The organism is Nostoc sp. (genome assembly GCF_036917555.1).
Lineage (GTDB): Bacteria > Cyanobacteriota > Cyanobacteriia > Cyanobacteriales > Nostocaceae > Nostoc.
Map to the genome: position 1 here is coordinate 1 of NZ_JBALDD010000082.1, position 57,671 is coordinate 57,671.

Sequence of the window (57,671 nt, forward strand, 5' to 3'; positions counted from 1 at the left end):
ATCAAAGACTCGTTAACGGAGTTCTGAGGTGGATTAACGAGTATCAAAGACTCGTTAACGGAGTTCTGAGGTGGATTAACGAGTATCAAAGACTCATTAACAAGTGCTATTTATACCAATTGGCTAAATTATAGCTACTGACCACTGCTCCCCCGTGCCCAATACTTCGACTTCGCTCAGTACAAGTGCCCACTACCCTCACCATGAAACCAGAATTTTGAGCAATACTGGTACAAGAAGGAATATTTACACAAAATCCCAAAATGAAAATTCAACCTAGTGATAAGCCTTTGCTAGAGTGGGCAGGCGATAGTTTGGCAATTGGATTATTTGAAGATGCAGTGGAGTTAACCGGAGAACTAGCAACTTTAGATCAAAAGTTTTCTGGGGTCTTAAAAGAACTGATTGCCGAAGAAGAATTTAAAGGTAAAGCCAATAGCACTATTTTCACCCGTGTAAATGCTGGTAGCCCAGTGCGGAAATTGATTTTAGTAGGTTTAGGCAAACCAGATGCACTAAAACTAGATACTCTGCGCCGCGCTGCTGCGGCTGTAGCCAGGGTAGGAAAAAAGCAAAAAAGCAAAATTCTCGGATTTAGCTTTCCATTGTGGAACAACGATCCAGCAGCGAGTGCCCAAGCGATCGCAGAAGGAGTGGAATTAGCACTTTACCAAGATATTCGCTTTAAATCCGAACCAGAAGATAAAGGTTCACAAATAGAAACCGTAGATTTACTAGGTTTTGGTAGACAAGAAGCTGCCATTACTCGCGCCAATCAAGTCGTTTCCGGGGTAAATTTAGCACGGCAATTAGTAGCAGCACCAGCTAACGCAGTTACACCGATTACTTTAGCGGAAACTGCTCAAGCGATCGCAAAGGAGTACGGTTTACAAGTAGAAATTCTGGAAAAAGAAGACTGTGAAAAGTTGGGAATGGGGGCTTTTTTGGGAGTATCGCTTGGTTCCGAGTTGCCACCTAAATTCATTCACCTGACTTACAAGCCAGAAGGTACACCCAAAAAGAAACTAGCAATTATTGGTAAAGGTGTAACCTTCGATTCCGGCGGACTCAACATTAAAGGTGCTGGTAGCGGCATCGAAACCATGAAGATGGATATGGGGGGTGCAGCTGCTACCTTGGGGGCAGCAAAAGCAGTTGCTCAAATTAAGCCAGATGTTGAAGTTCACTTTATTTCGGCGGCGGCTGAAAACATGATTAGCGGTCACGCCATGCACCCTGGAGACATTCTCACAGCATCAAACGGCAAAACAATTGAAGTGAACAACACCGACGCTGAAGGACGTTTGACCCTCGCAGATGCCTTGGTGTATGCTGACAAATTGGGCTTAGATGCGATCGTTGATTTAGCCACCCTGACTGGTGCCAACGTCATTGCCTTGGGTGACGATATTGCTGGTTTGTACACTCCTGATGATGCTGTAGCTTCCCAGCTTGAAAAAGCTGCCCAAACTTCAGGGGAAAAGATTTGGCGGATGCCAATGGAAGAAAAATATTTTGAAGGGTTAAAGTCTGGTATTGCGGACATGAAAAATACAGGCCCGCGTCCGGGTGGTGCAATTACTGCTGCCCTTTTCCTCAAGGAATTCGTCAAACAAACCCCTTGGGCGCACATAGATATTGCTGGTCCAGTGTGGACAGATAAAGAAAATGGCTACAACGGGGCAGGGGCAACTGGTTACGGCGTTCGGACGTTAGTTGATTGGGTGCTGGAAAGCGGGGAATAAGGAGTAGGGGACAAGGGAGCAGAGGAGCAGGGGGGCAGGGGAATAAGGAGTAGGGGAGCAGGGGGGCAGGGGAGAATAATTAATGCACAATGCCCTACTCCCTACTCCAGAACAATTCGTGCTATCTTGAGCTTGCCAGCAAAAATTGTTGCAATAGTAACAGAATTTATTTGGCGGTCAGAAAATTAAGCTTTTTCGGGCATTGCCATCTGGTAAAATTTGTAAGGTTTCTAGAAGCTGTGAGCAATGGGATCGACTCGTGTACGGATCGCAATTGACGCAATGGGAGGGGATCATGCACCCGGTGAAATCGTTGCTGGCGCATTGCGAGCAAGAGAAGAATTGGGTGTAGATATATTTTTGGTTGGCGATTCCCAACAAATAGAAGCTGCCTTGCCATCAAAAACAAATTTAGGGCAGGTAGAGATCGTGAATGCTGAAGAAGCGATCGCTATGGATGAGGAGCCTTTAAATGCAGTTAGACGCAAACGCAAGGCTTCTATAAATGTGGCGATGGATTTAGTCAAGCAGCAAAAGGCAGATGCCGTATTTTCTGCGGGTCACTCTGGAGCCGCTATGGCATCAGCTTTGCTCCGCTTAGGAAGATTGCCAGGAATCGATCGCCCAGCCATCGGGACAGTTTTTCCGACAATTATTGCTGGTAAGCCAGTACTGGTACTTGATGTTGGCGCAAATGTAGATTGTCGCCCCAAGTTTTTAGAGCAGTTTGGCGTTATGGGATCGGCTTACAGTCAGTATGTCTTGGGTACAACTGAACCGAAGGTGGGTTTGCTGAATATCGGTGAAGAAGACTCTAAGGGAAATGATGCAGCCGTCCGCGCCCACCAACTGCTACGCGAAAATTCCCAAATTAATTTTATTGGCAATGCTGAAGGGCGTGATGTACTTTCCGGTCGCTTTGATGTGATTGTCTGCGATGGCTTTGTAGGCAATGTATTGTTAAAATTTGCCGAAGCCGTTGGAGAAGTGATTCTGCAAATTCTGCGGGAAGAATTACCCCAAGGATTGCACGGTCAAATCGGTTCAGCACTCTTAAAACCCAACTTGAAGCGGATTAAGCAGCGAATGGATCACGCAGAACATGGTGGTGCTTTACTGCTAGGCGTGGCAGGAGTCTGTTTTATCGGTCACGGTAGCTCCCAAGCACCTTCAATTTTTAATGCAATTCGCATGGCAAAAGAAGCTGTTGACAATCAGGTGATACAACGAATTCAGTCCCAATATATCCTAGAGCGGGAGAGCGGTTAGTCATTGGTCATTAGTCACTTGTACTGAGCGTAGTCGTTGGCGCAGCCTCTCGTAGAGAAGTATTCGTCATCAGTCATTCGTCATTTGCAAAGGACAAAGGACAACTGACATAGACGCGCCAGCGGCTTCCTGCAGGGTAAAACAACAGATCCTGCGGGTTCGCCAGTTGCTCATGGGGGAAACCCCCAAGACCGCACTGGCTCACAAAGGACAAAAAGCTGATAGCTTGGGAGATTAGGAGTGCAAAACTTAGGCGTAGCAATTATTGGAAGTGGCTCGGCAGTACCAGTAACTTCCCTACACAACCAGACATTGAGTGAACTAGTTGAAACATCAGATGAGTGGATCACCACAAGAACGGGAATTCGTCAACGTCGATTAGCTCTGCCATCTGAGTCCTTGAGTGTACTCGCTACTGCCGCCAGCAGTCAGGCGATCGCCGCTTCAGGAATTAAACCAGAAGACTTAGACCTAATTCTGCTAGCGACTTCCACCCCTGATGATTTGTTTGGTAGTGCTTGTCAAGTACAAGCTAAATTGGGAGCTACCAACGCAGTAGCCTTTGACTTGACCGCTGCCTGCTCTGGCTTTGTGTTTGGTTTGGTTACAGCAGCCCAATACATTAGAACTGGTGTCTATAAAAATGTATTGTTAATAGGGGCAGATATCCTCTCTCGTTGGGTAGATTGGGAAGATCGGCGGACTTGTGTATTATTTGGTGATGGTGCTGGGGCAGTGGTATTACAAGCTGCCAAAAGCGATCGCTTATTAGGATTTGCACTTAAAAGTGATGGTACTCAAAACCATTACCTCAACGTTGCTTATGCAGGTAATTCCCAAGAACTATTGACTGGTATAAATATCACCAAAGGCACTTACCAACCGATTACGATGAACGGCAAAGAAGTCTACCGCTTTGCTGTCCAAAAAGTCCCAGAAATAATTGATAAAGCCTTATTCCAAGCCAACATCAGCGTTGACCAGATAGATTGGCTGATATTGCATCAAGCCAATCAGCGGATTATCGCTGCCGTTGCCCAACGCCTGAATATCCCAGAACATAAAGTTATCAGTAATCTCGCCCACTATGGCAATACCTCAGCTGCCTCCATCCCCTTAGCTTTAGATGAAGCAGTACGACAAGGTAAAATTAAACCCAATGACATCGTTGCTACATCCGGCTTTGGTGCCGGTCTTACCTGGGGCGCGGCGATTTTTCAATGGGGAAGATAAATAATTTTGTCCTATCCTACGGGAAGCCCTTCTCTACGAGAGGCTGCGCCAGCGGTGAAGCAGCGCGTCTATGTCATTAGTCATTTGTCCTTTGTTAATGACCAATGACAAATGACCAATGACAAATGACCAATGACCACTGACTATTGACAAATGACAAAAACTGCATGGGTGTTTCCTGGACAAGGTTCCCAAACGCTGGGGATGGGAATGGAATTATTAGATATACCGTCTGCTAAAGACAAGCTTGCCAAAGCTGAGGATATTTTGGGCTGGTCTGTAACTGAAATTTGTCAAACTCAAGAAGAGAAGTTATCACAGACGCTGTATACTCAGCCAAGTCTTTATGTGGTCGAAAGCATTCTTGCTGACCTGCTTCGAGAGCGAGGACACCAGCCAGATTTAGTTGCCGGTCATAGTTTGGGAGAATATACTGCCCTTTATATAGCGGGTGTCTTTGAGTGGTCAGCTGGTTTATATCTGGTGAAGCGTCGTGCAGAACTTATGGATAGTTCCATTAATGGCATGATGGCAGCTTTGATGAACTTTGACCGCGAACAGTTAGAAAAAGTCATTTCCCAAACGCCTGATGTGGTAATAGCAAATGATAATAGTTCGGCTCAGGTGGTAATTTCAGGTACGACTGAGGCTGTACAAGCGGTGATGACTCAAGTTAAAGCAAAGCGTGCGGTTCCCCTAAAAGTTTCTGGAGCATTTCATTCACATTTAATAGCACCAGCAGCTGCGGAATTCCAAGACATTTTAGAATCTGTGGAATTTCAACCCGCGATTGTGCCAGTACTGTCTAATGTAGAGCCAATTCCCTCTATTGATGCTGAGATTTTAAAGCAACGCCTGAACAAACAAATGACTAGTTCTGTAAGATGGCGAGAAATTTGTCTGCAATTACCAGCTAATGGTATCGAGCGAGTAATGGAAATTGGCCCTGGTAAAGTATTAACTGGCTTGATTAAACGTAATAGCCCTGATTTAATTTTGCAAAATATCCAGAGTGCTACTGATTTACCTGTTTAATTCCTTTATAAATTAATTTCAATTACAAATTCTGTACCCTTACCCAAAACAGAGTTAAAACTTAATTTACCGTTGTGGGTTTCTTCAACGATTTGACGAGCGATCGCTAATCCTAATCCCGTCCCTTTACCCACACCTTTTGTAGTAAATAAGTGGTCAAAAACCTTTTGCTTCACTGATTCATTCATCCCCTGACCATTATCAGCAATAGCAATTTTCACGCCTTCATTTTCTAAGGAGGTTTTAATTGTAATTCGGTTGGGATTGGACTTAATTTCCTTAAAACTCCGTCCCGTATTTGATTCATCTAGCGCATCAATGGCATTAGCCAGAATATTCATAAATACCTGATTCAATTGTCCAGGAAAACATTCAACCTGGGGCAAATTACCATAATCAGTTATCACTTCAATCGCTGGACGTTGTTCGTTTGCTTTGAGACGATGTTTGAGAATTAAAATCGTACTGTCAATACCTTCGTGGATATTAAACTGCACTTTATAATCTTTATCAGCGCGGGAGAATGTTCTTAAACTAGTGCTAATATTGTGAAGGCGATCGCACGCCATCACCATTGAATCAATTATCTTGGGTAAATCTTCTAAGCTATAATCTAAGTCGATTTCTTTGGCATGGTCGATAATTTGCTCATCGGGATTGGGAAGACTTTCTTGATAGAGTTTCAAGTGTTCAACAATATCTGCAAGGCTGGGTTTAGCTTGTTGAAGGCTGGCATAAATAAATCCCAAAGGATTATTCATTTCATGTGCTACCCCTGCTACTAAGTTACCCAGTGCCGACATTTTCTCACTTTGGACGATTTGTAATTGTGCCTGTTGTAAATCTTGTAATGCTTGCCCAGCTTGTTGATAAAGTCGAGCATTCTCTAGGGAGATTGCAGCTTGGGAAGAAAGTAGATTGATAATTTGCAGACGTTCGTTAGTAAATACCTCGCTTGTGAGTTTATTTTCTAAGTAGAGAATACCTACCAAATGTCCTTGATTAATAATTGGTGTGCATAAAATACTTTTGGGTTGATACTCTAGCATATATTCCCCAATCACCCCAGGAATATCTGTTTCGCAATTATTTATAACAATGGTTTCTTGAGTATGTTTGACATAATTGATAATGTTTCTGGGAATATCTTGACAAGTATCTAGTAATTGTGAGTCAAGTATGGTTTGTATTTTCTGATGATGAATCAAGGTAATTGCTCGTACTTGCCAAGTGTTTTCTTGAGGAAGCAGTAGTACAGCTTTTTTGGCGCCAGAGTTTTCTAAGATAATCCGGGTGAGACCGGCAATGAGTGTATCTAATTCCAGAGAACTGGAAATAGCTTGAGCCGCTTTCAGGGCAGAGGTAAAATCTAAAACGTCAGAAATATTGGTGCTGCCAGTGGTATTCGTGCGGGTAGATGAGAAAGTCTCATGCAAGCCAAGAGTTTCTTGAGGATTGGGGTTGAGTCGTTGCTGTTGCAGGATGACTTGAAGTAATTGGGGATAGCGTTGTTCTAGATCGGTAACTTTGGCTTTTGCTCCCCACCGAGAATAAGCATAGTAGGCTTCAATCAAATAATCTTTGGCAATGCGTTCTTTGCCCCATTCGAGATAGAATTTGGTGGCGAGTTCGTTGGCGAGAGCTTCTTCGTTGAGGTATTCGTGTTCCTTGGCAAGGGCGATCGCGCGATCATAGTTTTCTATTGCTTCGGCTTTAGCCCCCAAGACCCGACACCGTTCTGCGACAATTAAGGCGCAGCGGTGAGCCTGATTACTTGGTGCATAAGCTGCCCACCCACTGAGTTTTTCCAGGTTGGTAGCAACCCGTTCTAGAATGCTTGATTGGTCTGTTTCGCTGGCATCTGGATAAAGCGCTAATTGTACTAGCGCATCGTAGAAGTGGAAAAGCGGAACACTCATGAGTCCTGCCATTCCCCGCAAATACTGGGCTGCTTTATTGGCGTTTTCCAACGCTTGTTCATAGTGGTGGAACAGGTAACAAAGTATCAGCTTATTTAAATAAACTTGGTGCAGTGCGGTTACTTCACCCGTTTTCTGGTAAAGCTGAATCATTTCACGCTGATCGCAGTATTCACCAACCAACTGATCTGGCTCTGTTGACGCCCCCAATAGATTCAGGACTACCTGATGGTAAAGACTTTGCGTGTAGAGATAGGTATGCTGGCGCAGTTGCTGCATCACTTTGCGATGGTCTTCCAGCACTAGCTTGAGGGAAGACAGTTCGTGACCAGTAAAATAAGTATTATGGTCATACACAAGCAGGCTGAGTGCTGCAAGATTGAAATCACCAACTTCTAATCCACTGGCATAGGCTTGCAGTAGTCCTGCCAGAGAGGTTTTTGCAGGTTCTTTCCAATGTTTAAAGAAGCAGTTAAAGTCAAAAAGGGCTGCACCAGCAAGCTTGGGTGACTGAAGGTGTTGCAAGAGGTTTATCTCCAGTTGTCCAAAGCAATAGCCCGCTTTAATATCACCCAATATGGCAATCAACATTAACCCATACAGACCGTAGCCATGAATCGATTCTGGTGCATTTCCGTACTGCACCGATAGATCAAACTGGGCAAAGACGACCAGGGGCATCAGGTTTGGGGCAGCTTGATAGGCAGGCGACATTATGGTGGACAGAATCATCATTGCAGCTTTTTTGTCCGGTGCAGTCATTTCGGGTAAATGCAGCAAAGATTCCATCGAGCTGTTACTGAGTTGAATTTGGGTGCGCTGGAGTGCCTGGCCAATGTCTGCTGGGGTAGGCTGCTCTGGCAATTGCACCCCCAGAGGTTCCAGCACGAACCGTGCCAACTGCAACGCTTCTAAAAGCTGGTTTTGAGCCATGCAAGCCCGAATCTTCGTGTCGTAAACATTAACCCGATCGAGCCAAGAGCGGGCATGAGTGAGTACAACCTCAGCGAACTGCTCCATTTGTTCAAAGTTAGCACCCAGGAAAGCAGAATTAGCTGCACCTTCATACAGAACAAGGGCGAGAGTGTAGTTGTTCTGCCAGCAATTGCCCCTCAACAAAGAAATACCTGTGTTGAAATAGTTTAAAGCCACTCCATAAGCCGTTGCACCCTTAGCTTTCTGTCCAGCCATCAAATTTAACTGCACAAGTTCCTGTTGCTCCGTCTCATCCTCAATCAGCGATATTCCCTTGTTGAGGTGGTTAGCGATCGCAAAAATCTGCTTATCTTGTTCACTCCCACTCGTTGCTTGTTGCAGCAAACGTCCAATATTGAGGTGGGTGATTTGCTTTTGCTCTTCTGGAATCAGAGAATACGCCGCTTGCTGAACGCGATCGTGCAAAAAGCGATAAGTTGGATTAGCTGCTGCATCACAAACTGACGCACTGTCAGACTGAATAAAAAACTTATAGATTTCCGTATTTGGAATAATCAAACCTTCTTGTAATGCTTTCCACAGTGCCGCAGCCGTATCTTCAGGAAACTGCTGGGACACAATCGCCAATGTTGCCAAATCAAACTCTGCTCCAATACAAGCCGCCAACTTCAACACATCCTGAGTTTGTGTCGGCAGCTTCTGCAATTGCAGTGCCATAAACTCGACAACATCATCGGTGATCGCTAAAGCTCTGACTTGGGCAATATCACACTGCCAATGCCGTGCTTCCCTGTCAAAAGTAATTTGTTCTTCTTCATAGAGTGCCTTGAGAAACTGAGTCGCAAAAAAGGGATTACCCTTGGTTTTTTGGTATACCAGTTCGGTCAACGGTTGAGCTAGGGAGCGATCGCAATTCAACGTATCCGCCACCAACTGATTCATATCAACTAAACTTAACGATTGCAGTGTAATGGTATTGACCACTGCCCCAGTTTTGACGATTTCATCTACGGTTAGGATGAACGGGTGAGCCGATGATACTTCATTATCCCGATACGCACCCAAGATTAATAAATGTCCAGCCTGTTCCATCAACAATTGTAGTAATTTCAGCGATGCCGAATCTGCCCATTGCAAATCATCCAAAAACATCACTAATGGATGTTCTTTACTAGTAAAGACTTGGGTAAACTTTTGGAAGAATAAATTAAATCTATTTTGTGCCGCACTTCCTGATAATTCTGGAGCAGGTGATTGTTGACCAATAATTCTTGATAATTCCGGAATTACTTCAATAATTACTTGTCCGTTCTCACCTACAGCCTCTAGAATCTTGCTTTTCCATTGTTGAATTTCTGCATCGCTTAGAGTTAACAATTGCCCCATCAAATTCCGAAACGCTTGTACAAATGCCGAAAAAGGAATATTTTTCTGAAATTGGTCAAATTTCCCTTTGATAAAATAACCGCGTTGACGGACAATCGGTTTATGAACTTCGTTAATTACAACAGTTTTACCAATACCGGAAAAACCCGCAACTAGCATCATTTCTGTTGCACCAAGGCTGACTCGCTCAAATGCTTGCAGTAGAATTTTTACTTCGGTTTCTCGTCCATAAAGTTTATCGGGGATAATAAAGCGATCGCATACATCTGTTTGTGCAATTGGAAAACTCTCAATTTTGCCAGTTGACTGAAGTTGAGTTAAACAATTTTCTAAATCATATTTTAGTCCTAATGCACTCTGATAGCGTTCTTCGGCATTCTTTGCCATCAATTTCATGACAATATCTGAAATCGATTTAGGAATTTTGAATGGCTCCAAAGGAGCAGGAAGTTTTGCAATATGACAATGCACCAACTCCATCATATCCTTGGACTCAAAGGGTAACTTTCCTGTGAGTAATTCGTAGAAAGTGACACCCAGTGAATAAAAATCAGTCCGGTAGTCAATCCCCCGATTCATTCTTCCTGTTTGTTCTGGGGAAATATAAGCAAGTGTCCCTTCTAACACATTGGGACTGATCAGCGTTTGAGTTTCTCGTGGTAGTAGAGATGCAATGCTAAAGTCAATTAATTTTACTTGTTTTGTTTCTGGATTAATTAAAATATTTGCAGGTTTAATATCTTTATGAATAATCCGATCGCAGTATAGTATATCTAAGATATTGCATAGTGCGATCGCTATCTGTAAAAACTCTATTAAAGATTCTACGCTTCCCGTAACTCCCCATTCCTTTAAGGAAATTCCCCCAAAGTCTTCCATCACTAACATATAGCCATTTTGGTAAGGTTCTAGGTAGTAGGTTTGGATGATTAGGGGTGAGTTGAGATTTTTGGCAATGGTATACTGATTACGAAACAACAAGAGTTCGCTGAAACTAGGATAAGGATTTTTCAGCAGTTTAATCACTACTCTTAATGAGTCAGTTTCTCGATACCCACGATAAACTAGGGTTCTCGAACCATTGTACAGTTCCTCACTAACTTTGTATCCGGGAATGCTCACTTTAGTGCTAACCATACTACTAAATTTTTAAGACTTACAGGTCTAGTGTTCCCGGATATATGCAGTTGTTTACCAACAATAGCAAAAGTTCATAGTGGAATTTCAATAAAAAATTCTGTCCCCTCACTCAGAACAGAGTTAAAACTCAATTTACCGTTGTGGGTTGATTCGACAATAGACTTAGCGATCGCTAATCCTAATCCCGTGCCTTTACCCACACCTTTGGTAGTAAATAAATGATCAAAAATCTTATGTTTGACTTCAGAAGTCATCCCATTTGCATTATCAGCAATGGTAATTTTCACGCCTTCATTTTCTACTGAGGTTTTAATTATAATTTGGTTGGGATTGATCTTTATTTCTTCCAAGCTTCGCCCCATATTCGATTCTTCTAACGCATCAATAGCATTTGCCAAAAGATTCATAAAGACCTGATTCAATTGTCCAGGAAAGCAATGGATTTTAGGTAAATTACTATACTCAGTTATTACCTCAATTGCTGGACGCTGTTCATTAGCTTTCAGGCGATGTTTGAGAATTAAAATCGTACTATCGATACCTTCATGGATATTAAACGGTACTTTGTAATCTTTATCAGCACGGGAAAAAGTGCGGAGACTGGTGCTGATATTTTTCAGGCGATCGCACGCCATCACCATTGAATCAATAATCTTGGGTAAGTCTTCTAAGCTATAATTCAAGTCGATTTCTTCGGCATGGTCGATAATTTCATCACCTGGATTGGGGAAACTTTCTTGATAGATTTTCAAGTGTTCAACAATATCTGCCAGGCTGGGTTTAGCCTGTTGAAGGCTAGCAGAAATAAAGCCCAAAGGATTATTCATTTCATGAGCTACCCCAGCAACTAAGTTACCCAATGCAGACATTTTCTCACTTTGGACAACTTGTAATTGGGCTTGTTGTAAGTCTTCTAATGCTTGCCCGGCTTGTTGATAAAGTTGAGCATTTTCTAGAGATATTGCCGCTTGGGAAGAAAGGAGATTAATAACGTTGAGGCGATCGCTGGTAAACACTCCTGGAGTCAGTTTATTTTCTAAGTAAATAATCCCTACTAAATGCCCTTGATTAATAATCGGTGTACATAATACACTCTGGGGTTTTATTCGGTACATATATTCCCCAATTACACCAGGAATATCTGTTTGCAAGTTATCGATCACAACTGTTTGTTGGGTATTTTTGACGTAATTGATAATTGTTGTGGGAATATCTTGACAAGTATCGAGTGCTTGTGAATTAAGAATGGTTTGTATGTCAATATGAGAATTTAATCCATGATTAATAAAGGTAATTGCCCTAACTTGCCAAGTATCTTCTTGAGGAAGAATTAGTACAGATTTTTTCGCACCAGAGTTTTCTAGGATAATCCGGGTGAGACTGGTAATGAGTTGATCTATTTCTAGAGAACTGGAGATAGCTTGAGCGGCTTTGAGGACAGAAGTAAAATCCAGAACATTGGAAATACCAGTACTGCCCACAGTCGAAGTGTGAGGTGATGAGAAAGTTCTATGCAAGGCAATAGTTTCTAAGGGGTTGAAGTTGATTCGTTGGTGTTGCAGAATGGGTTGGAGCAGTTTAGGATAGCGTTTTTCTAAGTCATCAGTTTTGGCTTTTGCTCCCCAGCGAGCATAGCAGTAGTATGCTTCTTGCATATATGCTTGGGCAACTTTTTCTTTACCCCAGTCGAGGTAGAATTTGGCTGCGAGTTCGTTGCTCAGTCCTTCTTCTTGGATGTAGCCGTTTTCTTGAGCAAGAGAAATGGCGCAATCGTATAATTCTATTGCTTCAGTTTTTTGTCCTAATATCCGAAAGCTTTCAGCTTCTACCAAGTTGTATTTGTGTGCATAATTCTGTGGCGCACTCTCTGCCCATTTTTTTAGCTTCTTATGAGCTTCCATCACTCGCTCAATAATTAATTTTTGCTCAGTTATTGAGCAGTCTTTATATAAGGCTAAATTAATCAAAGATTCATAAAAATAAAAGGTTGGAATTAGCACTAATCCAGTCACACTGGTTAAATATTTCTCTACAACACCTGCATTTTTTAATGCTTCTTGATAGTTGCCAAAGAGATAACATAATAGCAGTTTACAAAAATGAAGCTGACAAATAATACTAGTTTGATTGGCAGCTTGATGCAGAGGTAACATTGTGACTTCATCATAAATTTTGCCAATTAACAAACAAGGTTTATCTGACATTCCCAATAAATTCAAAACTGATTGATAATAGATGCTATTGAAATTCAAATAGGTGGTTTGCTTAAACTGATGCATAATTGTGCCATAGTTTCCCATAGCTTGCGCTAATTCCTCTAATCCATGACCACTCAAATAAGCATATCTGCCAAAAACATAGGCAGACATCACAGCATATTCAATATCTCCAGTTTCTAAACCACTCGTATAGGCTTGCAAAAGAGGATTTAAAGTGTCTTTAACAGGCAATTTCCAATGTCGAATAAAACAATTCACTGCAAATAGAGTTTTTGACTTCAGCTTAAAAGCATTTAAACGGTCAACCAACACTAATGCCATTTCCCCAAATTCATATCCTGTATCAATTTCTCCTAGAACACCGCAGAGTATAAGTCCGTAGCTAGCATAAGCATAAGTAGATTCTGGAGCATTACCATAGAGGATTGACAATTGAACTTGTTTAAAGACAATTACTCGAAACAATGCAGGATTTGCTTGATAGGCCGCTGACATAATACTCGACAAAATTTGCATTGCTGCCAGAATATTCTCATCAGTCATTTTTGGCAGTTCTAGTAAATCTATCGCTGGTTTATCTGCCAAAAGACGTTTTGTTTGTTCCAGTTCACACTCGATATCAGTTTGATTGACTTGTTGAGGCAGTTCCACTCCTATTGATTGAAGAACAGTCAGTGCAATTTGCAAAGCATTCTTGTGCTGTGCCTGTGCCATGTAAGCTTGAATTTTGACATTGTAGATAGGAATTTGTTCAAGGAGGGTTTTTGCTTGTTGTATAACCACAATTGCATAGCTTTCCATGCGTTCAAAGTTACCACTAAGACAAAGTACTTCTGTAATGGATTGATATAGTAATAGTGTTAGCTCGTACTGGCTATACCAACTCTCATGAGGTAAAAGTTCTAAACTTATTGTTAAATATTCAACTGCTAATGTATAAGCAGTTGCCAATTGTGCTTTCCTACCTGCTTTTAAATTCAATTTGACGAGTTGTTCTCGTTCAATCGGATCAATAATCAGTATTAATGCAATATTTAACTGATTAACAATTTCAAAAAGTTTATCTTCTTTTTGGATTTCAGGTGTATTTTGAAGTAATAGTTTGCCTATTTGTAGATGGGTAGCTTTTTTCTGTTCTTCAGGGATAAGAGAGTATGCAGCTTCTTGGACGCGATCGTGTAAAAATTTATAGTTAACAATTTCAGAACTTTCTTCAGCAATAGCTTGATTTCCCTCAACAAGATAAAATTTATACACTTCGCTAGTAGGTAAAATTAAACCTTCATGCAATGCATTCCACAAATTAGTTGCGGTTTCTACTTGCGATTGTTCTGAAACAACTGCCAATGTTTTCAAATCAAACTGATTTCCAATACAAGCAGCTAATTTCAAAACATCTTGAGTTGGTTGTGATAGCTTTCTCAATTGCAATACCATGAATTCAACTACATCATTTGTGACTGCTTGCTGATTAATTTGTGTGATATCACATTGCCAGCAGCCCTCTGTAAAGTCAAATTTAATTAGCCCATCCTGGTATAATGATTTAAGAAATTGAGTATCAAAAAATGGATTACCAGATGTTTTTTGATAGATTATCTGTGAAATTGGTAATGCTAAATCTTCTGAACATTTAAGCGTTGCAGCAATTAATTGATTCACATCACCTTGACTTAATGGCGCTAAAGTAATTGTATTAATAGTTGCTGCTGTTTTTTGCATCTCATTGACAGTCAATATCAACGGATGTACTGGGTTGACTTCATTATCTCGATAAGCACCAATTAATAAAAGATATTTAGTATCAGCTATTAATAACTGCATTAATTTCAGTGATGCCAAATCAACCCACTGCAAATCATCTAAAAATATTACTAATGGATGTTTAGCGCTAGTCAAAACTTGAGTGAATTTTTGAAATAATAAATTAAATCTATTTTGTGATGCGGTTCCTGATAATTCTATGGCTGGCGTTTGTTTGCCAATAATTCTTTCTAATTCGGGAATTACTTCAATAATTACTTGTCCATTTTCACCTAAAGCTTCTAAAATTTTACTTTTCCATTGCTGAATTTGAGCATCACTTTCTGTTAATAATTGACCCATTAAATTTCGGAATGCTTGTACAAAGGCGATCAAGGGAACATTCCGTTGAAATTGGTCATATTTCCCTTTGATAAAATAACCGCGTTGGCGCACAATCGGTTTATGAACTTCGTTAATAACGGCAGTTTTACCAATGCCTGAAGAACCAGCTACCAGAATCATTTCAGTTGCACCCTTGCTAACTCTTTCAAATGCTTCAAGGAGGGCGGTTATTTCGGCTTCTCGTCCATATAATTTGTCGGGAATAATAAAGCGCTCGCACACATCACTTTGGGCAATTTCAAAGTTATCAATTATGCCAGTTTCTTTTAGCTGATATAAACATTTTTCTAAATCAAATTTTAATCCTAATGCACTCTGATAGCGATCTTCAGCATTTTTTGCCATCAATTTCATCACAATATCAGACAACGCTTGTGGAATCTCTTCACTTTTGACTTCCCGCAGGGATAGTGGAAGTTTTGCAATATGACAATGTACCAACTCCATCGGATCGTTGGATTGAAAGGGTAATTCACCTGTAAGCAACTCGTAGAAAGTTACACCTAAAGAATAAAAATCAGTTCGGTAATCAATCCCCCGATTCATCCTTCCAGTTTGTTCTGGAGAAATATAAGCGAGTGTCCCTTCTAACACATTAGGACTGATCAGCGTTTGAGTTTCTCGTGGTAGTAGAGATGCAATACTAAAGTCAATTAATTTAACTTGTTTTGTTTCTGGATTAATTAGAATATTGGCGGGTTTGATATCTTTATGAATAATGCGTAGGCGTAGCCCGCCGGAGGCATCGCGGTAGAGTATATCTAAGGTATTGCACAGGGCGATCGCAATTCGTAAAAACTCTTGTAGAAAAGTGATATGTCGCGTCTGCTCAGAGGTGAAATAATCTTTAAGAGAAATCCCGCCAAAATCTTCCATTACCAACGCATAGCCATTTTGATACGGTTCCAAGCTGTAGGTTTGGATGATTAGAGGTGAGTTGAAATTTTTAGCTATGGTGTACTGATTACGAAACGATAAGAGTTCGCTGAAACTCGGATAAGGATTTTTCAGCAATTTAATCACTACAGGTTTTTGATCAGTTTCTCGATAACCGCGATAAACCAGGGTTCGAGAACTGTTGTAGAGTTGTTCGCTAACCTTGTATCCAGGAATACTGACTGTAGTGATAAACATACTGCTAAATTCTAAAGATTTCTAGATTTAGTGTTCCCAGATGGGTGAAGTAATTCATATCTATAGCTTTTTTGCGTTTGATCTGGGTGTTGCGATCGCGTATGCTAAGTTCAGTTTGATTTGCATTATCTTCTGTGGACAAAAACCGCGAACCGTTGATCAGTCTGGCACTTTACCACGCCTTTAAATGGTCAGTCGTCAGCCCCATGCTCCACGCTTACTTTCGGGGGCAAATTTATGGTGCGGAAAATGTCCCCAACTCAGGACCGCTACTAGTAGTGAGTAATCACGCTAGTTACTTCGATCCGCCGATTGTCTCTAATTGTGTACGTCGTCCAGTGGCGTACATGGCTAAGGAAGAGTTATTTAATATCCCCATTTTGGCACAAGCGATTAAATTGTATGGTGCTTACCCGGTAAGTCGGGGAAATACCGATCGCAATGCCATCCGTGCCGCTTTACAATATCTCGATAATGGTTGGGCTGTTGGTGTTTTCTTGCAAGGGACTCGTACCCTAGATGGTCGAATTACAGACCCCAAAAGAGGCGCATTGCTGCTAGCAGCGAAAGCAAAAGCCCCAATATTGCCGGTGAGTATCTGGGGTACTGAGAAGATTTTACAAAAAGGATCGTCCCTACCTCACGCAGTTCCGATTACAGTGAGAATTGGTAACTTAATTGATGCTCCCAGTTCCAGTAATAAAGAGGAATTGGAAGGTTTGACACAAAAGTGTGCCACAGTAATTAACGAGATGCATGATTTAGGAAGATGAGTTAGACAAGCTCAGATGTATGCTTTAAGGAGGTGGCGATCACTATTAGGTTGCTCTAATCTTAAAATCAATTCACTCTAGGAATCAACTAAGGGACTTTCAACAAATAAATTTTAAATCTTGTAGGGTAGGCAACTTTATCGCACTACACAACTAGCTTTTTTCTAAGTTTTAATTACGAACTACAAATTATAAATTATGAATTATTATGAGCGGCTTTGAAGCCAAGAGTTTTTGGGAGCGATTAAATAATCTGGCATTAGTTCGCTTTTTGCTTTTAGTTGCTTCTGGCTGGGCAATTGTACAACTTTTAGGTTATTTTGAATCGGTCATTGTTATTTTTACATTTGCGGCAATTTTAGCTTTTTTGCTCAGTTATCCTGTACAAGGGCTACGGCGTTTTTTGCCCCACGGTATAGCTGTTGGTGTCGTTTTTTTGCTCAGTATTGTAATTATAGGCGGTGTGATAATTACTGTGAGCTTAACGGTTTTATCTCAAGGACAACAATTAATTGATAGTATCACTGCATTTTTAAATTCTTTAGTGCCTTTATTAGAGGGACTAGAAGGTTTGTTACGAAATCGTAATTTACAGATAGATTTAAGTTTTATTGAAGAACAATTGCGGAATCAGGCTGTATCAACTCTTGTTAATAGTTTAGCTATTTTACAGGGATTTATGACGAATTTTGTCACTTTTATTTTGATTGCAGTTGTGGCTTTTTTCATGCTATTAGATGGAGATAAATTATGGAATTTTATTTTGAAAATAGTTCCAAAACAGCGTCGTAATAAATTTACAAATATAATCAGAAAGTCTTTTTTAGGATTTTTTAGAGGTCAGTTGTTATTAAGTGCATTTTTAACAATTTCGACGTTCCTAGTTTTTTTAATGTTAAAAGTACCTTTTGCTTTGATATTGTCAATAATAGTCGGAATTGTTGATATCATTCCTGGTATAGGGGCAACATTAGGAGTAAGCACAGTTACTCTATTTGTATTGTCTCAAGGTGTTTGGTTAGCAGTGAAAGTATTAATAGCTTGTATCGTTCTCCAGCAGATACAAGATAACTTAATTGCGCCCAGAATTATGCAAGGTGCGCTAAATCTTAATCCTGTAGTGGTGTTTTTTGCTTTACTAGTAGGGGCTAGAGTAGCAGGATTATTAGGTGTTTTTATATCTATTCCCATCGCTGGAGTAATTGTGTCTTTATTTGAAATTGATGAAATGAAATCTGAAGTTTAGTCATTTGCCATTGGTCATTTGTCAGGAACTCGGAACTAGTGAATAATGTAAAAATAGCCATTTACAAATAAACATTGGGAAGTAATGTCGGATTTAAGAGCGGAATTAACAGAAATTTTGGATGAGGCAGAGTGGGAATGGTTAATTCCTCATGTACAACGAGATGCAGTAATTTTGGTGGCGCTTGAGCTAGACCTGGTGGATGTTGGAGTAGCGATCGCCAGTGATAACATTCCATCAGTGGAACAGTGGATTGATAAACAATTGATTACTAAACCCACAACCGTACAGGTGGGAGAATGGAATGGCGACCGCAGTAAGCGATTTAATACTCTCATCGTTCAACCTTACGTTTTGGCACAAGAAATAACCCCCACTTAATTAGTTTATGTGTTGTTTTCGATACTGTACTTCGTGGTTAAATTCATTTTGGTTAAACTCAACATTTTGAAAAAAAGTCGAGCTTACAAATCCCAAGTTATGCAATAAAGCAATAGAACGATGATTTTGGACATCAACGTAAGCACAAAAATCCAGAATTTGGTATGTCTCAACTAAATAATTAATCATACACGTCACAACTTCGCGTGCATAACCTTTTCCCCATAAATTAGGGAAAAACACATAGGCAACGATTGCGCTTTTATTTACAGTAATTGTTGCTTGAACGTATCCAATGTAGTATTTCTCTACAAGTGACCAGACAGCCCAATTCAACCAAATCTCCGTTCTATCTGGTGATTGACGACGTGTCAATACCATGTAGCGTTCGCGGAGCGATTCAACACTTTGTGGCGGCACATCTTCAATAAAGTCGTATATACTAGCACTCTGTAATCCATCAAAAAGCAGTTCGGCATGATACGTTTCTAGTGGTTCTAAACAGAGTCGTTGAGAGTACATTTTCATTTTGTGATTTAGCCCTACACTAAACAAGTCTCACCGAACACTTTTGACTAACTCATCTTCAACATGAACTTTTATATCTGAAAGTCTGTTCCTAGATCCGGAGGGTGCGTCGGCTTAAGGTGTCGGTGCAGGTATCAGACTAAAATCCAAAATGGATTGACTATTGACTAAAGCAAAATTTTCTCCTTTAATGTTTACCCATCTAGGAGCTAGAATTGTTACCATAATTTCAGATTAGATGTTGAAACCTTGATCCAATCTGAAACCTTAGAATTATTAGAATGGCATCGCCTTTGCCAGCACCTTGCTACCTTTGCGGCAACTAAGCTGGGGGCGACAGCTGCGCGTCATCTGAAAATACCTGATTCTCAGACTCAAAGCGAACAGTTATTAGAGCAAACCAAAGAAATCTACCAACTAGAAAGTCGCCTGACCACAGGACTGTCATTTGAAGGAATCCAAGATATTGGCGATTCCCTAGAACGAGCAGAACGCAGTGGAGTTTTGGCAGGGGAAGAACTGTTAGCGATCGCCACCACCCTCGCTGGTGCCAGAAATTTGCGCCGTGTTATCGACAATCAAGAAAATTTGCCGATATTGACTGATTTGGTTGCCGATTTGCGGACTTATCCCGAACTAGAACAGGAAATTCACCGCTGTATTGATGAACGGGCCCAGGTAACTGACCGCGCCAGTCAAAAACTGGGAGAAATTCGCACAGATTTGCGGCGATTACGCAGCCAAATTACTCAAAAGCTGCAAAATATCTTACAGGCAAAATCCGGCGCAGTTCAAGAACAGCTGATTACACAACGGAGCGATCGCTTTGTTATCCCCGTAAAAGCACCCCAAAAAGATGCCATCCCCGGTATAGTCCACGATACCTCTACCAGCGGTGCCACCCTGTATGTGGAACCGAATTCAGTAGTACCTCTAGGCAACCAACTGCGGCAGATAATTAGAAGAGAACAAGCCGAAGAAGAAACGATTCGCCGCATTTTGACAGAACAAGTAGCCGCAGTCAAACCAGATTTAGAGAGATTGTTAGCGATCGCTACCACTTTGGATCTGGCAACCGCTAGATCGCGATATAGTTTCTGGCTAGGAGCGAATCCGCCGCGATTTATCCAGCGAAAAGATAGGGAAATCATTACCTTGCGGAACTTACGACATCCTCTGTTAGTGTGGCAACAACAGCACGAACAAGGGCAACCAGTAGTTCCTGTAGATTTGCTGATCAGTCCGCAAATTCGGGTAGTAACGATTACGGGGCCTAATACTGGCGGTAAAACTGTAACCTTAAAAACCTTGGGGTTAGCAGCATTAATGGCCAAAGTGGGTTTATTTGTCCCCGCCCGCGAACCAGTAGAAATACCTTGGTTTGATAAAGTGCTGGCAGATATTGGCGATGAACAATCCTTACAGCAAAGTTTATCCACATTCTCTGGACACATCCGCCGAATTAGTCGGATTTTGGAAGCATTGGGAAATGGGGAATTGGGAATAGGGAATGGGGATAAGGAAATACCCAATCCCCAATCACTCGTATTGCTTGATGAAGTCGGCGCTGGAACCGATCCAGTAGAAGGTAGTGCTTTAGCGATCGCCTTGTTGCAATATCTCGCCAACCATGCCCAGCTAGCGATCGCTACCACTCACTTCGGCGAATTAAAAGCCCTGAAATATGAAGACGATCGGTTTGAAAATGCCTCTGTAGAATTTGACGAAAGTACTTTGTCGCCTACTTACCGTCTGCTCTGGGGCATCCCCGGACGTTCTAACGCCCTGACAATTGCCCTGCGCTTGGGATTAAAACCAGAAGTTGTACAACAGGCAAAAACCCAAGTTGGAGAGGCCACCGATGAAGTTAACCAGGTGATTGCTGGGTTAGAAGCACAACGCCGCCGCCAGGAAACCAAAGCTGCGGAAGCCCAAAGTTTGTTGCAGCAAGCGGAACGTTTATATAAAGAAGTATCTGCAAAAGCCGCAAGTTTGGAGGAAAGGGAAAGCAGTTTGCGGGCTTCACAGGAAGTAGCAGTGCAACAAGCGATCGCTCAAGCAAAAGGTGAAATTGCCCAAGTTATCCGCCGTTTGCAGAAAGGTACGCCTACAGCCCAAGAAGCCCAGCAAGCAACTAATGCTTTAAATCAGATTGGTCAGCAATATCAGCCAGTAACGCCAGCAAAACCAAAAGTCGGGTTTATGCCCAAGATAGGCGATCGCATCCGCGTTCCCAAACTGGGACAGACAGCGGAAGTAATCACCACCCCTGATGAAGATGGCGAGTTAAGCGTTCGCTTTGGGCTAATGAAGATGACTGTGAAGTTGGAAGACGTAGAATCTCTAGATGGTCAAAAAGCCGAACCAGTAGTCAAATCCAAACCAGCCCCAGCAGCAGTAACCCCACCACCGCAAAATGTCCCAGAAATTCGGACTTCCCAAAATACCATCGATTTGCGTGGTAAACGGGTGGCTGATGCCGAATACATTTTAGATAAAGCCATCTCGGAAGCTACAGGCCCAGTCTGGATTATTCACGGCTATGGCACTGGTAAACTACGACAAGGAGTTCACGCCTTTTTGCAACACCATTCCAGAGTGAACAACTACGAACCAGCAGAACAAGCAGATGGCGGCAGTGGTGTTACCGTTGCTCATATAAAATATAAGTAGCAATAAATGTAACTATAGCGGTTCTCAATTGCATTCAAACGAGAACTGCTATATTTCATCACCCAAAGTTAGGATGAAGCAGAAGTTACAGAATAAAAACAGTATGAAGACCAAGATTTTACCTTTCATTGCAGCTTTTAGCTATTGACTTTGACAAAGACTTAAACCTTAAGTAAACCGTATTGTGTTAGGGGGATCTTCAGGAGAAAAATATCACTAACACCAAGCGTATTGCCATTAATCAAGAGAAGGAAATTTGTGATGTTACTTGAACTCAATCAACTAATTGTTAGAGCAGGTCATCAGTTGTTGATTAAAGATGTCTCCTGGTCGGCATACAAACGCATTTTAGCGGAATTGGGAGACAATCGCAGTTCTCGCATAGGTTACAGTCAAGGGGTGTTGGAAATAATGGCTCCATTACCAGAGCATGAAGTCGCTAAAGTTATTATTGGTGACTTGGTAAAAGTATTATTAGAAGAACTCGATCTGGAATTTTGGAGTTTGGGTTCTACGACTTTTGATAAGGAAAATATGGATGCTGGGGTAGAACCCGATGATTGTTTCTATATCCAAAATGAAGCTATAATTAGAGGCAAAGATAAAATCAATTTAGAAACCGACCCGCCTCCAGATTTAGCTATTGAAATTGATATTACCTCCCGGACTCGTTTTAATAATTATCAAGCTTTGAGAGTACTGGAACTGTGGCGATGGAATGGAAGCAAGTTGGAAATCAACGTGCTGTTCAATGGTAAATATATAGAATCAAATACCAGTTCTATTTTTCCCAATATCCCAATTTTCCAAGCGATTCCCGAATATTTGATGCAGAGTAAAAGCAATGGCAGAAATGCGACAATGAAAGCATTTCGTGCGTGGATAAGACAGAAAATTAGTAGCCCGATTTAGTTAAAATTGTCATAAATGGCTACTCAAAAAGGTTGTGGCGCTCTTGTTCTGCATCTCCGTTAACAATTTTGATTAATTACTTTTTGAGCAATACTTGTTTTTTATTCAGGATAAAAGCTACACCTACCGCCAGTAAAATTCCACCCGCACCCTGATGTTCGGGAACAGAAGTAGAGGGGGCGCTAAATCCATACTTTGCTAAAATTTCTTGCCCTTTTTGTGACAGGATATATTCAGCCAACTTTTCACCATCAGGATCGGCATTTTTCAGTGTAGTTAGTCCATAATTAGCTTTCGTTGCTAAATAGTCGGGTAGCTCTACTATTTGCAGATTTTCACCACCTTCTGTTGCTTGGGCAGTCTTGCCACTGGTGTAATAAGCTAAAAATATATCTGCCTGCTTTGTTTCTTCTAGAAAGTAGACTAAATTATTTTTGCCGTTAGGAACTATAGGAGCATTAGGATTACCACCTACTAACTGTAAAGCTTTATTCTTCAAAATTTTAGAGCTACCAGGTGTAACCCGATCGGACTTGTCAAATATCTCCCATGCATAGTTACCAGATGGATCTGCTATAGGCGTCGAAGTTCCCAACTTGATGTCGGGTTTTAGCAAAAAGTCCAACAAATTATCTGATGTGATACCAAGTCCCGATCTGACAACAGCAGTCATGCGGTTGCTAGTGAAGTTCACTACAGGTTCACTCAAATCTTCTTCAAACAATGTCTGAGGGTTATCAATATCTGCACTGGCAAAAACATCTGCGGATTTTCCAGTTTTGGAGAATTCTTGTTCTATAAATTCTCGTGTTAAACCTGACGGGCCAAATCGCGTTTCTACTGGAATTCCATATTTTTCGTTAAAAGATTCAGCTACTTCTGTGAGACTATCGCGCAAACTTCCGGCACCGTATAGCTTAACTGCAAATGCCTGAGTTGGCAAAGTCACACCGATAGCACAAGCTATCAGTGAAAAGGCAAAAAAATGCTTTTTCATAGTTGTTATATTATTGCGTTGCTATTCCTACTGGGTGAACGATCTGTAACTGATAGTGAAGTATGGGTTTTGGTAAATATCTAAAGTATTACCTCTGCCCATCAACTTTATAAATGAGTTCTGATATGTGCGTGGTTTGCAGTTAGAGTTATAGTACCAACTAAGTTGGAATAAATCAATCGCCCAACATCTTCAAACGCTGACTTTATCAAATTTTTAAGTTTGTCATCAGTTTTATTCATGGAGGCGTCAATCGTCCTGATGTTGCCCAGCCTATACTGAAATAACAGGCTGCACACAGATAATGTCCAGCAGCAAAAAGTGCCTTGAGCAAACAGGTAAAATATTTGTAGAGTAATTATGTATACATTAAGACAAAGTAATAAATATCAAGAAATTTCAAAATTTAAAACTGTAAACAAATTAGGAGGTATTCTACATAATTACTTAGCGATCGCTAGCGGTTAGCATTCAAAACAATAGTTTATTTATACTCTGATACGGAGCTAGCAGCGAAAGTCGGGTAAACCTTAATTAGAATTGATAATTTTTTACTTTGTCGAAAATAAATTTTCATCTAGAGTAGGACAAAGATACCTACTGTTTACCACATACAAAAAAGCTAGCTGAAGCCTCTGGCTCATAGCTATGGGAAACCAAGCTTGATTCTTAAGAGTCTGGTTTCAAAATGGGTAACAGCAACATCACCTATCAGCTCGATCACCTATGCTAAAAGTTATGCACTCGGCCGCCAACTCAGCCACTCCAAATTCCCAGTGGGAGGATTTAATCAAGCTTCCAGCCCCAAACACAGTCCAATGGGACAATATCAAAACCCAATTAGACTTGGTGCTGTTGGCGCTAGAAACCTTAACTGGGATTGGTTCAGAGGCAATGCTTTCGGCGGCAACCGATCTGAATTTAGAGTCAAGAGTGCCAGACCGCGTAGCTTTATGGCGATTGCGCCAATCAAATCCTCTACGCAAAGGTCAAGGAGGGCGAAAAAAGCTAGATGTCGAAGAAGCGCGATCGCTTGTTTTGATCATCTGCTATCTAGCCAAACAGCACCAGGAATTGATTCGCCGCGCTGTCGGTCTGTTAGAACAAATGGCAGAAAATAACCGGGAACCTCACCAGGCTGCTTTACTTGGAGACTATATTGATGCTTTTTGCAACACATACCAAGAGCGGATGGAAGAGGACGAGGAAATCTCAACGGATTTACTAACCAACCTGGCCCTAAAACTGCTTGTAGATTTACTTTTTTACAGCGCTCCTGGTGGGCATCGCCGTCTCTGGCTAGCACTTATAGACCGTTCAATAAAATTTTAAATTTTAGATTTGAAATTCCTCAACCAAAATTCGTTTTGAAAAGTTTGCTAGGTCAGGAAACTCTATTGATGGTCATTAGCTCTTGGACAATGCACTATCAGCAATGCTTCCTCCTTGCACGCCAGTTTGCACAACGGAAGGAACATGACAAATTTTTGAGTGGAGGAATCCACTGTTCCAACTTTTTTTTGCAAGCAACTGGCTCAATTTTTGCAAAATCCCAATATAGTCTTCTTCGTAGTTCCTGTCATGCCTCTATCAAATTCAGTTATTCGTTGCTACACACCACCGACTTGCACGCTAGAAGTATTCGCGCAAAGCTCACCTCTGTCTCGTTGGATGGGGAAAACTGTTCTTAAACATCTGAGTTTTGAGCTACGTTTTGACGATCCTCGACTACCAGAAGAACAAAGAGTTCCAATTCGGGGCGATCGCGAGCAACTCGAAGCTTTATGTGATGCTGTCACCAACTATGTACAGCAATTTCTCCAACAGTCTCCAGAAAGCTTTTGGGTCAGTTTCTCCAGTACCCAAGAGTCAAGCACAGCAATGGATGAGCCGGAATTAAAGTCTTCAACAAAAACATTAAATGCCTTTAGTACCCAGATTCCAGGGGCAAATATCCACTTAGAACCAAGCAGCTATTTAACTCACAACCTATTTCTCGGTTCTCTTGCCAACTATTCATCTGGCCCCGTAATTCAACTCAGTTTGCTGCAACTATTCGATTTGGCAAGTGCTTTAGATGAATACTCAACTGATGTCATGGCACTTCCAACTCTCAATAGCACAGGTTCGACTCTGAGGTTTCCTGCTTGGGCACCTGTTGCCGCAGTCTTAGTATTAGGTATAGGTTTTTTACCAGTTACTTGGCAATATGCTAACAATATTAGAGAAAAGCAACAGCAGACAGCCAAAAAATCAGATTCAGCAGCAGTAAAGACTGCTCTAGAACCTTCATCCTCACTAAACTTTCCCACACCTGAACCTGGGCTAACCTCTCCATCAAATAATTTGCTAGGTTCTACCGCTCCACTTTCCACATCCACTTTACCCCAAGCACCTCTAACAGCCCCTAGTTCTAGTAGTTTCTCTCCACCGCTACCAAATACATTGACAATACCTCAAGGGACGACTGCAACCCTTCCTAGTAATCGAGCGATTGCACCATCTAGCAAAATCCCAGGCAAGGAAATTGCCATATTACCAAATCTGGGACAGAATCCAACCGGGTCAAGTCCCAAAACTAATGCTATCCCTCAACTGCGGAATTTGCCACCCAGACTATCTTCTAACGCCAGTAGCTTACCAACTAATATCTCACCAGTCCTGCCTCCATCTCTTGACACCATACCCAATAATAATCGTGTCAATACCCCAACCCAACCCTCCCCATTAACCTCACAACAGCTAGACGAAAGAATCAGTTCCTTACAGCAATCTTCTGCTGGAGAGAAACCTACTTCACAACTTCCCTCCTCTAGAACTGCTGCTAATAATCCATTTATCGATCAATTAGGGGACGCAGGTAAAAACCCCACATCTAGAGAAGTAGCTACTGGCACATTATTTGACACACCTCAAGTAGCAGAAGCTAGAGAATACCTAACAAAGCGTTGGCAACCACCTACTGGACTGGGACAAACATTAGAGTACAGTTTGATAATTGGTGTTGACGGCGCAATTGAACGAATTTTTCCGCTTAATAAGGCAGCAAGAGAATTCGTTGATAACGCTGGGATGCCTGAAGTTGGCAAACCTTTTGTTTCCGCCAATAAAAATGGACAAAATGTCAGAATTCGAGTTGTTCTCAGCCCTGATGGCAAGGTACAGACCTTTCCAGATCAATAAGTAAACTCATCCTTTTAATGCCACTTGTAAAACTGGTACAAATCTTGTGCCAGTTTCTACTTACTACAATTGCTCTTGAGCTTATCTGTTGAAGTCCAGTTATGAAACTGGTCTTACTATTAATACCAGTAAACCTACCAATAAATATAATTACTGTTAACACCAATTCTTCAAAACTAAACTATAGATAAAAATCTGGAAACCCAGATTAAATCTTACACTTCTTAATTACGAATTAAGAATTGGTATTAATAAGTCATATCAAAGGTAGGAAATATGCAAACAATGGGTACCCAAAAAGACAGTGCAGCTTGGGTTATTCAAACTTGGGCAGCTTTTGTGATTTCTATTTCTATGACCACCTTCGGCATTGTAAACTTACCTGTAAATGGCTGGGTGAAAGGCTTTATGGGTATGGGTATGGTTTTTTCTGTTGGCTCAACTTTTACTTTGGCGAAAACTACTAGAGACTTGCATGAAACTAGAAGATTAACCGCTAGGTTAGATGAAGCAAAAGTAGAAAAATTACTTTCACAACACGATCCTCTAAATTTAAAATAAAGGGAGTTAGCCCTTACAGGGAATTCAAAATTCCAAATTATCCTTGCATCAGAAATTAACTACATAACGAAAAACAAAAGGACTGGATATACCAGTCCTTTATTATATTGATTTAACGTTTTTATCTTAATAACGGGATTTTTTGGTTTTTAACTTTTGCTTTTTACGACGACGTTCGCTAGCAACAACTGCCTGTTCTACCGGATAACCCACTAAAGGAATTACCTGATATTTGCGCTCATCTTCTAACTTTTTCAGTTCAGTGTAATCAACCCAGTGAATGCAATCAACCGGACAAGTGTCAATTGCTTCTTGGATAATTTCCTCAGTGTCCCCATCTTGCCGAACTACGCGCGATCGCCCGTAATCTGGTTCAATATAAAAGGTGTTACGGGCAACATGAGCGCAATGCTTGCAACCAATACAGGTGATTTCGTCAACATAAACACCATTTTGGCGTAGCACACCACCCAATTCCGGTTCCAAACCAGAACGTTCTGGGGCATCCCGTAAAAAACCCCCTAATTCTGGTTCCAAACCGGAACGGTTCTCTTCTTGTTCTTCCGGCGACGGCAGAAAATCAGCCATTACGCACTCCAGCGCTGTACTACCAGGCGAATTGAACCATCTTCATTTTTTTGTTGTTCAGAGACTTGAAAACCAACACGAGCAGTTTCTTTCACGACTGTTTGATAAGCATAGCGCTGTGTTACCTGGCGCAAAAATCCATCTACAGACAAATCTTGCTGCCAATACTGCAAGTCAGCCACCAGTTCATATTCTTTGCCATTCCATCTAAAACCGATGTCGTAGCCATTTTCCTGCTCAATACTAACTTCTGCAGGATGGGTTTGACCGCGATAGCCACGGACTTCGCGTGGGCCGGGTTTCCAGTCTACGCCCAATTCAGTCAAAGCATTTTTCAAAGAATCAAGGTTACGGATTTGAGTCTTAATTTGGCTAAAGTGTGACATGGTGGTTGTGAATTAATAACACTAAACTACTGTGAAAACTTACCAATCGCTGTAAGTGGTGTGTGCATTCGCCACATTAGATTGCTGCACCTTCGCGGCGAAATATTCTGAGGTTGGCTCATGATTAAGTACTTGCCCCAACTGTGCCTCTATTGCCGCTGTAACTTCAGCGCAAGAAGCACCCACAATGCCAGTGACTTTCTCTTGTACCCTACCATCTGGATAGATTATGAACTCTAATGTCTCCATTCTTTTGGCCAACCAGGATAAGTACGCTTGAATTGTACTGCCTTAGCAGAAGGCTATAAATATAGCCGTAGGAACATTTTTACTTAAATATTAGATACAAACTTGCCATTTGTTAACTAATGTTCCATCTTTCAACATATATATCTCATAATCTTTACAAAACTTATTAATATTATAAGCACATACATCAGTATTTAGTTAGTTTCTCTTAACCTCATTGATTAGTCAAGGTAACAACTGGAGCTAGGCAAGTAAGCTGCAAAAGTCCTAAAAATAAGCATTAGAGGTAGTATAGCCAGCAAAGCAATTTACAAAAATATAAAATTTATTGAAAAACTTTATTCTTAGCATTCGATCTACCTTATTATTCTTCAGGTAGGTTAGATGCAGTGCAGTATAAGTCTAAAGCAAGATAGTGGGGTATACGTAGGTATTGTATTAGGTCTTTGATATAGTTACCTTAGCTGACATCTGGTGTAGAGGGATTTTTAGACTGCGATCGCTGAAAGCGTTGGCACTGCGATCGCTGTTTTCTGCCATTGGTGAGATTTAACAACGTCGACTCTAGACAGTTAAATATGTACAAGTTTGCCCCAGCTTGGGAGAAAGAGCAAATAGTCTTTGGTGCTGCGCGACCTGCATACACTGACAAGAATGTTCAGGATTGGATAGAATTCATGAAGCGCCAAAATATCAGGCGTGTTTGCTGTCTTCTTGCTGAACAACAGCTAGCTTATTACTCTGATCTTCTAAGTATATACAAACAGGAATTTGGGAATCAGTTAGTTTGTTGGGCACCAATTGCAGATTTCCATTTATCTGACTTAGAAACTCTCACAGAGAAAATACTTCCTTTCTTAATAGAAGCAGAAAAGCAAAATGAGAAAGTTGTTGTACATTGTTCTGGTGGAATTGGACGTACTGGACATGTATTAGCAGCTTGGCTAGTTAGTGTCAGAGGATTATCAAATCAAGCTGCAATAAATGCTGTCAAAAGAACAGGAAGAAATCCTTATGAAGCTGCGATCGCTGCTGTGTTTAGAGGTAGAAATCCCTTGACAGTTGTAAAAGAGCTTAACGCGCTTCTGAATGATTGCCGTCTCGCAGTGAATAAAACATTTTGATGCTATTATCCACTGTAATCAGTCTATTGATCAGGTAAATTATATGGCAATGGTTCTAGATAAAGTAGTTCCTTTTGGGAGATCAATGGATGAATATATAAAAATATTCAATTTAACAAATGCAGATTTAAATAAAAGAATTATTGGGATTGGTGATGGCCCGGCAAGCTTTAATGCAGAACTGACACGTCAGGGTAAAAGTGTAGTTTCTGTTGATCCACTATACCAATTTTCCAGTGATGAAATATTGCAAAGATTTAATGAAGTGGTAGATAACATCATCAATCAAGTTAAGGCTACATCAAATAATTGGGTATGGAGCTATCATAAATCCCCGGATGATTTGCGGCACAATCGAGTCAAAGTTATTCAAGAATTTCTGTCTGATTATGAAACTGGCAAAAAAAGCAACAGATACGCAGTCGGTGAATTGCCAAAATTAGCTTATGATAATCAGGAGTTTGATATAGCTCTTTGTTCGCATTTATTATTTTTATATTCAGATCATCTCGATTACGATTTTCACTTAAATTCAGTAGGTGAGATGCTGCGTATTGCTAAAGAAGTCAGAATATTTCCCATGATAACTTTAATGTGGAAACATTCACAACATTTAGATGAAATAGTAAAATATTACACTTCTAAAGGTTACAAGATAGATATTGAAAAGGTTGAATACGAATTACAGCCTGGTGGAAACCAGATGTTGAAGATAACTAGAGATTTTATATAATTCGTATTCATAACGCTCAGTTTTTCAATAATTTTTAATGCGATCGCGCTTTCAGCTATACGTGTAATATGCTTAGGCGTAACCTAAACTAGACATGACTGTTTACATTACAGCAGGCGATCTCTAACCTGCTTTAACACTACAATAATTACACAATTAATTCTAGATTGATATTTTTTTCAATCCAGGCGATACCTTTGGGGAGAATTACACAGAAACGATTCTCATAATGGATAAGTGCTTCATCATCTAATGCTTTCAAAATTTGCGTTCTATATCTACTTATATTTGTATATCTAATCCATTTCGTCAAATCTGAATCACTAATTTTATCTGGCTGTTTGTAGTACAGAATAATTAAAGTTTTGTCTTCAGAATTTAGTTTTGTATTTTGAATTCGTATAAAACCATCAATTTCTGTTATTAAAGGTATTTTTGTTTCGTTAATGCTTGCAACAATTTTTCTTACTTCATCAATACTATTAGTATGATAATTACGTATAAGTTCAATTAAAATCCAGTCTGCTAAATGTGCTACAAGTAGAGAATCAGAGTAATTTGGATCTACTTCCCCGCCCACATGAGCAACATTCCTTTTATTTCTAATATCAAGAATAACTCTTGTTAATTGAGGAATAAAAAACCGGATACCCTCTGGTAAATTTGTGTTGGAAGTAACACGATTGATTATTTTCTGAGTATCTAATTGTTTTCCAAATGGTGTAAAACTACCCGTATCTAGAAATTCAATTAAACGTAGAATACATTCACTGAAACGAGCAGCATTTAATTCAGTCGGACGAAACTTTTTTAGAAAAAAGTTTTGTTTAATATTTTGATACTCATTAAGCAATACAATCAGAATATCTTTTGGCAGCTTAGAAGATAAAGCTGTTTCAATATTGGATCTTTGAATACTCACAATTTCTATAATTACTGAACAGGATCTTCGTTAAGCCATTCTTCGACAAGACTTTCAGCTTCAGATGTAAGATAATATAAATTTTCATGAGTACGACCAAAGTATTTGCTGTAGTCTTTGGTATTAGTCAAGGCTTTCGTAAAATTATCTTTTTTCACTGAAACAGTTTGATATCTTTTGGTGAGGTACTCGTATGCTAATCCTGGTTTCACAGCGTCTTGAGTTTTTAATTCTTTGATAATGTCGTATAAGGCAAAAAGGGCATACTTAACGCCAGTATCTAATTTTCGTACATCGAAGCTGTCAAACCTTGATGGTAATTGAAGCCACTCTTCGATTTTTTGAGTTTCTTCTTTTGTTATTCGAGAACTTCGACTAGAATTCTTCCTAGTTGACTTTGAATACTCAAAACCAATAATATCTTGGTTTTGCATTTCTACAAGAATTTTATTGACTTCTGTACGTCCACTAGGATTAATTTTAAAAGTTCCATCAGATTTAATAAAGAAACGGCTTGCAATATCATTCAGATGTGTTGAATAATTTTGATCATATACTCCATTTGTTTTAGCAGCTTGATTCAAGTGTTCCTTATTAGGAACTGGTTCTTCGTGAAGGAAGTTATAAGCCCAAACATAAAGTAAACTAAATCTTTGTTGTTGAGCCTTTTTGTTCTTGCCCTTGTAATCAGGGTTAATTGAAATAAGAACACCCTGTCCATCTTTTTCAAAATAATTTGAAGGGGCATGAGTTTCAATATTACTTTGAACCGTAGTATTAATAATTCCTTCCTGCAAAGGCTTATCATAGCTGGACTGTCCTTCTTCTAGTGGTTTCTGAAAAGGAGGTAAGACAGGCTGTTGTTCGCGAGTTACAACACGCTGAGAATTTGTCACTTGAGTTAAAGGTACGTAACCCCCCATAACAGATGCAACTTTATCAATTGAAGTATCAGTAAAAGATAAACTGACCTTCCTTGAATAATGGCTATCCGATTGTTCTTCTTCCAGAGAAAAATTATTCATAGAAGCAGAACTAGGTTGAGGTATATTCAGGAGAGTTCCACAACTGAGGCACTTACTTTTATTTTTAAGTAGATAAGCACCACATTCTAGATTTAGGCACTTTACTTGCTGCTCACAACTAACACAGAAGTTATGCGCCTCATTAATTGGAACATTACAATATGAGCAGTTCTGCACGACTTTCTCTTCTTAATTTTTCTTTATGTATTTAATAGTGAACACGTAGCTTCTATGTAATTAGTCATGGTTGAGCGTAATTATTACACTGACAATCCCAATCAACACGAATATCCCAAGATAACCTTAAAAGTACTATTAGAACAAGTGCGTAACCACTTTTTGATAAAAAAGGCATCTATCAGCCTCAGAACACAGAAAAATACGGCGTAATTAACCTTTATAGCTATCAAGAAAGACACTAAATACTAAAAGCTGTCAACTCAACTCCACAAATTGGCTATGAATTCAGAACAAGTGAACAAAACAATCCGCATTGGAGTATGGTTTCGACGGATTAGCACAAGCTGCTGGCAAGGTACTTACTGGCAAACGGAAAATGATTTTAGCTGTAGCAGTAGATCAAAAAGGCTACGCTTACCCTGCTGATGGTTTAAATACTGAGTTTCCTTTTACTCTGATTCAAATTTATGACAGAAGTCTATTGACTTCAGACAATTATATTGAGAAACTAATAGTTAGTTTAACTAATTAATACTAGTGCATCAAAATAGTGACAATACTGACGGGAAAAATAAATCGATCGCAACCTTTTAGCGAACCAAAACCGTTGATTTTGGAAACTCAGGGACTCACACGCCGTTTTGGGAAGTTAACCGCAGTTAATAACCTGAGCATATCTGTAGAACAGGGCGAAGTATTTGGATTGCTTGGCCCCAATGGTGCAGGGAAAAGTACAGTTATTAAAATGTTGACAACCTTGCTACCTATCAGTGCAGGGAAAGCAACCTTAGCTGGCTATGACGTGACTCGTCAATCTAATCCTGTAAGACGGGCTATCGGCTATGTCCCCCAGGCGCTCTCTGCTGATGGTAGCCTCACGGGTTACGAAAATCTTTTAATCTTCGCCAAGCTGTATGGAATACCTGCTAAAGGACGCGATCGCCGCATTTATGAAATTCTAGAATACATGGGTTTGCAAGATGCAGCGAAACGCTTGGTACGAAACTACTCTGGTGGGATGATCCGCAAGCTGGAAATTGGCATATCAGTTCTACATCAACCCCAAATTCTGTTTCTTGATGAACCGACTGTCGGACTAGATCCCATCGCTCGAACTCAAGTATGGCAGCTTGTACTACAACTGTGTGCTGATTACGGTACAACTATATTTTTAACAACCCACTTTTTAGAAGAAGCCGATAGCTTGTGTAACCGGGTGGCGATTATGCAGCAAGGTGAAGTTGTTACTACAGGTACACCAAGCGACTTAAAAGCTTCTTTAGATAACCCAAATGCAACTTTGGATGATGTCTTTATTCACTATACAGGCGACCAGTTAACATCAGGAGTAAACTACCGTGACACAGCAAGAACCAGACGTACTGCTCAACGGTTGGGTTAAAGCACCACCCACTGTCCGAGTAAATTTGATCTCTGCAATTAAAGAGCTAGTTACGAAAACCCTGGCGATCGCAGAATTGGAAGTGCGTAAACTCCGCCACGATCCGACTGATTTAATCGTTCGAGCTGTACAACCAGCATTATGGCTCTTGATCTTTGGGCAAGTTTTCTCCCGGACTCGCGTGATTCCTACAGGAAACTTACCCTATTTGGACTTCATTTCTGCTGGCATATTGGCTCAGAGTATTTTGTTTGTGGCAATTTTTAGTGGTGGAATGACGCTAATATGGGAGCGAGATTTAGGGATTGTACATAAATTTTTAGCTAGTCCCACACCCCGTGTAGCGATGGTGTTGGGTAAAGCTCTAGCCTGTGGCGTGCGGTGCTTATCTCAGGTAGTATTCATTTACGGATTGTCATTTTTATTAGGTGTCAAACTAAATCTTCATCCTTTAGCTATTCTCCAAGTACTACTGCTAGTGATGCTGGGGGCAGGTTCCTTTTGTATTTTCTCATTAATTATTGGCTGTTTGGTGAAAAGCCGAGAAAGGATGACGGGTATTGGACAATTGTTAACCATGCCGTTATTTTTTGCTAGCAATGCCATCTATCCGATCTCGTTGATGCCCGGTTGGTTAAAGTTCATTTCCCATTTAAATCCCTTGACTTATGAGGTTGACGGCTTACGCAGCACCATGCTGTTAAACGGCACTAGCATCTATGGCTTTGGTCTGGATTGTACAATTCTCTTATTAACATTAATAATTTTGGCCATCATTGGTGGAAAACTTTATCCACGGGTGGCCATGTAACTAGGAGAACAACAAGCCCATGACCTTGGATAAACCTAATCAAGGTGCAACTTCCGAAGAATGTGCCGCTAGAGTAATGGAAACAGTTCCATTAGTGATGCGGTTTATCCGAGCGGATATGCGTGCCCATAGTGCCGCTTTTTTATCTATACCTCAATTGCGATCGCTAGCATTTATCAACCGTAATCCTGGTGCTTCATTATCTGATCTGGCAGAACATTTAGGTGTCACCTCTGCCACGGCATCAGCAACCATTGAACGTTTGGTACAACGCGACTTTGTGAAACGGATTGCTCATCCTCAAGAGCGACGGCGGGTGCTGCTCAATTTAACTGAAGATGGAAAACACCATCTCAAACAATCCCAAGATCAAACTCGCGCTCATATTACCGACTTGCTCAAAGGTCTTACAGAAGACCAAATTTCCAATATTGAAGAAGGCTTAACTCTACTAAAAAATGTCTTCGAGAAAACAGAACTCAAAGCCCCATAACTTAGAGGTTGCACAACACGATCCCTTTGCAGCCTTTAAGTTTCGAGACTATCGGCTATTTACCATTGGACGGCTGGTGCTGTTCGTGGGGTCGCAAATGCAAACTGTAGCGATTGGCTGGGAACTCTATGAACGGACTAACTCAGCGATCGCTTTAGGTGGTGTGGGACTGGCGCAAGTCCTACCGATGATTATTCTCACCTTGATTGCCGGAGATGTTGCTGATCGCCGCGATCGCAAAGTGACCATGTTACTCTCGGTAATGTTGCTAGCCCTCTGTTCCCTAGCTTTAGGGGTACTTTCCTATACTCAGGGTGCAATTTTTCTAATTTACGCCTGCTTGGTATTAACAGGTGTCGCTAGGGCATTCCTCAAACCTGCCAGTGATGCTCTGATGTGGCAGTTGATACCTGTTAGTGCGTTTACGAATGCAGCCACCTGGAATAGTAGTAGCTTTCAGTTAGCTGCTGTTATTGGCCCAGCCTTCGGAGGATTCGGGATTGCGCTATTAGGAAGTGCTACAGGAGTGTATGTGTTAGCAGCGATCGCAGCGTTGCTGTGTTTTATTTTAACCCTAGCGATCAAAGAGCAAAAAAGTATTCGCTCAACCGAACCAATCTCACTCAAAGCACTTGCAGCTGGTGCTAAATTTGTTTGGCAAAATCAGTTGATTTTAGCAGCGATTACATTGGATATGTTTGCAGTATTGTTGGGTGGTGCGATCGCATTGTTACCCATCTTTGCCAAAGATATTTTACATGTGGGGCCAGTGGAGTTGGGATATCTACAAGCAGCTCACTCCATCGGTGCTTTGACTATGGCGATTACCCTGGCGTATTTACCACCATTACGCAAAGCAGGCCCAGCCTTATTGTGGTCAGTGGTTGGCTTTGGGGTTGTCACAATTATCTTTGGACTTTCTCGTTCCTTTTGGCTATCTATGTTGATGCTGATCCTTGGTGGCGCACTAGATAGTATTAGTGTTGTAATTCGCCATACATTAGTTCAAATCAGAACACCGGATCATTTGCGTGGTCGGGTTGCTGCTATTAACAGCGTGTTTATTAGTGCCTCGAATGAACTAGGGGGCTTTGAGTCCGGCTTGACTGCTGCTTTATTTGGCCCAGTGATTTCCGTTGTGGGTGGTGGAATTGGCACAATTGTAGTGGTGATAGCTACCGCAATGATTTGGCCAGGAATTCGTAAGTTAGGGGCTTTGCAGGAATATAAACAGAATTCTATCTGATTTTAATTTCTGCATTTTGTACCTCAGTTACTTGCAAACTGCTGTAAAAATAAAAATGGTAGTATCAGATGATAAAGTTCTAACTACTACCATTTATTCCATAGATAATATTAATCCCACCTCAGCAAGAGATAACAATCAGAATATGTTAGCTTTTGCATCAGGTGGGATTTTTGTTTAGCGATCGCACATCGCGTTATTAGAAGTTAGAACAACCCATATTTTGGGATAATTTCTAACTTAAATTCGCCCTTCAAGTTATGCAATTGGTACTAAGCAGTTGGGAAACCGCCGCTACCAGTACCAAAATTTGGTATATTCCCTTCTTGTGGAATTCCATACTTAGTAAAGTCGAAGCTGCCTTCTTGTGGAATTCCAGAGCTACCCAAACCAAAGCTCCCTTCTTGTGGAATTCCATACTTAGCGGAATTGAAGCTACCTTCTTTTGGAATTCCATTGAAATTTGTAGGGTAAGATCATTTAAATTGGTATGAATCGGACTTGAAAAATGGGCATTATGAGTGAGTAAAAATACAGAAATACTGTTTTAGAGGTTGTTTGAAAAGTTGTCAAGTATACTCTGACGCAGAAACAAGCTACGCATAGCGTCTCGTATAGAAGGCGGTTCAATAATTTTCAAAATGGCTACAAACAATTGTTACCCAAAATCAACTTCAAAAGTTGCGTCCAGGCGATCACACATATATATCTATCGCACATATATTATGCTGCTGATTGGGATATAGAAGATTTTGACAGGGCGACAAAATAGGCTGGAAACAACTCCTAGCAATGCGTTGTAGGAGTTCTTTTATCCGAAAATTTATTCCTCCAGGATTTTAGAGATTTTTTACTTGCAGTTATATACAAATGTTCTCAAGTAAGTTATTATTCTCATGATGATTTGATAGTAATTATAGTTAATAAGTTTATTCATGCTTTTTCCCTTTTTGATCATGTTCCGAGAGGGCGTTGAAGCTGCGCTTGTCGTGGGTATCATTGCTAGTTATCTCAAGCAAACTGGTCGTACCCATTTGATGAAGTCAGTCTGGATCGGAATTGTATTAGCGACTTTTGTATGTCTAGCAGCGGCGATATTCTTGCAAATATCTAGTCAAGATTTTCCCCAACAAGAACAGGAATTATTTGCAGCTGTAATTTCCATCGTGGCGGTTGGGGTTCTCACCTGGATGGTTTTCTGGATGCGCCGTGCAGCTCGTTCGATTAAAGGTGAGTTACAGTCCCAAGTTGAAGCTGCCATTCAATCGGGTGATAAGGGGGGCATAGCACTAGTGGGGATGGCATTCTTTGCAGTACTGCGGGAAGGTCTGGAAACAGTAGTGTTTCTGCTGGCCACGTTTCAGCAAAATTTGGGAATTCAAGCTCCTGTGGGAGCATTGTTTGGATATGCAGCCGCAGTAGCCGTCGGTGTAGGCATCTATCAGGGTGGTATCCGCATCAACTTGAGGCGATTTTTTAAATGGACGGGAGCCTTCATTATCCTGGTTGCTGCTGGACTCTTAGCCAGTGGGGTGAGAGCCTTTCATGAAGCGGGAGTGTGGAATTCATTGCAAACAGTGGTATTCGATGCTAGTGGGATACTTCCCAATAATGGGTTTGTTGGTTCACTTTTGGCAGGATTTTTTGGCTATAACGATGCTCCTACTGTAAGTGAGGTGATCGCCTATTTTGGCTATCTAATTCCTACCATGCTGCTGTTCTTGTTAGGCGGTAACGCTGGACAGAAGACTACCGCAAGTCATTCCTAGCAACTTCAATAATTTTTAGGAAAATACAACAATGAAAAATTTTTTAAAGCACTCAACAATTATCTGTCTGATTGCCTTGACAGTAGCTGCCTGTGAATCTAATAAATCAAGTGATACTTCCGGAAGTAATTCTCCAGAAGCTAAAACTGTAGCTAGCAATACCTCTGCTAACAATTCTGCTGAAACTGCTTTGACTGTGACAGATAAAGGTTGCGAACCCAATCAACTGACAGTAGCATCTGGGCAAAACAATTTTGTGGTTACTAATAAAAGCAGCCAACCTCTGGAGTGGGAAATTTTGTCTGGGGTGAAAGTCGTAGAGGAACGAGAAAATATTGCTCCTGGTTTTGTTCAGAAAGTCAAAATCAATTTAGAACCAGGTGAGTATGATATGGGTTGCGGTTTACGCAGCAATCCCAAAGGGAAACTCAGTGTGAAAGCAGGACTTGGAGATTCTCAAGCCAAGACGACTGTAGATCAAGGTAAATTAGTCGGTGCGATCGCGGAATACAAAGTCTATGTCACTAAAGAAACTGACCAACTGGTGGCAGACAACAAGACCTTCACAGATGCCGTGATTGCTGGAGACCTTGCTAAAGCTCAGAAACTCTATGCCTCTACCCATGTCCACTGGGAACGTGCAGAACCAATAGCGGAACTTTTCTCTGATCTCGATAAAACTATGGATTCCCGTGCTGATGACTTTGCCAAAAAAGAGGTCGATCCAGAATTCACTGGATACCATCGCATAGAGAAAGCTTTATTCCAGGACAAAACTACAAAAGGGATGAAACCCTTTGCCGAAAAGCTACAGAAAGATGGACTAGAGCTACAAAAGCGCATTGCCTCCTTGACTATTGAACCGAAAAATATGGTTGGCGGTGCTGCTGGCTTGATTGAAGAAGTGGCTGCTACCAAAATTTCTGGGGAAGAAGACCGCTACAGCCATACTGACCTATGGGACTTTAGCGCTAATGTAGATGGTTCCCAAAAGATTGTGGAGTTATTGCGTCCCGTCATCCAAAAAGCTAATCCAGATTTGCTGACGCGTGTAGATAGTAATTTCACCAAAGTTAACGAAAAACTTGCTAAATACAAAACCCCTGATGGTGGTTTTGCTACCTACGACAAGGTGAGTGAAGCAGACAAGAAAGACATGAAAACAGCGATCGCTGCTCTTTCTGAAGATTTGTCTCAGTTGCGCGGCACTTTGGGCGTTAACTAATTGATGCAGAATTCCTAGAGGAGTAAATTATGTCTATCACAAAGCAACCAAGTTTACGCATTACTCCCAAGCTCCGCCGTCGTGATTTGTTAATCGGTATGGCAGCAGCAGGTGGAATAGCAGCTTTGACGACTTTGGGTTATCGTACTCTTCTGGGATCGCCTCTTGACCCATCTGAAGAGGTTGTGCCGTTCTTTGGGCTTCACCAAGCAGGTATTCTGACTCCTACTCCGGCTGCTGGGTTGATGGTTGCATTTGATACAACTGCTACAAATAAAGCCGATTTAGTGCGGTTGTTCAAAACTTTAAATGAGCGCATCCAGTTTCTCATGGCAGGGGGAACACCCAAGCCGCGCGACCCCAAATTTCCCCCCAGTGATTCGGGGATTATGGGCCCGAAGATTGCTCCCAATAACCTGACAATTACCCTAGCTGTGGGTAACTCACTGTTCGATAACCGCTTTGGACTCGGCAACTTGAAACCCAAGCGGTTAGATACTATGGCTAATTTTCCCAATGATCAGCTTGACCCAGATTTATGTCATGGGGATATACTGTTGCAATTCTGTGCGAATACAGAGGAATCGAATCTCCACGCTTTACGCGACATCATTAAGAACTTACCTGACTTGATAACTTTGCGTTGGCAAATAGCGGGGTTTCTGCCACCTAATACCCACAAAAAACAAGGCAAATCTACGGTACGTAACCTGCTTGGTTTTAAAGATGGGACGGCAAATCTCAATGCTAGTGACAACAAATTGATGAACCGGATTGTCTGGGTACAGCCAAACAGTGGTGAACCCGCTTGGACAATAGGAGGAAGCTATCAAGTGGTGCGGGTGATCCGCAACTTAGTCGAACGCTGGGATCGCACACCACTACAAGAGCAAGAGACAATTATTGGACGAAACAAGGAAATTGGCGCACCCTTGGGGATGAAGCACGAGAAAGATATTCCCAATTATGATCAAGATCCTAAAGGTAAACAAATTCCTCTTAATGCTCATATCCGCCTTGCTAATCCACGCAAATCAGAGTCAAGTTTGATTCTACGGCGTGGTTTCAATTATTCACGCGGGTTTGACAAAGCTGGACACTTAGACATGGGTTTGTTGTTTGTCTGTTTTCAAGCTGATTTAGAAAAGGGGTTTGTGACAGTGCAAAATCGCTTGAAAGGAGAACCTTTGGAGGAGTATATTCGCCCCATTGGTGGTGGATATTTCTTCGCTTTACCTGGTGTCAAGGCTGAAGGAGCTTATCTAGGTCAATCATTACTAGAAGCATCAACGGTGTAGGTTTATCTTTAATTTTTAATTTTTTGACGGTGGTTAGCAGCTTGTAATAACAGAGATTCGGCAAAAGCGATCGCATCAGTTGCAGATTTACCACCAGCTAACTGCGCTAGTTCTTCCCGACGGGTGTTTAAATTATCCAAGGTAGTAACTCTGACAACGGTACGCTGTTCGGCATTGTCATCGTTAGATTTTTTACCTTTACCTTGATTGATAGTTTGCTTATCTACGCGAAAATGCCTATCGGCCATTGCCGCAACTAAAGGTTGATGCGTAACACATAATACCTGGTTGCGTTGACTTAGCTGGTATAATTTTTCCGCGATCGCTTGGGCTACCCTTCCCGAAACCCCGACATCAATTTCATCAAATACCATAGTTCCAGCAACATCAACCTGAGAAAAACAAGCTTTCAGCGCTAGTAAAAAACGGCTCATTTCTCCACCAGAGGCAACTTCTGTTAAAGGTTGCAGTGGTTCTCCAGGATTGGAACTAAATGTAAAGGTAATTTTGTCTGCTCCCATCGCAGTTGGGAAAGCTGGTAATATTTCAACCAAAAATTTCACCTTTTCCATCGCTAGGGGCTTGAGTTCAGCTATCAAACGTGATTCTAAATTAGCAGCCGCCTTACTCCGCAATTGAGTTAACTGATTACTTGCTTGGGTGAGTTTCTCAAAACACGCCTTTTCTTGCTGTTCCAGACTTTCGATAGATTGTTCGCTGTCATTAAGTTGGGCTAATTCTGCTTGGATACGTTGGTAATAGGCGATCGCTTCTTTTAGTGTCGGCCCATACTTACGACAAATTTGCTTTAATTCCTGAATTCGTTCTTCCACCTCTTCCAATCGGTGCGGATCGGCTTCCAAACCGTCCCCATAAGCATTAATTTGCCTTCCCACTTCCATTACCGCAGCTTGCGCGTCCCGTACCAATTCCAACAGGTATTGCAGTTGGGTATCGTATTCCACCATGTCATTTAATGTCGCCTCACTGTCTCCCAATAAATCTGCGGCGGCGGGAGTTTCATGATCATTTTGATACAAAGCTTGATAAACCTTGTAACTCATTTGTTGCAAATCGACGACATGATTCAGGCGTTCCCGTTCTTGTCCCAGCTGTTCCAATTCATTAGGTTCGCTAAGATTGGCTGCTCCCAGTTCTTGCACTTGATAAGTGAGTAAGTCGAGTTGTTGCAACCGTTCCCGTTCTGATGTCCGGCGTTTTTCTAGTGCTAAATGCGCCTGTTGGTAAGAACTGAAGCTCGTGGCGACTTTATGGCGCTGCTGCATTAAAGAGTCGCCGCCATACAAATCTAACCAGTCCCTGACTTGGGCAGATTGTCCCACTTGTACAGTTTGACCTTGAGCAGTGATTTCCACCAAGCGATCGCGCATTCCTACCATGATCTGCCGATTTACCAACACACCATTCACCCGCGATCGACTACGGACATTACTCGCAGTGGCTGTGATTTCTCGGCTAATGACTACAGAATTTTCATCAAGCAAATCTATTTCTTGTTCAGTCAACCAAGCCGCTAAAGGAGCGTTTGAAGTGAAAGTAGCTTCAACCATCGCCCGACTTGTCCCCGTGCGAATGACTCGACTAGAGACTTTGCCGCTCAAAGCGGCATCAATGGCATCCAAGATAATCGATTTTCCAGCGCCAGTTTCACCTGTTAAGACATTTAGTCCCGCGCTAAACTCCAATTCCAGTTGGTCAATGAGGGCAAAGTTTTCGATTCGCAGGCAAAGCAACATCAAGCCAAATTCTCCATGAGGGCAGATGCCAGATACTTCTAACTTACAAGACAATAAATATGATCTTTCAGCAACTAGCAATACCTACTACTATTAAACTAGTATGCCTGTTTAAGTGTAGCAGACCTATTAGTACTAAGGAGCAAGGGGAGATGAGGAAGAAATAACCAATGCCCCATTCCCAATTCCCAATTTCTAAACATATTGTTACAATACTTAATGTGATCGTTCTGACTGGTGGCCTTCTTCATGATTGTTAAGACACTTCCCCCTAGTTCCCAACCGATTCAGGAGGACAGTCGCAACGGCACAAATCGCCGAGGCGACGAACTGGATGTTATTGATGTAGTGCCAGAAGATGGTACATCAAGTTTAGTTGTACGCTCACCAAGACTCTTAGCAGCCCAAAAGGTGAGGACAACAGCCCAACCTGAGACGCTTTACGATCCCGTGGGCATAGCGGCGCATTACCAAAATAAAAAAGTGCAAGTTTTACGGCGAATTTTTGCCGTGTTGGGGCCGACTCTATCCTTTGTTTTTGGATTGTGGTCGGATAGTAAACGGGGAATTGTTGTCAAAAATGACCGCCGCCGAGCCACTCAGCTACGAGTATTGCTGACCCAATTAGGGCCTGCTTACATCAAAATTGGACAAGCTTTATCCACCAGACCGGATCTAGTTCCTCCCGTATATTTAGAAGAATTAACTAAACTACAAGACCAATTACCGCCTTTCCCCAACGAAATTGCTTACCAGTTTATCAAAGAAGAATTAGGCGCACCTCCAGAAGAGGTTTACGCCGAACTCTCGGCCCAGCCAATTGCTGCGGCTTCATTGGGGCAAGTATATAAAGGTAAGCTAAAAACTGGTGAAGAAGTCGCTGTTAAAGTTCAACGCCCCGACTTAAGAGAGGGAATCACCATTGACTTGTATATCTTGCGTAACCTTGCCGCTTGGGTGCAGAAAAAGGTTAAACGGGTAAGAAGTGACTTAGTTGGGATTCTCGATGAATTAGGCGATCGCATCTTTGAAGAGATGGACTACATCCATGAGGGTGAAAATGCCGAACGATTTTTTGAGTTATACGGTCATATAAAAGACGTATACGTACCGAAAATTTACTGGGAATACACCAATCGTCGGGTCCTGACGATGGAGTGGATTAACGGCACTAAATTAACCCAGACAGAAGAAATTAGCGCCCAAGGGATAGATGCTCGTTATCTAATTGAAGTGGGTGTGCAATGTTCCTTGCGCCAGCTGCTAGAACATGGATTTTTCCATGCAGATCCCCACCCTGGTAATTTGTTAGCGACAACCGATGGCAAATTAGCTTATCTCGACTTTGGGATGATGAGTGAGATTAAGCCACCACAGCGTTATGGTTTGATTGAAGCGATCGTCCACGTTGTCAACCGTGACTTTGAAGGATTAGCAAAAGACTACGTGAAGTTAGATTTTTTATCACCAGAAACCGATTTAACACCAATTATCCCAGCTTTTGCGAGAGTTTTTGCTGATGCCCAAGGAGCCAGCGTTGCCGAACTCAACATTAAAAGCATCACCGATGAACTATCAGCTTTGATGTATGAGTATCCTTTCCGCGTACCGCCCTACTACGCCTTAATTATTCGCTCCCTTGTGACGCTTGAAGGTATTGCAATATATATAGACCCAAACTTTAAAGTTCTTAGCGAAGCTTATCCCTACGTTTCTAAACGCCTCTTAACAGATCCAGCACCGCAATTAAGAGCATCATTGCAAGATTTGTTATTTAAAGATGGTAGATTTCGCTGGAATCGCTTAGAAAACTTGTTAAAAAATGCGCGTAATAGTCAAGACTACGACTTTAATTTAGTGCTAAATCAGGGGATAGAATTTCTGTCATCTGAACGCGGTGCTTTTATTCGTGACAAACTAGTAGATGAATCTGTTAACGGACTTGATGCTTTAGGTAAAAATGTTTTGCATAACTTTACCTCCTTGTTGCGAGAACGGGTAGGATTGACAGCAGTTAATAAAACTCCAGCGGCTACAGTTGAGCAACAACAAACCTTAGAGCATATCAAACGTATATTAGGTATTCTCCAAGAAACAAGAGGCTTTGACCCAGTGCAACTTGCATCCCAAATTGCCCAATTATTGGTAAATTCAGATGTACAACGTTTAGGTCAACAAATTGCCAACCGCTTCACGCAGAAAGCTGTAGCCAGGTTAATTCGGCAATTATTGGCATCCTAGTAAAAGTTATGAGTTAAAAACTATATTTAACTTATAAACCATTCATTCTAGCAACTATATAACCTAACTCTTCTAGCTTTTCTAAGACCTTAGTTGCACTTTGAGCAACGCTTTCCTGGTTAGTTTTGCATTCGACTTCAGGACAGAGTGGTATTTCATAAGGATCATCAATACCAGTGAAGTGCTTAATTTCTCCTGCTCTTGCTTTTTTATATAACCATTTTACGTCTCGTTGTTCACAAACTTCTAATGATGCATTGACGTAAACTTCAATGAAAAATTGAATACTTTGGCGCACTTCTTCCCGAATTTCGTGGTACGGCGAAATAGCTGAAACCAATACAATTACATTATTTCTGGCAAGAAGTTGAGCTACAAAGCCAATGCGCCGAATATTTTCCTCTCGATCCTCTTTACTGAAACCCAATCCTTTGCATAGGTTTTGACGTAGTGCATCAGCGTCCAGAACTTCAACTCTGTATCCCTGTATCCGCAGTTCCTTCTCCAGGAATTGACAGATAGTAGTTTTACCTGCACCACTCAGACCAGTGAACCATACTGTTACACCACACTTTTGTTGTCTCATCCTACTTTCGTCGTACATTTTAAATGGCACACTAAAAAAGCTTTTTTAGGTAATTGTGGGTCAAATAGTAATTTTATTTTTATAATCCTTTTTTAGCAGGAATTTCAGCCATTGCAAGGCAGCCCGTGTCAGCCTTGCTACTTTTACCTCTACTGATTTCGAGTAAAGGAATCGCATAATCATACGTATTTAGGCTAAATTTAGTGCCACCATCAGCATTACTAGTGGTTTTTGTCTCTGGTCAAGACACCCTCAACTTCACCAACCAAAATGGGATTATCGGCAGCTACAACAGCAGCACAGGTGTTTTAACCTTAATCGGTAGTCGCAACCATTGCTGACTATCAAACTGCACTGCGTTCCATTACTTATACCAACAGCAGTGATAATCCTAGTCTTACACCTCGTAACCGTCAGCTTTCTAGTTAATGATGAGACTGCTAATAGTACTGCCGTTACCCGTAATATTAATATTACGGCGGTGAATGATGCGCCTGTTGCTGTTAACGACAGCATCACCACAAACAAAAACACACCCGTTATTATTAGATACTACGCTCGATTCGGGCTTGTTTCGACTTGGTACCAGTGCGATAGCAGGAAGCGATCGCTTTATCTATGATCAAACTACAGGTAATCTTTTCTTTGACGCAGATGAGATTGGTAAGGCTGCACAAGTTCAAATTGCTCAGTTCTCGAATCAGGCAGTGCTTAGTAGTGCAAATATTACTGTCATTGTCTAACGAAAGCTAACTATAGCAAGCATTGAGAGATTACTTAGTAAGAGACAGATCAACTCTTACTGAGTAATCTCTCAAAAATACACATTTGAGTGCAACACAACTACAAACTTTTAACTTTCCTCTTGGGAATAACCGTTTTTCTCGCGTTTGAGGCTTTCTTCTAAGGCTTGAATTTGTTCGCGTCTGGCTTCCAACTCTAAAGAACGCCTTGCTAAGTCTTGGTTTTGCAACGTCAGGGATTGTCGCCAATGTTCTGCTCGCTCGGCCTCATGCTGCAAAAATTCTGGGGTAATGCCGATGGTGAGGTAGTTTTCTACCAGATGCAGTACCCAGTTAGTGGCGTCTTCTAGTCTTTCAATATCGCCTGTAGGAGAAAGTTCAACTAGAACAAGCAAGTTCTCACTCATGATCTTTCCCTTTCCAAGCAGAATGAAAGCTTCTTCGGGAATTATCGCCCACAAGTTATCAGCTTCTTGACGCGCCAATAAGCGTAACTGGTGCTGGTCTAAAAAATCGTTTTTACGCACCTGGGCTAGATATAGCATGAGGGTCGCTTCGCTCCAATTCAAAATTCAAAACTTGTACTGAGCTTGTCGAAGTATTCAAAATTCAAAAAAATTTAATAAAAAAATAAGTGCCAGAATGGATATTTGGATTTTGTTAATTGGTAATGGGTAATTAGAAATTGTTAACACTCCCATTACCCATTACAGTTATCCTAAGCCAAGCAGGCGATGCCTACATTAACCCCTTAAGGCGATCGCGCAAAATTTCTGCTTGTTTCTGTGCTTCTGCTAAGGCTTCCCGCGCTCCCTGTACCACGTCGGCTCTAGCTCTATCTACAAAACTAGGATTGTTTAATCTGGTACTCAGAGATTGAACTTCTGCTTCGGCTTTACTCAAGCTTTTCTCTAGTTTGGCACGGACAGCTTCAATATCTACTACACCGCTCAAAGGAATTAGCACTTGTATTGTACCAATCACACCTGCGATCGCATTTTCTGATTCTTGTGGTTGTTCTAATTCTCTCTGCGAAAAAAAGCGGCTCCATAACCTAAGTCTCGCTTGAGCAGTGAGTAAATTTTGGCTAATAAACCAAGCTGTGTAACCAAAACCAACTAATTCAAAGAAAGTTCCGATGATCGGAATGTCATCAATGGCATACCCCACAGCTAAACCCAATCTACCAAAGACAATCGCTACAATAATTAAGCCAATTGTCTTCAAACTCCTCTGAGGTTTTTTAACAGCAACAGCTTGGCTTTTTTGCTTGTCAGTAATGGTTAAAGTCTCAACCTTAGCCAAATCTTTAATATAAGACTGTCCAGCAGTGAGAATCTCCCGCTCGTTCTCGCTTTCAGTTTGCAAATTCGCTGTCACTTTTATCCCTGGCTTAATATCCGCTTCAGCACGCAAGTTCCGAATTGTACGGATAGTACCAATCAGCAATTCAAACTGTTCTTCTAAAGCTGGATCAATCAGGTTTGCATCCACCTGCGGATAGAATTGTAAGGCTAAAGTTTGCGAGGAATCTACTGGTTGTTGGGTGAGAGTCTGCCAAATTTCCTCGGTAATATGTGGCATAAAGGGATGAAGCAGTTTCAAAATTCCTTCCAGCACGTAGGCGAGGGTTTGTTGTGCTACCCGCCGCGATGTGGGGTCTGCATCTGTTTGTAGCCTGGATTTAACCAGTTCAATATACTGATCGCAGAAATCACCCCAGATGAATTCGTAGAGTCCCTTAGCTGCTTCGCCTAAACCGTAATTATCGATGTAATTGGTGGTTTGTTTGACAACTTGATGATACCGCGAGAGAATCCAGTGATCGCTCAATTCTGTAGCTACTGGGTTCCCCAATTGTTGCGGTGTCTGTCCATCCAAATTCATCATCACAAACCGGGCAGCATTCCACAACTTGTTAGTAAAGTTGCGGGAAGCCTCCACCGATGCCGATTCATCCTTTTTGCGATCATATTCTAACCGGATATTTTGTCCAGCCCCCGCAACTTCTCTAATTAGGGTATAGCGCAGGGCATCCGTACCATATTTGTCAATTAATAACAACGGGTCAATACCATTACCTTTGCTCTTTCCCATCTTTTGACCTTTTTCATCCAGCACCAAGCCGTGGATGTAAACTGTTTGGAAAGGCATTTGTCCGGTAAAATGCCCAGCCATCATGGTCATTCTGGCTACCCAGAAAAAGATGATATCAAAGCCTGTCACCAAAGTAGTAGTCGGGTAGTAAGTCGCTAAATCTTGAGTTTGTTCCGGCCAGCCCAAAGTCGAAAATGGCCAGAGTCCAGAAGAAAACCAAGTATCTAGCACATCTGGGTCTTGTTCTAGCTTGACATTTTCACCAAATTGCGCTTGAGCTTTCTCCCAAGCTTCAGTTTCTGATTTTGCCACCACAAAGGGCGTGTTATCGGTAATTTGCCCATCCGTTTCACTAACAGCGTACCAAGCAGGAATTCGGTGTCCCCACCATAATTGGCGAGATATGCACCAATCATTGAGTTTTACTAGCCAATCACGATAGACCTTTGTCCAGCTTTGGGGGACAAACCTTGGAGAAGCTTGCTGGTCGAGGAATTCGAGAGTGTTGTCAGCTAGGGGACGAATTTTGACAAACCACTGAGTCGAGAGGAGGGGTTCAATGGGTACTTTACCGCGATCGCTATAGGGAACGGTATGCTTATAATCTTCTATCTTCACTAAAAAGCCATCTGCCTCTAAGCGAGAAACCACGTTCTTTCTAGCAACAAAGCGGTCTTGTCCTTGAAACTCCCCGGCATTAGCATTGAGAGTGCCGTCTTTATTCATAATGTTGATCAACGGCAGATTATGACGCTTACCCATGTCAAAATCGTTCAGGTCATGGGCGGGAGTTATTTTCACGCAACCCGTGCCAAAGGTGGGATCAACAAATTCATCGCCAATGATCGGAATTTCTCGTTGTAGAATTGGCAGAGTTACAGTTTTGCCGATGAGATGTTTGTAGCGATCATCATTGGGATTAACCGCTACAGCCGTATCGCCTAGCATCGTTTCTGGTCGAGTTGTCGCCACCTCTACAAAACCAGAACCATCGGTAAGGGGATAGCGGAAGTGCCAGAGATTTCCATTCACCTCTTGATTTTCAACTTCCACATCAGACACAGCCGACTGAGAAGCTGGACACCAGTTAACTAAATATTCACCACGATAAATTAAACCTTCCTCGTAAAGACGAGTAAACGCCTCAACAACAGCTTTAGATAAACCCTCATCTAGGGTAAACCTTTCCCGCGACCAGTCCACCGAGACACCCAAGCGTCGTAGCTGATTAAGAATTGTTCCCTCAGACTCCGCCTTCCATTGCCAAGCGCGTTCTAGGAACTTTTCGCGCCCCAACTCGTAGCGAGTCTTCCCCTCTGTCTTGAGTTGCTTTTCCAGCATACTATGCACAGCAATGCTGGCGTGGTCAGTTCCCGGTAGCCACAGGGTATTGCGCCCCTGCATCCGGTGGTAGCGCACGAGGGTATCAATCAACGCACTTTCAAAAGCGTGACCCATGTGTAAGCTACCGGTAACATTCGGCGGGGGAATGACGATGCAGTAGGGTTCACCGCCTTTATTGGGGTCAGCTTTGTAAACTTGGTTGTCTTCCCAGAATTTTTGCCACTTGGCTTCAGTGGAAAAAGGGTCGTAGAGACTAGGGAGATTGGGAATAGTTGCAGTCATGCGGGGCAAACTAACTATGGAAGGACTCTAATAAATTTTGCCACAGGCTTGGAGAGGGTTTGTTTACCAATTTTCGAAATCGTGGATATATCCCTTAAAAAATCTGGAAATGCGAAATCTATTTTTGACCCTTGTAGTTATCTTGAATAAATTCCGTAGCTGACATCTGTATATTCGCTCAGAAAGACTCATGAAATTGAAACCAGGTTTATTTCAACTGATCGTGTTAGTTATGACTGTATCGCTACTTGCTTCTTGTGCGACAACCCCAGAAGCAAGACAGTCAGATTGCAACTCCACAACGTCGCCAAACCAACAAGCCAATAACTGTTCTCCCTCATCTAATAGTAGCGGTAGATCAAGTGGTTACTCTGGTGGTAGTAGCATTAGAAGATCCGGTTATGGTAATTCATCGGAGGTCGGGACTTCCAGCGGTTCTTCCAACGGTCGTAGTGGTTTTGGTAGTTTCGGTCGCGGTGGTCATGCAGGTGGATAAGAGAGTTATGAATATTTTCAAAAGTCCTCAACGAAAACGTCTATTTCAGTCGATGAAAATGGGTTGGTACAACTTTGCTCCGATTGAAGAAGGAACAGGTATACCTCTAACTGACCAAGAAACACCTTACGCTCTTTATTATTGCCATCAAGTTTTACCGCAGACCATACAAGAAATCCAGCAAGCATCGGAATTAGTTGGTAGTATTTTAACCCAAACGTGGAAAATTATTCGTACTCTTGATGAAGATACACTACTTTATTATGGATTTCCTGAAGCTACAATTAAGTTAGTTAAATATGACTTTCTCGCACCATTTTGTATGCGTCTTGATTGGTGCTGGAATCAAGAGGCAGGGATAAAAAAAGTAGTAGAAACTAATCCCCAAACTCCTAGCTTTTGGTTTGAGTGTACAGATGGTAATAAAAAAGTCGCCAAACATTTTGGATTGCAAGAACCAGATTTAGATGCTCAAAAAATTTTAAAAATAACACTCAATCAACATGTCAATAGAGCCGCATTAATTTTGGGTAAACCAGTTACAGATTGTCGCGTAGCATTTACAGCTTTGAACAATGCCGAAGATTTAGGTACTATGCGATGGTTAAGCAATTACTTGGAATCTAAAAGTGCCATTTTACCCTTAGAATATCTTGGCATCAAAGATGGTGAGTATCTATTTGACCAGAGAACACAAAAACCAATAGATATACTCTTTATGTGGTATCCGGTGGAATGGCTAATCCATGATACTGATGAAAAAGGTGAAAGATTATGGCCGGCTCTAGAGCAACTAATTATTGAGAATAAAATTGTAATTGTGAATTTTGGTTCTGCTTTTGCACTGCAACCAAAGAGTGTATTTGCCCTAATTACAGATTTGGGATATGACTTTTTTTCTAACAAAGATGCTGCGACAGTCTGGGAATATTTCCCGAAAACATCACTGAGTACAACAGGAATAGGTAATTCATACTTTGCCAAACCTATTCTAGGAAGAGAAGGTGAAGGAGGATTTGCAGTTAGTTCAGGAAATATCTCTGTGCGTAGTAGTAATAATGACCCTTGGTATACACAACAGAATTATGTGTATCAAGAGTTATTAGAGTTTCCTAAACTAGAAATTGATGGCAAGTCAATGACTCAGGTTTGGGGAGCATGGCTATATAACGATGGTAGCGATAAGTTTATACCTGGAGGTGTAGGAATCCGCCTTTCTGAAGGGGAAATTACAGATAACTTATCCTATTGGTGTCCTATTGGATGCTAATTTTAATAGCATCGATAATTAGAGGCAAACATGAAACCTCAAACCACCAACTGTTCACCCTGGACATATATACCCACGCTATATTTTGCCTCCGGCATACCTTACGTCATCATCAACACAGTTTCCGTAATCTTTTACAAAAAGTTGGGAATAGATAATACTCAAATCGCTTTATGGACAAGTTTTCTCTATCTACCTTGGGTCATCAAAATGTTTTGGGGCCCAATCATTGATATTTACTCTACCAAACGCAAATGGATACTTTATACCCAATTTGCCATGTTCGCTTGTTTGGGTTTGATAGCTTTATCCTTACAACTGCCAAATTTCTTTTTTATCTCCCTTGCAACATTAACAATAGGAGCATTTATTTCTGCGACTTATGACATTGCTACAGATGGTTTCTATCTACTGGCTTTATCTCCAGAACAACAAGCCTTTTTTGTTGGCATTCGCTCACTGTTTTATAGAATGGCTGTCATTTTTGGCTCTGGAATATTAGTAGTCTTAGCAGGTCAGATTGAAGTATCTCTCAATAATATTCCTTTAAGCTGGACTATAGCTATTGGCTTTTCATCTTTAATTTTAGCAATTTTGTTTATTTCGCATCGCCTAATTTTACCTTTACCTGAATCAGACAATCAACGACAAATACAAGCTAAGGAAAATATACCATTTTGGTCAATAATTAGCTCATATTTTGTTCAAGATAAAATTATAAATATTTTAGCATTTATATTACTATACAGACTTGGTGAAGCAATGCTTGTGAAGATAGCCTCTTTATTTTTATTGGACAAACTAGAAGTAGGGGGCTTAGGGCTATCAACATCAGATGTCGGGTTAGTCTACGGGACATTTGGGGTAATATCCCTGATTTGCGGAGGAATTTTAGGAGGCTTGCTAATTTCTAGATATGGATTAAAAAAGTGCCTGTTTCCTATGGCTTTAGCTTTGAATTTACCTGATGTATTTTATGTGTATATGGCTTACACGAAACCTTCGTTGACATTAGTGTATCCTTTGGTTTCCTTAGAGCAATTCGGATATGGTTTTGGATTTACAGCTTTTAGTGTTTATTTAATGTATATTTGCCAAGGTGAATATAAAACTTCTCATTTTGCCATCTCTACTGGGATTATGGCTTTAGGCATGATGCTACCAGGTTTAATTAGTGGTTATCTGCAAAAAGCTTTTGGTTATCCATTATTTTTTATTTTGGTTTTTTTGCTGACCATTCCGGGGATGATTGCTCTATTTTTTATACCTTTAAAAGAAGAACCAAAGCGTCAGAATAATTAATATTATTACCGCTCATGAGTTATATTTTGGGAATAGATGGCGGCGGTAGCAAGACTGTTTGTATACTAATGAATGATTTGCGTCAAGTACTAGGTCGTGGTGAAGCAGGCCCATCTAATTATCAGAGTATAGGTATTAAAGCCACTCTACAATCTATTCAATCTGCAATTCACAATGCAGTTGAAGCAGCAATAATTACAAATACTGTGAATATTGATGCAATATGTCTGGGTTTAGCGGGTGTAAGTCGTACAGCAGATATCGAAGTAGTAAAAGGTTTAGTTAAAGAGTTACAGAATAACAAATTGCCTATTACTTGGGCATTACAGCCAGCGAATATTGTAATTTGTAACGATGCTTTAATTGCTTTAGTTGGTGGAATTGGTCAGCCTGTAGGAATTGTGGTTGCAGCAGGTACGGGTTCGATAGTTTTTGGACGAAATCATCAAGGACATACTAAGCGAGTCGGCGGCTGGGGATATATTCTAGGAGATGAAGGTAGTGCCTATAAAATTGCGATCGCTGGTATGAATGCAGCATTAAAATCTTATGATGGACGGGATATCTCAACGAGTTTGGTAGAGGGTTTCAAACAACATCTTAATTTGGCAAGTATAGAAGATTTAATAGAAGTAATATATCGGCGAGAATGGGGAGTCAAACAGATAGCTGCTTTAGCACCAGTTATAGATTTGGCAGCAGCGTCAGGTGATGAAGTAGCGAATAACGTAATTGACGATGTTGTAAAAGAGTTGGTAAAAGCTACATCTACAGTAATTAATGCAATTTTTAGTGCTGACTCAGTTTTAGATGTAGTTACCACGGGAAGTGTATGGCGTGGTAAATCCAAGATACATCAGAGATTTGCTGCATCTCTTATTAAGAAGTTTCCTAATATAAAAGTAATTTTTCCCAGGTATGAGCCTGCTTACGGTGCTGGTTTGTTGGCATTGCAGACAACTCAAAATTAACGGGCTACTAACTGTTAAGCGAAGAAAGCAATAATAGAAATTTTTAGTCTGCAAATATGCGCCCCAAGAAAGTTACTATTTCAGACCAAGCAGCGGTGGTAGCACTAGAATCATAACGATAACCGTCGTCGCGCATAAAAGTATGTTCTGCTTCATACAAAAAAACTTGGTGAGGTACGTTAGCATTCTCAATTGCTCTTATTATGGTTTTGCGATCGCTCTCTGGTATATGAGGGTCAAGAGTACCAAATACCATTAGCATCTCGCCTTTGATTTCACTTACCCTCTGGATTGTATCGGCTACCTCTTTACCCAGTTTGCCACTGGGAATACCAGTAGGGTAACAGCAGACACAAGCCCGAATTTCGCTTTGAAATGCTGCGCGGAATGCTAAATGTCCACCAATACAAAAGCCGAGAGTGCCTATTTGATTGGGAGAAACCGCACTCTCTGTTTTCAGAAATTCAATCACAGCAAGGCAATCGGCATCATAATCAGCTATGGAGGTTCGACGCGCATCGTCATTACCCCGCATCCGTCCCAGATCGTCTGGCTCAATTACTAAACCAACTGGTTCAATACGGTGAAAAATTTCTGGGGCTGCTACTACATAGCCGTATCCTGCTAAGTAGTTAGCTAGACGAATCATTGGATCACCTAACTGATAAATATCACTATAGAAGACAATACCAGGGTATTTTCCTGCTGCTTTGGGAGCCGCAACATAAACACGCATTAAGCTGCCATCTACTCTTAACTCAACATTGCGCTTAGTGATTTGCACTTTTTTGTCTCCGTGTTACGCTTGCTGTCATTAGCTTCTACACTATAGCGCCGCAGCATCCGGTTACTTTCAACCCACAATTTGGCGTTCTTTTCCTAGTGAAAGTTTGTTGCGATCGTCTTAATATACCCGTTACCTTAGCGATGGTAGGCTATATAGCTGTTTTAGTACCACTTGTAAATTTGGCAGCAGCATCAGGTGATATAGTAGCGGATTAAGAGAAAACATTATCTTTTAAATGAAAAATAATGGATAGTAGCCAAAACTCAAATAAATTCTTTATTTTCAATTCTTTTGAAATTATAAAAAGCTACAAAAAAAATTATTATAATGGTTATTATAGTTTTCAAAACTCTCAAGAACATATAGATTTTAGAGAAAAAGTAGAACAACCATTTAATGATTTTTGTTATTTGATATATCAGCAAATACCAAAGGAAATTGCTGCTAATGATTTTTGTGGAATAGTAAAAATGGAACGTTATCTTTTATATAAAAAGGCTCACTTACACACATATTTAGATAGATTTTCAAATTTATATATAGAGATAACAGAGCTAGGTATAGAAATAGGATTTGTAGAGGACACAGGTGAAGTTTTAGCCGAAAATATTGCCGAGATTAACCCTCTAATAATGTCCAAAATAGTTGCCCAAAATATACATATATTTTGTGATCTTTCTGATACAAATCTTAATAGCTACTTTTGGGAAAAAAATAAAATTTTAAATAATCCTTGGGAATATTTAATTGATGAATTTAATCAATGGTTTAAAGCTTATGTTCCTTTTTTATGGCTATCAGTATCTAATGAATTAATACCATCTATTAGTAAATATATAAATCCGAATAATCCTAATTATAGCTTAAAGGACTTTGCTCAAGATATTGGCTTAATAGCAGAAGACTTAGAGTTAGAGCGCTGGATACGCATAATACATCGTAAAGGTCAAGCAATTTTATATGGTTCACCTGGAACAGGAAAAACTTATATTGCTGAAAAACTTGCTCAACACTTAATCGCTGGTGGTGACGGTTTCTCAGAACTGGTGCAATTTCATATAGGATACTCTTATGAAGATTTCATTCAAGGCATTCGTCCTCAAAGCCAAGATGGAATATTAGCATATCCACTTGTTCCAGGAAGATTTTTAGAATTTTGTAAAAAAGCTGAATCTCGTGAAGATACTTGTGTTTTAATTATCGATGAAATAAACCGTGCAAATTTAGCTCAAGTTTTTGGCGAACTAATGTACTTACTTGAGTACCGAGATAGAGAAATTCCATTAGCTGGCGGTAACAGGTTTCGCATCCCGAAAAATGTCCGCATTATTGGCACAATGAATACAGCAGATAGGTCTATTGCCAATATAGATCATGCACTTCGTCGCCGTTTTGCATTTATTGAACTTCGTCCAAACTATGATGTGCTGCGACGGTATCACCTAAAAAAAGGTTTTAGAGTAGAGGGATTAATTAACATTTTACAGCAATTAAATCAGGCGATCGCAGATAAAAACTACGAAATTGGTATTTCATTCTTTTTAACAGACAACCTACGTGAAGATATAGAAGATATATGGCGCATGGAAATTGAGCCATATTTAGAAGAGTACTTTTTTAACCAGCTAAAAAAAGTAGATGAGTTTCGCTGGGATGAAATCAAGAATAAACTATGGATATAAACCCAGCACAACCAAGAATTATTGAGATTACAGAATACGAAAATAAATTATTTCCGCTTGATAAAATAGCCTATTTAGCCGGAGTCGAGTTATATGAGAAATACAAAACACAAGTAGATATAGAATTTCCTACCTATACAACGAGACAGCATTGGAAACTCAAAGCTAAAGGATGGGTAGGTTACATTCCTGTCACTCCTGAATTGCATCTAAAAATAAATCCGAAAGTGCCTATCCAAAACCTCTTCGGAATGCTGGAATATGCCTACAATTTAAAAGGGTTTCGCTTTCTCGAAGGGCTGATGGATTGTGAATCTATAGAGGAATTTTATAATAATCTGGCTCAGATATTATCCCATAAAGTTTTAGAGCGATGCCGCAAAGGATTATATCGTACTTATTTGCCTAAAACACAGCAGCTTTTTTATGTGCGAGGAAGGCTAGATGTGCGACAGGTAATTCAAAAGCCGTGGAATGTTAAACTTCAATGCAATTACGAAGAACATACGGCTGATATTAAAGAAAATCAAATCCTGGCATGGACACTTTATATCATTGGTCGTAGCAATTTATGTTCAGAAAGAGTATCACCAATAGTACGAAAAGCTTATCACGCTTTACAAGGATTAGTAACACTGCAACCTTGTAACGCAGAAGATTGTATCGCCAGACAATATAATCGCCTCAATCCAGACTATCAACTATTACATAATTTATGTCGATTCTTTTTAGAAAATAGTAGCCCCAGTCATGAGAGGGGAAATCACAAAACTCTACCTTTTCTCGTCGATATGGCACATTTATATGAACTTTTTGTTGCGCAATGGCTAAAGAAAAATACGCCACATGGTTATTTTTTCAAACAGCAACATCCAATAGAAATTAGTCAGAATAGGCACTTTACTATAGATATATTACTGTGTGATGCTGATACTGGCAAAACAATAGCAGTTTTGGATACAAAGTATAAAGCCCCAGAACAGGCAGGATATACAGATATTTATCAAATGATCAGCTACGCCAATACAACAAAATGTAAGCAAGCTTTTTTGATATACCCCAAAGACTTGACACAGCGACTAGATATTAAAAGTGAGCAAATCCAAGTCCGCAGCCTCACCTTTTCCCTAGATGATAATCTTGATTGCGCAGGTCAAACCTTTTTAAAAAACCTTTTTCTCCTAATCTGCTGAGAACTTATACCAATAATTAGTAAAGGGGACAGATGACATTCGCTTGCTGCG

46 protein-coding genes are annotated in these 57,671 nt (G+C 40.9%); 32 read left to right on the forward strand and 14 right to left on the reverse strand.

Translation table 11 applies throughout. From position 1 onward, the window contains the following. The first annotated feature begins 263 nt into the window (after positions 1–263). From V7K60_RS31505 to fabD, 4 genes are all read left to right on the forward strand, one after another. Positions 264–1,745 (forward strand): leucyl aminopeptidase, encoded by a 1,482-nt coding sequence (locus V7K60_RS31505; protein ID WP_334931643.1) that lies wholly within the window; start codon positions 264–266, stop codon positions 1,743–1,745. A gap of 246 nt (positions 1,746–1,991) precedes the next feature. Beyond that, entirely contained in the window at positions 1,992–3,014 is a 1,023-nt protein-coding gene (gene plsX / locus V7K60_RS31510) for a phosphate acyltransferase PlsX (RefSeq protein WP_334931645.1), read from the forward strand. 240 nt (positions 3,015–3,254) lie between these two features. Continuing rightward, positions 3,255–4,247 carry a beta-ketoacyl-ACP synthase 3 gene (locus V7K60_RS31515; RefSeq protein WP_334931647.1) on the forward strand — a complete coding sequence of 331 codons (993 nt, stop codon included), beginning with the start codon at positions 3,255–3,257 and terminating at the stop codon, positions 4,245–4,247. Positions 4,248–4,400: 153 nt separating this feature from the next. Beyond that, the gene (fabD, locus tag V7K60_RS31520) at positions 4,401–5,282 is read left to right on the forward strand and encodes an ACP S-malonyltransferase (protein WP_334931649.1); all 882 of its coding nucleotides are present in this window, start codon (positions 4,401–4,403) and stop codon (positions 5,280–5,282) included. 5 nt (positions 5,283–5,287) lie between these two features. Here fabD and V7K60_RS31525 read toward each other — a convergent pair whose 3' ends face one another. Beyond that, a complete protein-coding gene (locus V7K60_RS31525) occupies positions 5,288–10,660 on the reverse strand; it encodes an ATP-binding sensor histidine kinase (protein WP_334931651.1) in 5,373 nt (1,790 codons plus the stop codon). A 74-nt stretch (positions 10,661–10,734) separates the two neighbouring features. Next, complete coding sequence (locus V7K60_RS31530; RefSeq protein ID WP_334931653.1) at positions 10,735–16,164, reverse strand: ATP-binding sensor histidine kinase; 5,430 nt, start codon at positions 16,162–16,164, stop codon at positions 10,735–10,737. A gap of 134 nt (positions 16,165–16,298) precedes the next feature. Between V7K60_RS31530 and V7K60_RS31535 the strand changes: the two genes are divergently transcribed. The 3 genes from V7K60_RS31535 to V7K60_RS31545 all read left to right on the forward strand — a co-directional run bounded on the left by V7K60_RS31535 (position 16,299) and on the right by V7K60_RS31545 (position 18,564). Beyond that, positions 16,299–16,937 carry a lysophospholipid acyltransferase family protein gene (locus V7K60_RS31535; RefSeq protein ID WP_334931655.1) on the forward strand — a complete coding sequence of 213 codons (639 nt, stop codon included), beginning with the start codon at positions 16,299–16,301 and terminating at the stop codon, positions 16,935–16,937. Positions 16,938–17,145: 208 nt separating this feature from the next. After that, positions 17,146–18,183, forward strand: a complete 1,038-nt coding sequence (locus tag V7K60_RS31540; RefSeq protein ID WP_334931657.1) for an AI-2E family transporter — start codon at positions 17,146–17,148, stop codon at positions 18,181–18,183. 84 nt (positions 18,184–18,267) lie between these two features. Then, positions 18,268–18,564 carry a DUF2288 domain-containing protein gene (locus V7K60_RS31545; RefSeq protein WP_334931659.1) on the forward strand — a complete coding sequence of 99 codons (297 nt, stop codon included), beginning with the start codon at positions 18,268–18,270 and terminating at the stop codon, positions 18,562–18,564. Here V7K60_RS31545 and V7K60_RS31550 read toward each other — a convergent pair whose 3' ends face one another. Next, positions 18,565–19,092 carry a GNAT family N-acetyltransferase gene (locus V7K60_RS31550; RefSeq protein WP_334931661.1) on the reverse strand — a complete coding sequence of 176 codons (528 nt, stop codon included), beginning with the start codon at positions 19,090–19,092 and terminating at the stop codon, positions 18,565–18,567. A gap of 249 nt (positions 19,093–19,341) precedes the next feature. On the opposite strand from V7K60_RS31550, the gene V7K60_RS31555 reads away from it, so the two are divergent. Continuing rightward, positions 19,342–21,765, forward strand: coding sequence for an endonuclease MutS2 (locus tag V7K60_RS31555; protein ID WP_334931663.1), 2,424 nt, complete (start codon positions 19,342–19,344; stop codon positions 21,763–21,765). A 261-nt stretch (positions 21,766–22,026) separates the two neighbouring features. Next, entirely contained in the window at positions 22,027–22,677 is a 651-nt protein-coding gene (locus V7K60_RS31560; RefSeq protein WP_334931799.1) for a Uma2 family endonuclease, read from the forward strand. A 76-nt stretch (positions 22,678–22,753) separates the two neighbouring features. On the opposite strand, the gene V7K60_RS31565 is transcribed toward V7K60_RS31560, so the two are convergent. Then, positions 22,754–23,674, reverse strand: a complete 921-nt coding sequence (locus V7K60_RS31565) for a molybdate ABC transporter substrate-binding protein (RefSeq protein ID WP_334931665.1) — start codon at positions 23,672–23,674, stop codon at positions 22,754–22,756. A 726-nt stretch (positions 23,675–24,400) separates the two neighbouring features. On the opposite strand from V7K60_RS31565, the gene V7K60_RS31570 reads away from it, so the two are divergent. The 3 genes from V7K60_RS31570 (at position 24,401) to V7K60_RS31580 (ending at position 27,418) form a co-directional block, all read left to right on the forward strand. Beyond that, positions 24,401–25,006: a DUF3038 domain-containing protein gene (locus V7K60_RS31570; protein WP_334931667.1), complete on the forward strand. Its 606-nt coding sequence runs from the start codon at positions 24,401–24,403 to the stop codon at positions 25,004–25,006. Positions 25,007–25,255: 249 nt separating this feature from the next. Then, positions 25,256–26,857 carry a DUF4335 domain-containing protein gene (locus V7K60_RS31575; protein ID WP_334931668.1) on the forward strand — a complete coding sequence of 534 codons (1,602 nt, stop codon included), beginning with the start codon at positions 25,256–25,258 and terminating at the stop codon, positions 26,855–26,857. 276 nt (positions 26,858–27,133) lie between these two features. Next, complete coding sequence (locus V7K60_RS31580) at positions 27,134–27,418, forward strand: YiaA/YiaB family inner membrane protein (RefSeq protein ID WP_334931670.1); 285 nt, start codon at positions 27,134–27,136, stop codon at positions 27,416–27,418. Between the two features lie 126 nt (positions 27,419–27,544). On the opposite strand, the gene V7K60_RS31585 is transcribed toward V7K60_RS31580, so the two are convergent. The 3 genes from V7K60_RS31585 to V7K60_RS31595 are packed head-to-tail and all read right to left on the reverse strand — an operon-like array spanning position 27,545 to position 28,641. After that, entirely contained in the window at positions 27,545–28,006 is a 462-nt protein-coding gene (locus tag V7K60_RS31585) for a ferredoxin (RefSeq protein ID WP_334931672.1), read from the reverse strand. Further along, positions 28,006–28,392: a DUF1257 domain-containing protein gene (locus V7K60_RS31590; RefSeq protein ID WP_334931674.1), complete on the reverse strand. Its 387-nt coding sequence runs from the start codon at positions 28,390–28,392 to the stop codon at positions 28,006–28,008. Before V7K60_RS31590 ends, V7K60_RS31585 begins: the two co-directional genes overlap by 1 nt. Positions 28,393–28,431: 39 nt before the next feature. After that, positions 28,432–28,641 (reverse strand): DUF2997 domain-containing protein, encoded by a 210-nt coding sequence (locus V7K60_RS31595; protein ID WP_334931675.1) that lies wholly within the window; start codon positions 28,639–28,641, stop codon positions 28,432–28,434. 578 nt (positions 28,642–29,219) lie between these two features. On the opposite strand from V7K60_RS31595, the gene V7K60_RS31600 reads away from it, so the two are divergent. Both V7K60_RS31600 and V7K60_RS31605 read left to right on the forward strand, forming a co-directional pair. Next, a complete protein-coding gene (locus V7K60_RS31600; RefSeq protein ID WP_334931677.1) occupies positions 29,220–29,765 on the forward strand; it encodes a protein-tyrosine phosphatase family protein in 546 nt (181 codons plus the stop codon). Between the two features lie 43 nt (positions 29,766–29,808). Further along, complete coding sequence (locus V7K60_RS31605) at positions 29,809–30,498, forward strand: SAM-dependent methyltransferase (RefSeq protein ID WP_334931679.1); 690 nt, start codon at positions 29,809–29,811, stop codon at positions 30,496–30,498. A gap of 148 nt (positions 30,499–30,646) precedes the next feature. On the opposite strand, the gene V7K60_RS31610 is transcribed toward V7K60_RS31605, so the two are convergent. Both V7K60_RS31610 and V7K60_RS31615 read right to left on the reverse strand, forming a co-directional pair. Beyond that, positions 30,647–31,420: a hypothetical protein gene (locus V7K60_RS31610; RefSeq protein ID WP_334931681.1), complete on the reverse strand. Its 774-nt coding sequence runs from the start codon at positions 31,418–31,420 to the stop codon at positions 30,647–30,649. An 11-nt stretch (positions 31,421–31,431) separates the two neighbouring features. Continuing rightward, complete coding sequence (locus V7K60_RS31615) at positions 31,432–32,445, reverse strand: hypothetical protein (RefSeq protein ID WP_334931683.1); 1,014 nt, start codon at positions 32,443–32,445, stop codon at positions 31,432–31,434. Positions 32,446–32,938: 493 nt separating this feature from the next. Between V7K60_RS31615 and V7K60_RS35485 the strand changes: the two genes are divergently transcribed. The 9 genes from V7K60_RS35485 to efeB all read left to right on the forward strand — a co-directional run bounded on the left by V7K60_RS35485 (position 32,939) and on the right by efeB (position 40,869). Beyond that, entirely contained in the window at positions 32,939–33,157 is a 219-nt protein-coding gene (locus V7K60_RS35485) for a hypothetical protein (RefSeq protein WP_442944501.1), read from the forward strand. Positions 33,158–33,175: 18 nt separating this feature from the next. Continuing rightward, entirely contained in the window at positions 33,176–34,027 is an 852-nt protein-coding gene (locus V7K60_RS31625) for an ABC transporter ATP-binding protein (protein ID WP_334931684.1), read from the forward strand. Beyond that, complete coding sequence (locus tag V7K60_RS31630; RefSeq protein ID WP_334931686.1) at positions 33,984–34,838, forward strand: ABC transporter permease; 855 nt, start codon at positions 33,984–33,986, stop codon at positions 34,836–34,838. The genes V7K60_RS31625 and V7K60_RS31630 overlap by 44 nt, the downstream gene beginning before the upstream one ends. A 19-nt stretch (positions 34,839–34,857) precedes the next feature. Continuing rightward, entirely contained in the window at positions 34,858–35,331 is a 474-nt protein-coding gene (locus V7K60_RS31635) for a MarR family winged helix-turn-helix transcriptional regulator (RefSeq protein WP_229493734.1), read from the forward strand. Next, entirely contained in the window at positions 35,297–36,577 is a 1,281-nt protein-coding gene (locus tag V7K60_RS31640; RefSeq protein ID WP_334931688.1) for an MFS transporter, read from the forward strand. Before V7K60_RS31635 ends, V7K60_RS31640 begins: the two co-directional genes overlap by 35 nt. A gap of 55 nt (positions 36,578–36,632) precedes the next feature. Then, the gene (locus V7K60_RS31645; RefSeq protein ID WP_334931690.1) at positions 36,633–36,758 is read left to right on the forward strand and encodes a hypothetical protein; all 126 of its coding nucleotides are present in this window, start codon (positions 36,633–36,635) and stop codon (positions 36,756–36,758) included. Positions 36,759–37,512: 754 nt separating this feature from the next. Next, entirely contained in the window at positions 37,513–38,346 is an 834-nt protein-coding gene (gene efeU / locus V7K60_RS31650) for an iron uptake transporter permease EfeU (protein ID WP_334931692.1), read from the forward strand. 31 nt (positions 38,347–38,377) lie between these two features. Continuing rightward, positions 38,378–39,571 carry an iron uptake system protein EfeO gene (gene efeO, locus V7K60_RS31655; protein ID WP_334931694.1) on the forward strand — a complete coding sequence of 398 codons (1,194 nt, stop codon included), beginning with the start codon at positions 38,378–38,380 and terminating at the stop codon, positions 39,569–39,571. A 29-nt stretch (positions 39,572–39,600) separates the two neighbouring features. Further along, a complete protein-coding gene (efeB, locus tag V7K60_RS31660; RefSeq protein WP_334931696.1) occupies positions 39,601–40,869 on the forward strand; it encodes an iron uptake transporter deferrochelatase/peroxidase subunit in 1,269 nt (422 codons plus the stop codon). Between the two features lie 8 nt (positions 40,870–40,877). On the opposite strand, the gene recN is transcribed toward efeB, so the two are convergent. Then, the gene (gene recN, locus V7K60_RS31665; protein ID WP_334931698.1) at positions 40,878–42,626 is read right to left on the reverse strand and encodes a DNA repair protein RecN; all 1,749 of its coding nucleotides are present in this window, start codon (positions 42,624–42,626) and stop codon (positions 40,878–40,880) included. A gap of 249 nt (positions 42,627–42,875) precedes the next feature. Here recN and V7K60_RS31670 point away from each other — a divergent pair, with 249 nt between their 5' ends. Further along, positions 42,876–44,867, forward strand: a complete 1,992-nt coding sequence (locus tag V7K60_RS31670; protein ID WP_334931699.1) for an ABC1 kinase family protein — start codon at positions 42,876–42,878, stop codon at positions 44,865–44,867. A 31-nt stretch (positions 44,868–44,898) separates the two neighbouring features. Here V7K60_RS31670 and cysC read toward each other — a convergent pair whose 3' ends face one another. Beyond that, on the reverse strand, positions 44,899–45,471 hold the full coding sequence (gene cysC / locus V7K60_RS31675; RefSeq protein ID WP_334931700.1) for an adenylyl-sulfate kinase: 573 nt from the start codon (positions 45,469–45,471) through the stop codon (positions 44,899–44,901). A 185-nt stretch (positions 45,472–45,656) separates the two neighbouring features. Between cysC and V7K60_RS31680 the strand changes: the two genes are divergently transcribed. Both V7K60_RS31680 and V7K60_RS35490 read left to right on the forward strand, forming a co-directional pair. Continuing rightward, positions 45,657–45,794, forward strand: coding sequence for a hypothetical protein (locus tag V7K60_RS31680; protein WP_334931702.1), 138 nt, complete (start codon positions 45,657–45,659; stop codon positions 45,792–45,794). Positions 45,795–45,934: 140 nt separating this feature from the next. Then, on the forward strand, positions 45,935–46,075 hold the full coding sequence (locus V7K60_RS35490) for a hypothetical protein (protein ID WP_442944503.1): 141 nt from the start codon (positions 45,935–45,937) through the stop codon (positions 46,073–46,075). 231 nt (positions 46,076–46,306) lie between these two features. On the opposite strand, the gene V7K60_RS31690 is transcribed toward V7K60_RS35490, so the two are convergent. Together V7K60_RS31690 and V7K60_RS31695 are read right to left on the reverse strand one after the other, a co-directional pair. Then, entirely contained in the window at positions 46,307–46,741 is a 435-nt protein-coding gene (locus tag V7K60_RS31690) for a hypothetical protein (RefSeq protein WP_334931801.1), read from the reverse strand. A 193-nt stretch (positions 46,742–46,934) separates the two neighbouring features. Then, positions 46,935–49,919, reverse strand: a complete 2,985-nt coding sequence (locus tag V7K60_RS31695; RefSeq protein WP_334931706.1) for a valine--tRNA ligase — start codon at positions 49,917–49,919, stop codon at positions 46,935–46,937. Positions 49,920–50,109: 190 nt separating this feature from the next. Here V7K60_RS31695 and V7K60_RS31700 point away from each other — a divergent pair, with 190 nt between their 5' ends. Genes V7K60_RS31700 through V7K60_RS31715 form a run of 4 tightly spaced genes read left to right on the forward strand, consistent with a single transcriptional unit; the run spans position 50,110 to position 53,958 of the window. Further along, positions 50,110–50,415, forward strand: a complete 306-nt coding sequence (locus V7K60_RS31700; protein ID WP_334931708.1) for a hypothetical protein — start codon at positions 50,110–50,112, stop codon at positions 50,413–50,415. A 7-nt stretch (positions 50,416–50,422) separates the two neighbouring features. Continuing rightward, entirely contained in the window at positions 50,423–51,685 is a 1,263-nt protein-coding gene (locus tag V7K60_RS31705) for a glutathionylspermidine synthase family protein (protein WP_334931710.1), read from the forward strand. 30 nt (positions 51,686–51,715) lie between these two features. After that, a complete protein-coding gene (locus V7K60_RS31710; RefSeq protein WP_334931712.1) occupies positions 51,716–52,987 on the forward strand; it encodes an MFS transporter in 1,272 nt (423 codons plus the stop codon). A gap of 14 nt (positions 52,988–53,001) precedes the next feature. Then, positions 53,002–53,958, forward strand: a complete 957-nt coding sequence (locus tag V7K60_RS31715; protein WP_334931714.1) for an N-acetylglucosamine kinase — start codon at positions 53,002–53,004, stop codon at positions 53,956–53,958. Positions 53,959–54,001: 43 nt separating this feature from the next. Here V7K60_RS31715 and V7K60_RS31720 read toward each other — a convergent pair whose 3' ends face one another. Next, positions 54,002–54,742 carry a dienelactone hydrolase family protein gene (locus V7K60_RS31720; protein WP_334931716.1) on the reverse strand — a complete coding sequence of 247 codons (741 nt, stop codon included), beginning with the start codon at positions 54,740–54,742 and terminating at the stop codon, positions 54,002–54,004. A 248-nt stretch (positions 54,743–54,990) separates the two neighbouring features. On the opposite strand from V7K60_RS31720, the gene V7K60_RS31725 reads away from it, so the two are divergent. Together V7K60_RS31725 and V7K60_RS31730 are read left to right on the forward strand one after the other, a co-directional pair. Further along, on the forward strand, positions 54,991–56,427 hold the full coding sequence (locus tag V7K60_RS31725) for an McrB family protein (RefSeq protein WP_334931718.1): 1,437 nt from the start codon (positions 54,991–54,993) through the stop codon (positions 56,425–56,427). After that, positions 56,418–57,620 (forward strand): McrC family protein, encoded by a 1,203-nt coding sequence (locus V7K60_RS31730; RefSeq protein WP_334931720.1) that lies wholly within the window; start codon positions 56,418–56,420, stop codon positions 57,618–57,620. Before V7K60_RS31725 ends, V7K60_RS31730 begins: the two co-directional genes overlap by 10 nt. Positions 57,621–57,671 lie beyond the last annotated feature (51 nt).

Excerpts from the sequence above, each read along its gene's own strand:
- V7K60_RS31690 (WP_334931801.1), bottom strand. The coding sequence starts at position 46,741 with ATGCTATATCTAGCCCAGGTGCGTAAAAACGATTTTTTAGACCAGCAC.
- V7K60_RS31725 (WP_334931718.1), top strand. The coding sequence starts at position 54,991 with ATGGATAGTAGCCAAAACTCAAATAAATTCTTTATTTTCAATTCTTTT.
- V7K60_RS31595 (WP_334931675.1), bottom strand. The coding sequence starts at position 28,641 with ATGGAGACATTAGAGTTCATAATCTATCCAGATGGTAGGGTACAAGAG.
- V7K60_RS31715 (WP_334931714.1), top strand. The coding sequence starts at position 53,002 with ATGAGTTATATTTTGGGAATAGATGGCGGCGGTAGCAAGACTGTTTGT.
- V7K60_RS31560 (WP_334931799.1), top strand. The coding sequence starts at position 22,027 with ATGTTACTTGAACTCAATCAACTAATTGTTAGAGCAGGTCATCAGTTG.
- V7K60_RS31575 (WP_334931668.1), top strand. The coding sequence starts at position 25,256 with ATGCCTCTATCAAATTCAGTTATTCGTTGCTACACACCACCGACTTGC.
- efeU (WP_334931692.1), top strand. The coding sequence starts at position 37,513 with ATGCTTTTTCCCTTTTTGATCATGTTCCGAGAGGGCGTTGAAGCTGCG.
- fabD (WP_334931649.1), top strand. The coding sequence starts at position 4,401 with ATGACAAAAACTGCATGGGTGTTTCCTGGACAAGGTTCCCAAACGCTG.
- V7K60_RS31635 (WP_229493734.1), top strand. The coding sequence starts at position 34,858 with ATGACCTTGGATAAACCTAATCAAGGTGCAACTTCCGAAGAATGTGCC.
- V7K60_RS31615 (WP_334931683.1), bottom strand. The coding sequence starts at position 32,445 with ATGAATAATTTTTCTCTGGAAGAAGAACAATCGGATAGCCATTATTCA.
- efeB (WP_334931696.1), top strand. The coding sequence starts at position 39,601 with ATGTCTATCACAAAGCAACCAAGTTTACGCATTACTCCCAAGCTCCGC.
- V7K60_RS31505 (WP_334931643.1), top strand. The coding sequence starts at position 264 with ATGAAAATTCAACCTAGTGATAAGCCTTTGCTAGAGTGGGCAGGCGAT.
- V7K60_RS31545 (WP_334931659.1), top strand. The coding sequence starts at position 18,268 with ATGTCGGATTTAAGAGCGGAATTAACAGAAATTTTGGATGAGGCAGAG.
- V7K60_RS31540 (WP_334931657.1), top strand. The coding sequence starts at position 17,146 with ATGAGCGGCTTTGAAGCCAAGAGTTTTTGGGAGCGATTAAATAATCTG.
- recN (WP_334931698.1), bottom strand. The coding sequence starts at position 42,626 with ATGTTGCTTTGCCTGCGAATCGAAAACTTTGCCCTCATTGACCAACTG.
- cysC (WP_334931700.1), bottom strand. The coding sequence starts at position 45,471 with ATGTACGACGAAAGTAGGATGAGACAACAAAAGTGTGGTGTAACAGTA.
- V7K60_RS31670 (WP_334931699.1), top strand. The coding sequence starts at position 42,876 with ATGATTGTTAAGACACTTCCCCCTAGTTCCCAACCGATTCAGGAGGAC.
- V7K60_RS31645 (WP_334931690.1), top strand. The coding sequence starts at position 36,633 with ATGGTAGTATCAGATGATAAAGTTCTAACTACTACCATTTATTCCATA.
- V7K60_RS31705 (WP_334931710.1), top strand. The coding sequence starts at position 50,423 with ATGAATATTTTCAAAAGTCCTCAACGAAAACGTCTATTTCAGTCGATG.
- V7K60_RS31525 (WP_334931651.1), bottom strand. The coding sequence starts at position 10,660 with ATGGTTAGCACTAAAGTGAGCATTCCCGGATACAAAGTTAGTGAGGAA.
- V7K60_RS31570 (WP_334931667.1), top strand. The coding sequence starts at position 24,401 with ATGCTAAAAGTTATGCACTCGGCCGCCAACTCAGCCACTCCAAATTCC.
- V7K60_RS31640 (WP_334931688.1), top strand. The coding sequence starts at position 35,297 with ATGTCTTCGAGAAAACAGAACTCAAAGCCCCATAACTTAGAGGTTGCA.
- V7K60_RS31530 (WP_334931653.1), bottom strand. The coding sequence starts at position 16,164 with ATGTTTATCACTACAGTCAGTATTCCTGGATACAAGGTTAGCGAACAA.
- V7K60_RS31600 (WP_334931677.1), top strand. The coding sequence starts at position 29,220 with ATGTACAAGTTTGCCCCAGCTTGGGAGAAAGAGCAAATAGTCTTTGGT.
- V7K60_RS31730 (WP_334931720.1), top strand. The coding sequence starts at position 56,418 with ATGGATATAAACCCAGCACAACCAAGAATTATTGAGATTACAGAATAC.
- efeO (WP_334931694.1), top strand. The coding sequence starts at position 38,378 with ATGAAAAATTTTTTAAAGCACTCAACAATTATCTGTCTGATTGCCTTG.
- V7K60_RS31565 (WP_334931665.1), bottom strand. The coding sequence starts at position 23,674 with ATGAAAAAGCATTTTTTTGCCTTTTCACTGATAGCTTGTGCTATCGGT.
- V7K60_RS31590 (WP_334931674.1), bottom strand. The coding sequence starts at position 28,392 with ATGTCACACTTTAGCCAAATTAAGACTCAAATCCGTAACCTTGATTCT.
- plsX (WP_334931645.1), top strand. The coding sequence starts at position 1,992 with ATGGGATCGACTCGTGTACGGATCGCAATTGACGCAATGGGAGGGGAT.
- V7K60_RS31695 (WP_334931706.1), bottom strand. The coding sequence starts at position 49,919 with ATGACTGCAACTATTCCCAATCTCCCTAGTCTCTACGACCCTTTTTCC.
- V7K60_RS31710 (WP_334931712.1), top strand. The coding sequence starts at position 51,716 with ATGAAACCTCAAACCACCAACTGTTCACCCTGGACATATATACCCACG.
- V7K60_RS31585 (WP_334931672.1), bottom strand. The coding sequence starts at position 28,006 with ATGGCTGATTTTCTGCCGTCGCCGGAAGAACAAGAAGAGAACCGTTCC.
- V7K60_RS31605 (WP_334931679.1), top strand. The coding sequence starts at position 29,809 with ATGGCAATGGTTCTAGATAAAGTAGTTCCTTTTGGGAGATCAATGGAT.
- V7K60_RS31550 (WP_334931661.1), bottom strand. The coding sequence starts at position 19,092 with ATGAAAATGTACTCTCAACGACTCTGTTTAGAACCACTAGAAACGTAT.
- V7K60_RS31580 (WP_334931670.1), top strand. The coding sequence starts at position 27,134 with ATGCAAACAATGGGTACCCAAAAAGACAGTGCAGCTTGGGTTATTCAA.
- V7K60_RS31700 (WP_334931708.1), top strand. The coding sequence starts at position 50,110 with ATGAAATTGAAACCAGGTTTATTTCAACTGATCGTGTTAGTTATGACT.